Annotated in this window: 52 protein-coding genes, 1 tRNA gene and 1 pseudogene (2 of these 54 only partly in view); 17 read left to right on the top strand and 37 right to left on the bottom strand. The window is 59.0% G+C overall.

The features are described 5' to 3' along the window. A protein-coding gene (locus FBZ97_RS16765; RefSeq protein ID WP_145320091.1) for an extracellular solute-binding protein crosses the window boundary here: on the top strand, nucleotides 1–949 show its 3' portion. 860 nt of this gene lie to the left of the window's left edge; 949 of the gene's 1809 nt are visible here — the last part of the coding sequence; its start codon lies off the left edge, out of view; it ends in the stop codon at nucleotides 947–949. Between the two features lie 93 nt (nucleotides 950–1042). Then, the gene (locus FBZ97_RS16760; RefSeq protein WP_069612156.1) at nucleotides 1043–1714 is read left to right on the top strand and encodes a DsbA family oxidoreductase; all 672 of its coding nucleotides are present in this window, start codon (nucleotides 1043–1045) and stop codon (nucleotides 1712–1714) included. A gap of 163 nt (nucleotides 1715–1877) precedes the next feature. Here the strand turns inward: FBZ97_RS16760 and FBZ97_RS16755 are convergent, their stop codons facing one another. Further along, complete coding sequence (locus FBZ97_RS16755; protein WP_145320093.1) at nucleotides 1878–2777, bottom strand: LysR substrate-binding domain-containing protein; 900 nt, start codon at nucleotides 2775–2777, stop codon at nucleotides 1878–1880. Nucleotides 2778–2946: 169 nt separating this feature from the next. Here FBZ97_RS16755 and FBZ97_RS16750 point away from each other — a divergent pair, with 169 nt between their 5' ends. From FBZ97_RS16750 to FBZ97_RS16735, 4 genes and pseudogenes are all read left to right on the top strand, one after another. Next, complete coding sequence (locus tag FBZ97_RS16750; protein WP_145320095.1) at nucleotides 2947–3492, top strand: sugar ABC transporter; 546 nt, start codon at nucleotides 2947–2949, stop codon at nucleotides 3490–3492. A 6-nt stretch (nucleotides 3493–3498) separates the two neighbouring features. Beyond that, a complete protein-coding gene (locus FBZ97_RS16745) occupies nucleotides 3499–3825 on the top strand; it encodes a hypothetical protein (RefSeq protein ID WP_145320097.1) in 327 nt (108 codons plus the stop codon). 20 nt (nucleotides 3826–3845) lie between these two features. After that, the gene (locus FBZ97_RS16740; protein WP_145320099.1) at nucleotides 3846–4703 is read left to right on the top strand and encodes an MBL fold metallo-hydrolase; all 858 of its coding nucleotides are present in this window, start codon (nucleotides 3846–3848) and stop codon (nucleotides 4701–4703) included. Continuing rightward, nucleotides 4678–4805: pseudogene (locus tag FBZ97_RS16735) on the top strand (disulfide bond formation protein DsbA); the annotation flags it as partial. The gene FBZ97_RS16740 and the pseudogene FBZ97_RS16735, both read left to right, overlap by 26 nt. Nucleotides 4806–4898: 93 nt before the next feature. Here the strand turns inward: FBZ97_RS16735 and FBZ97_RS16730 are convergent. After that, nucleotides 4899–5486, bottom strand: coding sequence for a TetR/AcrR family transcriptional regulator (locus FBZ97_RS16730; protein WP_113333764.1), 588 nt, complete (start codon nucleotides 5484–5486; stop codon nucleotides 4899–4901). A gap of 168 nt (nucleotides 5487–5654) precedes the next feature. Between FBZ97_RS16730 and FBZ97_RS16725 the strand changes: the two genes are divergently transcribed. After that, entirely contained in the window at nucleotides 5655–6077 is a 423-nt protein-coding gene (locus tag FBZ97_RS16725) for a RidA family protein (RefSeq protein ID WP_113352679.1), read from the top strand. A gap of 151 nt (nucleotides 6078–6228) precedes the next feature. Next, nucleotides 6229–7143 carry a 4-hydroxybenzoate octaprenyltransferase gene (gene ubiA, locus FBZ97_RS16720; RefSeq protein ID WP_145320930.1) on the top strand — a complete coding sequence of 305 codons (915 nt, stop codon included), beginning with the start codon at nucleotides 6229–6231 and terminating at the stop codon, nucleotides 7141–7143. A gap of 9 nt (nucleotides 7144–7152) precedes the next feature. Here ubiA and mfd read toward each other — a convergent pair whose 3' ends face one another. Together mfd and FBZ97_RS16710 are read right to left on the bottom strand one after the other, a co-directional pair. Then, a complete protein-coding gene (gene mfd, locus FBZ97_RS16715) occupies nucleotides 7153–10653 on the bottom strand; it encodes a transcription-repair coupling factor (protein ID WP_145320101.1) in 3501 nt (1166 codons plus the stop codon). Then, a complete protein-coding gene (locus FBZ97_RS16710; RefSeq protein ID WP_113333761.1) occupies nucleotides 10650–10964 on the bottom strand; it encodes a succinate dehydrogenase assembly factor 2 in 315 nt (104 codons plus the stop codon). The genes mfd and FBZ97_RS16710 overlap by 4 nt, the downstream gene beginning before the upstream one ends. Nucleotides 10965–11137: 173 nt before the next feature. Here FBZ97_RS16710 and recG point away from each other — a divergent pair, with 173 nt between their 5' ends. After that, on the top strand, nucleotides 11138–13243 hold the full coding sequence (recG, locus tag FBZ97_RS16705; protein ID WP_145320103.1) for an ATP-dependent DNA helicase RecG: 2106 nt from the start codon (nucleotides 11138–11140) through the stop codon (nucleotides 13241–13243). A 44-nt stretch (nucleotides 13244–13287) separates the two neighbouring features. On the opposite strand, the gene FBZ97_RS16700 is transcribed toward recG, so the two are convergent. The 15 genes from FBZ97_RS16700 to pcsA form a co-directional block, all read right to left on the bottom strand. Further along, a complete protein-coding gene (locus FBZ97_RS16700; protein WP_246661785.1) occupies nucleotides 13288–14775 on the bottom strand; it encodes an esterase-like activity of phytase family protein in 1488 nt (495 codons plus the stop codon). Nucleotides 14776–15009: 234 nt separating this feature from the next. Beyond that, complete coding sequence (locus tag FBZ97_RS16695) at nucleotides 15010–15711, bottom strand: DUF502 domain-containing protein (protein WP_145320107.1); 702 nt, start codon at nucleotides 15709–15711, stop codon at nucleotides 15010–15012. 177 nt (nucleotides 15712–15888) lie between these two features. Beyond that, nucleotides 15889–17715, bottom strand: a complete 1827-nt coding sequence (gene glmS / locus FBZ97_RS16690; RefSeq protein ID WP_145320109.1) for a glutamine--fructose-6-phosphate transaminase (isomerizing) — start codon at nucleotides 17713–17715, stop codon at nucleotides 15889–15891. Between the two features lie 113 nt (nucleotides 17716–17828). After that, nucleotides 17829–19190, bottom strand: coding sequence for a bifunctional UDP-N-acetylglucosamine diphosphorylase/glucosamine-1-phosphate N-acetyltransferase GlmU (gene glmU / locus FBZ97_RS16685; protein WP_145320111.1), 1362 nt, complete (start codon nucleotides 19188–19190; stop codon nucleotides 17829–17831). Between the two features lie 102 nt (nucleotides 19191–19292). After that, on the bottom strand, nucleotides 19293–20039 hold the full coding sequence (locus FBZ97_RS16680; RefSeq protein WP_069612144.1) for a FadR/GntR family transcriptional regulator: 747 nt from the start codon (nucleotides 20037–20039) through the stop codon (nucleotides 19293–19295). Between the two features lie 16 nt (nucleotides 20040–20055). Then, nucleotides 20056–21024: a galactofuranose ABC transporter, permease protein YjfF gene (yjfF, locus tag FBZ97_RS16675; RefSeq protein WP_113333756.1), complete on the bottom strand. Its 969-nt coding sequence runs from the start codon at nucleotides 21022–21024 to the stop codon at nucleotides 20056–20058. After that, nucleotides 21021–22049 carry an ABC transporter permease gene (locus tag FBZ97_RS16670; RefSeq protein ID WP_113333755.1) on the bottom strand — a complete coding sequence of 343 codons (1029 nt, stop codon included), beginning with the start codon at nucleotides 22047–22049 and terminating at the stop codon, nucleotides 21021–21023. Before FBZ97_RS16670 ends, yjfF begins: the two co-directional genes overlap by 4 nt. Further along, complete coding sequence (ytfR, locus tag FBZ97_RS16665) at nucleotides 22046–23569, bottom strand: galactofuranose ABC transporter, ATP-binding protein YtfR (protein WP_113333799.1); 1524 nt, start codon at nucleotides 23567–23569, stop codon at nucleotides 22046–22048. Before ytfR ends, FBZ97_RS16670 begins: the two co-directional genes overlap by 4 nt. A 131-nt stretch (nucleotides 23570–23700) precedes the next feature. Next, a complete protein-coding gene (gene ytfQ, locus FBZ97_RS16660; protein ID WP_069612140.1) occupies nucleotides 23701–24663 on the bottom strand; it encodes a galactofuranose ABC transporter, galactofuranose-binding protein YtfQ in 963 nt (320 codons plus the stop codon). Between the two features lie 144 nt (nucleotides 24664–24807). Continuing rightward, nucleotides 24808–25884, bottom strand: coding sequence for a BMP family ABC transporter substrate-binding protein (locus FBZ97_RS16655; protein WP_069612139.1), 1077 nt, complete (start codon nucleotides 25882–25884; stop codon nucleotides 24808–24810). 53 nt (nucleotides 25885–25937) lie between these two features. Further along, the gene (locus FBZ97_RS16650; RefSeq protein WP_113352558.1) at nucleotides 25938–26858 is read right to left on the bottom strand and encodes an ABC transporter permease; all 921 of its coding nucleotides are present in this window, start codon (nucleotides 26856–26858) and stop codon (nucleotides 25938–25940) included. Further along, the gene (locus FBZ97_RS16645; protein WP_145320113.1) at nucleotides 26855–27940 is read right to left on the bottom strand and encodes an ABC transporter permease; all 1086 of its coding nucleotides are present in this window, start codon (nucleotides 27938–27940) and stop codon (nucleotides 26855–26857) included. Before FBZ97_RS16645 ends, FBZ97_RS16650 begins: the two co-directional genes overlap by 4 nt. Then, on the bottom strand, nucleotides 27930–29504 hold the full coding sequence (locus FBZ97_RS16640) for an ABC transporter ATP-binding protein (RefSeq protein WP_145320115.1): 1575 nt from the start codon (nucleotides 29502–29504) through the stop codon (nucleotides 27930–27932). The genes FBZ97_RS16645 and FBZ97_RS16640 overlap by 11 nt, the downstream gene beginning before the upstream one ends. Nucleotides 29505–29545: 41 nt before the next feature. Beyond that, entirely contained in the window at nucleotides 29546–30529 is a 984-nt protein-coding gene (locus FBZ97_RS16635) for a quinone oxidoreductase (RefSeq protein ID WP_113352559.1), read from the bottom strand. Between the two features lie 12 nt (nucleotides 30530–30541). Next, nucleotides 30542–31267, bottom strand: a complete 726-nt coding sequence (gene pcsA / locus FBZ97_RS16630) for a phosphatidylcholine synthase (protein WP_145320117.1) — start codon at nucleotides 31265–31267, stop codon at nucleotides 30542–30544. 212 nt (nucleotides 31268–31479) lie between these two features. Here pcsA and FBZ97_RS16625 point away from each other — a divergent pair, with 212 nt between their 5' ends. Next, complete coding sequence (locus FBZ97_RS16625; protein WP_145320119.1) at nucleotides 31480–32682, top strand: UbiH/UbiF family hydroxylase; 1203 nt, start codon at nucleotides 31480–31482, stop codon at nucleotides 32680–32682. On the opposite strand, the gene FBZ97_RS16620 is transcribed toward FBZ97_RS16625, so the two are convergent. Together FBZ97_RS16620 and FBZ97_RS16615 are read right to left on the bottom strand one after the other, a co-directional pair. Continuing rightward, nucleotides 32659–33621, bottom strand: a complete 963-nt coding sequence (locus FBZ97_RS16620; RefSeq protein WP_113352562.1) for an AEC family transporter — start codon at nucleotides 33619–33621, stop codon at nucleotides 32659–32661. The genes FBZ97_RS16625 and FBZ97_RS16620 overlap by 24 nt on opposite strands. 63 nt (nucleotides 33622–33684) lie before the next feature. Continuing rightward, entirely contained in the window at nucleotides 33685–34452 is a 768-nt protein-coding gene (locus FBZ97_RS16615; protein ID WP_145320121.1) for a cytochrome c biogenesis CcdA family protein, read from the bottom strand. A 282-nt stretch (nucleotides 34453–34734) separates the two neighbouring features. On the opposite strand from FBZ97_RS16615, the gene FBZ97_RS16610 reads away from it, so the two are divergent. Beyond that, nucleotides 34735–35013: a PsiF family protein gene (locus FBZ97_RS16610; RefSeq protein ID WP_113333747.1), complete on the top strand. Its 279-nt coding sequence runs from the start codon at nucleotides 34735–34737 to the stop codon at nucleotides 35011–35013. Nucleotides 35014–35831: 818 nt separating this feature from the next. Here the strand turns inward: FBZ97_RS16610 and FBZ97_RS16605 are convergent. The 3 genes from FBZ97_RS16605 to FBZ97_RS16595 form a co-directional block, all read right to left on the bottom strand. Then, nucleotides 35832–36035: a hypothetical protein gene (locus FBZ97_RS16605; protein ID WP_145320123.1), complete on the bottom strand. Its 204-nt coding sequence runs from the start codon at nucleotides 36033–36035 to the stop codon at nucleotides 35832–35834. 494 nt (nucleotides 36036–36529) lie between these two features. Continuing rightward, nucleotides 36530–37006, bottom strand: coding sequence for a hypothetical protein (locus tag FBZ97_RS16600; protein ID WP_113333745.1), 477 nt, complete (start codon nucleotides 37004–37006; stop codon nucleotides 36530–36532). Nucleotides 37007–37686: 680 nt separating this feature from the next. After that, a tRNA-Lys gene (locus FBZ97_RS16595) sits at nucleotides 37687–37762 on the bottom strand. A gap of 377 nt (nucleotides 37763–38139) precedes the next feature. Between FBZ97_RS16595 and FBZ97_RS16590 the strand changes: the two genes are divergently transcribed. The 3 genes from FBZ97_RS16590 (at nucleotide 38140) to FBZ97_RS16580 (ending at nucleotide 39614) form a co-directional block, all read left to right on the top strand. Next, complete coding sequence (locus FBZ97_RS16590; protein WP_095434844.1) at nucleotides 38140–38397, top strand: GlsB/YeaQ/YmgE family stress response membrane protein; 258 nt, start codon at nucleotides 38140–38142, stop codon at nucleotides 38395–38397. A gap of 192 nt (nucleotides 38398–38589) precedes the next feature. Then, nucleotides 38590–38796, top strand: a complete 207-nt coding sequence (locus FBZ97_RS16585) for a hypothetical protein (RefSeq protein ID WP_095434843.1) — start codon at nucleotides 38590–38592, stop codon at nucleotides 38794–38796. A gap of 203 nt (nucleotides 38797–38999) precedes the next feature. Further along, complete coding sequence (locus tag FBZ97_RS16580; RefSeq protein WP_113352566.1) at nucleotides 39000–39614, top strand: GntR family transcriptional regulator; 615 nt, start codon at nucleotides 39000–39002, stop codon at nucleotides 39612–39614. Between the two features lie 52 nt (nucleotides 39615–39666). Here the strand turns inward: FBZ97_RS16580 and FBZ97_RS16575 are convergent, their stop codons facing one another. From FBZ97_RS16575 to cysG, 5 genes are all read right to left on the bottom strand, one after another. After that, on the bottom strand, nucleotides 39667–40479 hold the full coding sequence (locus FBZ97_RS16575; protein WP_145320125.1) for a ferredoxin--NADP reductase: 813 nt from the start codon (nucleotides 40477–40479) through the stop codon (nucleotides 39667–39669). A gap of 245 nt (nucleotides 40480–40724) precedes the next feature. Next, nucleotides 40725–41237 carry a DUF934 domain-containing protein gene (locus FBZ97_RS16570; protein ID WP_145320127.1) on the bottom strand — a complete coding sequence of 171 codons (513 nt, stop codon included), beginning with the start codon at nucleotides 41235–41237 and terminating at the stop codon, nucleotides 40725–40727. 11 nt (nucleotides 41238–41248) lie between these two features. After that, complete coding sequence (locus tag FBZ97_RS16565; RefSeq protein ID WP_145320129.1) at nucleotides 41249–42928, bottom strand: nitrite/sulfite reductase; 1680 nt, start codon at nucleotides 42926–42928, stop codon at nucleotides 41249–41251. Between the two features lie 17 nt (nucleotides 42929–42945). Then, nucleotides 42946–43260 (bottom strand): DUF2849 domain-containing protein, encoded by a 315-nt coding sequence (locus FBZ97_RS16560; RefSeq protein WP_015339836.1) that lies wholly within the window; start codon nucleotides 43258–43260, stop codon nucleotides 42946–42948. A gap of 3 nt (nucleotides 43261–43263) precedes the next feature. Then, nucleotides 43264–44700, bottom strand: coding sequence for a siroheme synthase CysG (gene cysG, locus FBZ97_RS16555; protein ID WP_145320131.1), 1437 nt, complete (start codon nucleotides 44698–44700; stop codon nucleotides 43264–43266). A 295-nt stretch (nucleotides 44701–44995) separates the two neighbouring features. On the opposite strand from cysG, the gene FBZ97_RS16550 reads away from it, so the two are divergent. Next, complete coding sequence (locus FBZ97_RS16550; protein WP_145320133.1) at nucleotides 44996–45583, top strand: nucleoside deaminase; 588 nt, start codon at nucleotides 44996–44998, stop codon at nucleotides 45581–45583. A 22-nt stretch (nucleotides 45584–45605) separates the two neighbouring features. Continuing rightward, entirely contained in the window at nucleotides 45606–46454 is an 849-nt protein-coding gene (mazG, locus tag FBZ97_RS16545; protein WP_145320135.1) for a nucleoside triphosphate pyrophosphohydrolase, read from the top strand. Between the two features lie 5 nt (nucleotides 46455–46459). Here mazG and hflX read toward each other — a convergent pair whose 3' ends face one another. The 8 genes from hflX to dusB all read right to left on the bottom strand — a co-directional run bounded on the left by hflX (nucleotide 46460) and on the right by dusB (nucleotide 56676). After that, nucleotides 46460–47794 carry a GTPase HflX gene (gene hflX / locus FBZ97_RS16540; protein WP_145320137.1) on the bottom strand — a complete coding sequence of 445 codons (1335 nt, stop codon included), beginning with the start codon at nucleotides 47792–47794 and terminating at the stop codon, nucleotides 46460–46462. Nucleotides 47795–47872: 78 nt separating this feature from the next. Next, the gene (gene hfq / locus FBZ97_RS16535) at nucleotides 47873–48115 is read right to left on the bottom strand and encodes an RNA chaperone Hfq (RefSeq protein WP_003539403.1); all 243 of its coding nucleotides are present in this window, start codon (nucleotides 48113–48115) and stop codon (nucleotides 47873–47875) included. Between the two features lie 108 nt (nucleotides 48116–48223). Beyond that, entirely contained in the window at nucleotides 48224–49087 is an 864-nt protein-coding gene (locus FBZ97_RS16530; RefSeq protein ID WP_145320139.1) for a D-amino-acid transaminase, read from the bottom strand. A 49-nt stretch (nucleotides 49088–49136) separates the two neighbouring features. Next, on the bottom strand, nucleotides 49137–50501 hold the full coding sequence (locus tag FBZ97_RS16525; RefSeq protein WP_015339830.1) for a sigma-54 dependent transcriptional regulator: 1365 nt from the start codon (nucleotides 50499–50501) through the stop codon (nucleotides 49137–49139). Next, on the bottom strand, nucleotides 50491–52764 hold the full coding sequence (locus FBZ97_RS16520) for a PAS domain-containing sensor histidine kinase (protein WP_145320141.1): 2274 nt from the start codon (nucleotides 52762–52764) through the stop codon (nucleotides 50491–50493). Before FBZ97_RS16520 ends, FBZ97_RS16525 begins: the two co-directional genes overlap by 11 nt. A 281-nt stretch (nucleotides 52765–53045) precedes the next feature. Further along, nucleotides 53046–54497, bottom strand: a complete 1452-nt coding sequence (gene ntrC / locus FBZ97_RS16515) for a nitrogen regulation protein NR(I) (RefSeq protein ID WP_145320143.1) — start codon at nucleotides 54495–54497, stop codon at nucleotides 53046–53048. Beyond that, nucleotides 54494–55651, bottom strand: a complete 1158-nt coding sequence (locus tag FBZ97_RS16510) for a nitrogen regulation protein NR(II) (RefSeq protein ID WP_145320145.1) — start codon at nucleotides 55649–55651, stop codon at nucleotides 54494–54496. Before FBZ97_RS16510 ends, ntrC begins: the two co-directional genes overlap by 4 nt. Continuing rightward, nucleotides 55648–56676, bottom strand: coding sequence for a tRNA dihydrouridine synthase DusB (gene dusB / locus FBZ97_RS16505; protein WP_145320147.1), 1029 nt, complete (start codon nucleotides 56674–56676; stop codon nucleotides 55648–55650). Before dusB ends, FBZ97_RS16510 begins: the two co-directional genes overlap by 4 nt. Before the next feature lie 219 nt (nucleotides 56677–56895). Here dusB and FBZ97_RS16500 point away from each other — a divergent pair, with 219 nt between their 5' ends. Next, nucleotides 56896–57671, top strand: partial view of a bifunctional 2-C-methyl-D-erythritol 4-phosphate cytidylyltransferase/2-C-methyl-D-erythritol 2,4-cyclodiphosphate synthase gene (locus FBZ97_RS16500; protein ID WP_113333798.1) — the 5' portion only. Its footprint extends 445 nt past the window's final position; the window shows 776 of its 1221 coding nt (coding positions 1–776); it begins with the start codon at nucleotides 56896–56898; its stop codon lies off the right edge, out of view.

Below are 57671 nucleotides of genomic sequence, written 5' to 3'. Positions count from 1 at the left end.
TCATTGGCAGCGAGCCTATGATTTCCCGGCCGTAAGTTCCGGTGCGGTCGTGAAGGAGACATTTAAGCCGAAGTTGCCGAGCGGCATGATGGGCTTTGTTTTCAATACGCGTCGGCCGATCTTTGCCGACAAGAATGTGCGTAAAGGCCTGACGCTTGTCTTCGATTTCGAATGGTTCAACCGCAATCTTGCCTCCAGCGCCTATACGCGCACCGAGAGCTACTGGCAGAACTCAGACCTCTCCTCCTTCGGTGTACCGGCCGATGTCAATGAGCTAGCCATGCTCGGCCCTATCAAGGACCACATCGACCCCGACGTGCTCGACGGTACTTATAAGCTTCCCGTCAGCGACGGTTCCGGGCGCGACCGAAAGATCCTGCGCAAGGCCGTCAATTTCCTCAAGCAGGGTGGCTACACGATCAAGGGCGAGCGTATGGTCGACAGCACCGGTCGCCAGCTCAGTTTCGAGATCATGACGCAGAATGCAGATCAAGAGCGTATCGCCATCGCTTATCAACGTTCCCTAGCGCTTCTTGGCATATCCGTCACGATCCGCACGGTCGACGATTCCCAATATCAGTTGCGGACGGGAAACTACGATTACGACATGATCCTGAAAGCTTATCCCTCATCGCTATCGCCCGGCACTGAGCAGCTTGGGCGATGGGGATCGGCAGCCGCCAAGGCGGCAGGCAGCTTCAATTACGCCGGTGTTGCCAGTCCCGATGTCGACACACTGATGGAACATTTTCTGACGGCCCATTCAGCCGAGGATTTCCGCGACGCGGTGCGCTCCTTCGACCGTATCCTGATCTCCGGTTATTACATGGTGCCGCTCTACCATATCGGCCAGCAATGGGTAGCGCGGCGGAGCCACATCGCCCGTCCAGACGTGCTACCGCTTTACGGCTATCAATTGTCGACCTGGTGGGACGCCTCGGCGCAATAGCGTCGCAAGGGTTCCCTTTCGGTAACCGGTTGAAGCCATCGGTGCAAAGGCCTAGATGGAGGGGAACAGCCCAAAAACCGAAAGGATGAAACCATGGAACGCATCACGATTGACATCGTCTCGGACGTCGTCTGCCCATGGTGCTATCTCGGCAAGGCCCGCCTGGAGCTGGCGATTGCCGAGGTACAGGACGAAGTAGGCGTCGATCTCAACTGGCGACCCTATCGGCTCAATCCCGACTATCCGCCAGAGGGCGTTGACCAGAAGAAGGCGCTCGAGCAAAAGCTCGGCGGCGCGGAACGCGTCGCGCAGGGCCACAAGATGCTGACCGAGCTCGGCCGCGAAGTGGGCATCAAGTTCGATTTCGATGCCATCAAGATCGGCCCGAACACGCTCGACGCACATCGCCTCATCCATTGGTCCGTCACCGAAAGCCGCGAAAAGCAGGACAAGGTGGTGGATGCTCTCTTCAAGGCGAATTTCGAGCAAGGTCGCAATGTTGGCGACCACGCGGTGCTGCTCGACATTGCCGAAGAAGCCGGGCTTGACCGTTCGGTCATATCAACGCTGCTTGCCTCCGATGCGGACCGCGATCTCATCATCAGCGAAATCGACGCCGCCCAGAAGATCGGCGTCAACGGCGTGCCCTTCTTCATCTTCGACCAGCAATATGCCGTCAGCGGCGCCCAGACGCCGGACGTGCTTGCCGGTGCGCTGCGCGATATCGCCAAGATGAAGGCGGAAGCGCGCGCGGGGATGAATTGATCAAGATCCACAGAGGCGCCATTCTGGAGGGAATGGCGTCGGCCAGACGTTTTTCGCGTTTTTGCTGAAACGATTTCAAAACGGCTAGCCCCGCCGCTGCAAAAACCCGAAAACCAATACCGCGTTAGTCCGGATATTCTCGAGGCCTATAAATCCACGGCCGTCAGATCGTTATATTCGCCGACCGCGATTCCACGAGGAGCCAATTCGCAAAATCCTGGATCGGACCGTCGCTCAATCGGATCGGCTCCGGCAGGATGAGACAGAAGGTCTTGGAGATCGACTGACCATCGGGCCATGGCGCAACGAGGCGACCTTCTGCCAACTCCGCCTCGACATAGAGACGTGGCACCAGGGCGACGCCCAGTCCAGCGAGCGCAGCTTCAATCAGCATGACGTGAAGATCGTAACGCGGGCCAATCGCAGGATTGGTCAGCACAATCCCGGCCTCCTGCGCATAGCGTTGCCAGGCGTCCGGGTTCTGGCGTCGATGAAGGCGCGGCAGTTCATCGAGAGTTGGTGGCACTTTCGCGCTACCGAGAAGCGTCGGATGGCAAACCGGAACCAACGTCTCCTGCAACAGCCGATGCGTTCTCATTCCAGTCCAGGCAGGGTGATCGAAATGGATCGCTGCATCAAACCCGCTTCCAGCAAGGACAAAAGGCTCCATCCGTTCGGCGAGATGCACGATAATATTCGGGTGCTTTTCGCGGAACCGCCCAAGACGGGGAATAAGCCAGCGCGTGGCGAAGGTCGGGATGGTGGCGATATCGATATTCGCGCCGCCATTGGGCTGCCCCATCAGATATTGACTGTCGCGCTCCAGCCGATCCAGTGACTCGCGAACCTGTACGGCATAGCGCTCTCCATTCGGCAAGAGCCGAACACGATTACCGACCCGCTCGAACAGCGTGACACCGAGAAAGGCTTCGAGCCGGCTTATCTGGCGGCTGATCGCTCCTTCGGTCAGGGCCAACTCTTCGGCAGCGCGAACGAAGCTTCCATGGCGAGCCGACGCCTCGAACGCCAGGAGCGCAGAATTGCTTGGAATTTTGCGGCGCATGGGCGGCTCCCGACGTGATGGTTCGGCACTCGAACGGCTGCTGCCTTGACATTTGATCACTAAACCATGAGCCGATATCGATATATCAGCGACGAATGGCGCTCTATCATGATCAAATATCAATGAGAAACAAGACCGAAAGCCGGTGCTTGCAGTTAAAGGTGATACGATGATCTACACGGTAGAATGCAGCTTTGCCGATCCAGCCAGCGAAACGGAGTGGAACGACTTCTATAGCCTGGATAAGCTCCCAGCCCTGATTTCGGTGAGTGGCTTTCACACCTCGCAGCGCTTTAAGGCAATCAGACGCGGTTGCCCGGTTTATCTTGCCATGCATTCGATCGATGGCCTCGATATTCTGACGGGTGAGGAATATCGCCAAAAGGGTGGTGGAAATTTTGCGCGCTGGCAGCAGCACATCACTGATTGGCACCGAAACCTTTATGATGGCATCGAGCGAGCGCCGGCAATCGGTGAAGACGAATATCTGGTGCTAAGCGCCCATGGCCCCGAGCCCCTCACCCGCCTAGACCTCACCCCGTCCGCAATGCATGCGGTGGCAATGGAGAAGCTCCCGGAGCACCGTTGGCTCGCCAAGGTGAAGCGCTCCGCGATTGCAGACATTCGGCATCTTCCCGGGGATGTTCATGTCTACGAACCGATGACGACACAATTGACGAGTGGCAAGAATGCCGCCTCCGAGACAGCGCGGTAGGTTCTGATGCCGAACGTCACAATCTTCATCCCCGCAGAAAGCATGCCGGGCGACGAAGCACTTGCCGATCTCACGGAGCAATGCACCGAACTTTGCACGGGCATCCTTCGAGCTGCATTGGCCAACGTGCATGTCATCTATGTCGCTGTCCGCTCCGGCCGAGGGCATCAGGTCTTTGCAGACATCCGATATCGCCTTGAACCCTTTCGCGCGCCGGCGGTCATGGATCGCTTCATGCAAGGCCTGGATGACGCCATCAAATATAAGCTCGCCCTCACCGCGCGCATCCGTTGCTTCGGCTATGGAGCCGCATGCCTCTACGCGCGAAACTGAGCGGCTGGTTGGAGATAACAATGACTAATCCAGCGTTTCCCAGCCAGCAGGTTGGCGACTTAACAATTACCGCCATCAGCGACGGCTACCTTGCTGCCAGCCTCGACCTTCTCTCGAATATCGACCCGACAGATGCTTCTCGAATGCAGGCGAAGACGAGGATCGAGGATCCCGCCTCGATTCATATCAACTGCTACATGGTGCGTAGTGGCGGCCGCACGGCCCTGATCGACGCGGGAGCGGGCGGTTTCAAACAATGGGGTGGCCGGCTGGAAACCAATCTCGCTCTGGCCGGCATCCAGCCTCTGGATATCGACACGATCCTGCTGACACATGCCCATCCGGATCATATCGGAGGGCTGATGAACGCTTGCGGAGACGCCACCTTCCCGAACGCCGAGCTTGTTGTCCACAATCGCGAAATCGCCTTCTGGCAGGATGACGGCAATTTGAGCCGAGCGCCGGAGCGCGCCCGCGGCAACTTTCTCCTCGCGCGTCGAGCGTTCGACGGCTATCACGGCAGGCTGCGCTCTTTCGATGCCGGTGAGGTGCTTCCCGGCATCACTGCGGAGCCACTTCCCGGCCATACCCCGGGGCACACGGGCTATCGTCTCAATTCCGACGGCAAGAATCTGTTGGTCTGGGGAGATATTGTCCACTTTCCCTCGATCCAGATTGCACGACCGGATGTATCGATCGCCTTTGATCAGGATCCACATCTGGCAGCATCGACGCGATCAAGGCTATTGGATCTCGTCAGCTCGGAGCGGCTGTTGATCGCCGGTATGCACCTGGGCGAACTCGGCTTTGCGCATATCGAGCGAATGACCGGAGCCTACGGCGTTACTTATGCGGGACCTCATTATCAGCAAAATTGAGGCCGCTCAAAAGATCAGCAATATGCCGTCAGCGGTGCCAAGACGCCGGACATGCCTGCCGGTGCGCTGTGCGATATCGCCAAGATGAAGGCGGAAGCGCGCGGGGATGAACTAAACGGGCTTCCGCTTTTCGATCAGAGCCGCGAGGGCTTCCGCGAATCGCCCATCGCGGAAGCAGCTGAGCCATAACCGGCATCAGGTCTTTGCCAGCAGTCCCGAAGCCATCGTCCGGAAGGCCTCTATCGCCTTGGGCAGCACCTCCGTCGGATTATCGCTGGCAGCAACCCAGAGAGCGGCATTCAGCGCTGCGCCGGAAATGAGCCGGGCTGCCGCCTCGGCATCGACCGGTTTGACCACCTCTTGTTCCAGAAGCTTTGACACCGTCTGCCGGGTCCCCGCGAGGCAGCTATTCTGACTTGGCCATTTCGAGGGATCGCCCAAAACAGCCGGCCCGTCGAGCAGGACGATGCGCTGGACCTCCGGATCGAGCGCCATCTTGATGTAGGCCTCGCCTTCCGCAAGCAGTCCTTGCCAGTCACCGTCCGCCTGTGCGCCGATCTCCTTCGCCCGCAGCGCCATCTCATTGTCGATCTGATCGACGACTGCGGCGAGTAATCCGCGCTTGTCGCCGAAATTGTGGTAGAGCGCGCCCCTCGTCAGACCGACATCCGCCGTCAACTCATCCATTGAAGCCGCCGCAAACCCTTTCTCCGCGAAAGCTTTCCGCGCAGCGGCAATCAGCTTGGTGCGATTTTCTTCCATTGTTTCCAGGCGCTTTGCCATATCACTCTCAAATTTCATATACGTTTCGTATTTGAAATATTGACATACGTCGCGCATATCAATATTTCACATACGCACCGTATATCAAACGAGACGGCGGTTTGGAAGCCTCGCGCGAGCTTGCGTCCTTCCCATCTTTTCAGATCAACGCGAATGAGAGCCGACACCATGACGACACGCAATGCAATTTTCCCGAAGAACAGACATGCGCTTTATGAGGAGCACGGCTATTCCGCCGCAATCCGTTCCGGCGACCTGCTGTTCGTCTCCGGTCAAGTCGGTAGCCGTGCGGATGGAAGCCCAGAGCCGGATTTCGAAAAACAGGTCGAACTCGCCTTCGACAATCTGAGAGCAACCTTGGAAGCCGCAGGCTGCACCTTCGACGACATCATCGATGTCACCACGTTTCACACCGATCCGGAGCGGCAGTTCGGCGCTATCATGACCGTCAAGAACCGGATCTTCACCGAAAAGCCCTATCCGAACTGGACGGCGGTTGGCGTCAACTGGCTGGCGGGCTTCGATTTTGAGATCAAGGTCATCGCGCGCATTCCAGATGCTGGGGAGAAGCGTAAGCCGCAGGCGGCTTGAGGGTATGGTCGGATTTCGGCCCGCAGCGGAAAATAGCCGTCGCGAGCCGGACGTGGCCTCAAAGCTAGATTGACGCAGCCGCACTTCCAGCCGTTGCGAGATGTGGGGAAGTCGCTATTTTTCTTCGTCGATGAAACCGCGGATTTCGATGATGAACGTTTCCACCCGCCCCGATCTGAGCGATATAACACTGGGAGACTGGGTGGACCGCCGTTTGCCCGCGGCGTTGAGACCCTACACGCGACTTGCGCGGCTGGACCGGCCCGTTGGCATTTGGCTCACGCTTTTTCCCTGCTGGGCAGCGCTCATCCAAGCATCACACGGTTTTCCAGAACTCAGACAGCTGGCCATCTTCTCGTTGGGCGCATTGTTGATGAGAAGCGCAGGCTCGACCGTCAATGACATTGCCGATCGAAAGTTTGATGGGCATGTCGAGCGCACACGCTTTCGGCCATTGGCGAGCGGACAGATCGGCGTGCCCCAGGCACTCATATTCCTGGCGGTGGAACTCGCATTGGCCGCTTCGCTCCTCCTCTTCCTGACACCCTACACACGCGTTATCGCCATCTGCGTTCTACCGCTTGTCTTTGTCTATCCGCTCTGCAAGCGCTTCACTTATTGGCCCCAGGCTATTCTCGGCGCGGCATTCAACTGGGGGATGCTGATGGCCTGGTCGGAAGTCACAGGCACAATTCCGGTCGGGGCCGTTCTGATGTGGCTGGGGGCTATCGCCTGGCAGATCGGCTACGATACCGTCTACGCCTATGTCGACGTTCGCGACGATACGCGACTGGGCTTGAAATCGACCGCCATCCTGTTCGGCTCGCGCGGCAAGGCATGTATCGGCTTGTTCTATGCCATTGCCGTCGCTGCATGGTCCGCCGGTGGTTGGCTGACGGGCATGTCATTGCCCTATGTGGTCGGAATGCTCGTCATAGCCGTGCATCTCGGCTGGCAGACCTGGCGCCTCGATCTTTCACGCCCCGAGGTCAATTACCGGCTGTTTCTGGCGAATATTCTTACAGGCATACTATTGGCCGCAGCATCCTTTGCTGGATCGCTGTAAGCGGAATAACTACTTCGCCAGCTCCGCCAGCTGCGTCATGACCACAGCCGCGCCTTGCAGTCGCTTCTCCGGTGTCGGCAGATCGCGGGTCAGGAAGACGCTCTGATCGGGGCGGATCTTGGCCATTGTGCCCTGCTTGGCGATGTAGCCGACGAGGTTGGCGGGGTTGGGGAATTCCTTGTTGCGGAACTGAACGACGACGCCCTTCGGGCCGGCGTCGAGCTTCTCGACATTGGCGATGCGGCAGAGCGACTTGATGTAGACGATCTTGAGGAGATGCTGCACCTCCATCGGCAAGGGGCCGAAACGATCGATCATTTCGGCACCGAAACTGTCGATTTCTTTCAGCTCGGTAATCTCGCCGAGGCGGCGATAGAGCGCCATGCGCAGATGCAGGTCCGGCACGTAGTCGTCGGGAATCATGACAGGCGTGCCGACGGAGATCTGCGGCGACCAGCCGGTATCCTGGATCTCATCGACGCCCTTGACCTCGGCGACAGCCTCTTCGAGCATCTGCTGGTAGAGCTCGAAACCCACTTCCTTGATATGGCCTGACTGCTCCTCGCCGAGCAGATTGCCGGCGCCGCGGATGTCGAGATCGTGGCTTGCCAGCTGGAAGCCGGCACCGAGCGTGTCCAGAGACTGCAGCACCTTGAGCCGGCGCTCCGCCGTCGTCGTCAGTACCTTGTTGACCGGCAGGGTGAAGAGCGCAAAGGCGCGGACCTTGGAGCGACCGACGCGGCCGCGCAGCTGATAGAGCTGGGCAAGGCCGAACATATCGGCGCGGTGGACGATCAGCGTATTGGCCGTCGGCACGTCGAGGCCGGATTCGACGATGGTCGTTGAGAGCAGCACGTCATAGCGGCCTTCATAGAAGGCGTTCATGATGTCTTCCAGCTCGCCGGCCGGCATCTGGCCGTGCGCGACCGCCACCTTCAGCTCCGGCACATCGGATTGCAGGAAGGCGTGGATATCGGCAAGATCGGCGAGACGCGGACAGACATAGAAGCTCTGACCGCCGCGATAATGCTCGCGCATCAGCGTTTCGCGGATCACGAGCGAATCGAAAGGCGAGATGAAGGTGCGCACGGCCATGCGGTCGACCGGCGGCGTGGTGATGAGCGACAGTTCGCGCACACCCGTCATCGCCAGCTGCAGCGTGCGCGGGATCGGCGTCGCCGAAAGCGTCAGCACATGCACGTCGCTCTTCAGTTCCTTCAGACGCTCTTTGTGCTTCACGCCGAAATGCTGCTCTTCATCGATAATGAGCAGGCCGAGATTGGCAAACTGGATGCCGGCGCCGAGCAGTGCATGCGTGCCGACGACGATATCGGTCTTGCCTTCCGCCACTTCCTTCTTGGTCAGCGCCAGATCCTTGGCGCCCACCAGGCGGGATGCCTGCTGCACGCGGATCGGCAGGCCGCGGAAACGCTCGGAGAAGGTCTTGAAATGCTGCCGGGCAAGCAGGGTCGTCGGCACGACGACAGCGACCTGCACGCCGTTCATGGCAGCGACGAAGGCTGCGCGAAGCGCCACTTCCGTCTTGCCGAAACCGACGTCGCCGCAGACGAGGCGGTCCATCGGCCGGCCGGCACCAAGATCCTCGCGCACCGCCTCGATGGCGTTCATCTGGTCGTCGGTCTCATCATAGGGGAAGCGCGCGGCGAATTCGTCGTAGAGCCCTTCGGGTGAGGTCAGCACCGGCGCATGGCGCGTCAGGCGCTCGGCCGCAACACGGATCAAGTCACCAGCGATATCCAGAAGGCGCTTCTTGAGCTTCGCCTTGCGCATCTGCCATGCGCCGCCGCCGAGCTTGTCAAGCTGCGCCTCGGTGCCCTCGCCGCCAAAGCGCGAGAGCAGATCGATGTTTTCGACCGGCAGGAACAGTTTGGCATCGTCGGCATATTGCAGCTCAAGGCAGGCATGCGGCGCGCCGGCGGCCTCGATGGTCCTGAGGCCAACGAAACGGCCGATGCCATGCTCGGCGTGAACGACAATCGAGCCTTCGTCCAAGCCTGCCACTTCCGAGATGAAGTCGGCGGCGCGCTTTCGGCGCTTGGAACGGCGCACCATGCGGTCGCCGAGAATATCCTGCTCGCCGATGACGATGAGATCACCGGCCTCGAAACCGGCTTCGAGGCTGAGCACGGCGGCAGCCGCCTCACCCTTCGCCAGGCCGTCAAGGTCCTTGAAAGCCTCGACCGTCTTGACGCGTGCCAGCCCATGTTCGGAGAGCACCTGCAGGAGTCGATCGAGCGAGCCTTCGGTCCAGGCGGAGATGAGCACCTTGCCACCTGCCGCCCGCTTGTCAGCGATATGCTTGACCACGGCGTCAAAGACGTTGATGCGCTCGCTGTCGGCGCCATCGGTGGCGGAGCGTGCCCAGCGTGGGCCCTGACGGGCATCAAGCTCGATGACGCGACGCGCTTCACCCTCGTGTTCGTTGAAGGGCGAGATGCGGATGGCGCCGAAGGCGTCGAGCGCATTGCCGAAGGCCTTGCCATCGAGATAGAGCTGACCCGGCGTGACCGGTTTATAGGGCGTGCCCTGCGCCATCTGTCCCTTGGTCTGCTGGCCGGAATTCAGGCGGGCATCGTAATAATCGAAGACGAGCTTGGAGCGCTCCTCGGCCGCCTCGCGCACGGTGTGATCCGTGACCAAGCGGAAGCCCTTGAGATAGTCGAAAACCGTCTCAAGCTTCTCATAGAAGAGCGGCAGCCAATGTTCCATACCGGCGTATCGCCGACCTTCGGATACGGCGAGATAGAGCGCATCATCGCGCGTAGCGGCGCCAAAGGCGGAGAGATAGCTCTTGCGGAAGCGGCTGATCGTATCCGGCGTCAGCGTCACTTCGCTCATCGGATTGAGATCGAGCGAACGCACCTGCCCAGTTGTACGCTGGTTTGCCGGATCGAAGCTACGGATGCTTTCCAACGTATCGCCGAAGAAATCCAGGCGCACCGGCTCTTCCGTGCCGGGAACGAAGACGTCGAGAATGCCGCCGCGCACCGCATATTCACCGACCTCACGTACCGTTGCGACGCGATCGAAACCGTTGCGCTCCAGGCGGGCCGCGATGTCGTCCATCCGGACCTGATTGCCGGGACGGGCCGAGAACGCCAGGCTCTCGATAATATCTTGCGGTGCCACCTTCTGCAGCATGGCGTTGACGGTCACCAGCACGATGGCTGCATGCGGCTTGCGATGATGCGCGATCAGGCCGGACAAAGCCGCCAAGCGCCGCGCCGAGGTGTCGGAGCTTGGGGAAACGCGGTCGTAGGGAAGGCAATCCCAGGCCGGCAGGGTGAGTACCGGGATTTCGGGCGCGATGAAGCCGAGCATCTGTTCGACATCGGCCATGTGCTGGCCGTCAGACATGACATAGGCAATCGGTTGGCCGGCCTTTGCCATTTCGGCAATCAGGAACGGCTCCAGGCCAGCCGGAACATGACCGATCGTCATCGGCTCGCTGGCGGCGAGCAGCTTCTTCGCGTCGAAACCGGGGATCATTTCGTCAATCCGAACCTTTCGGCGATCTCTTCGAAATCGGGCTTGTAGGAGGCCAAGCGCTCAAAGAGAGGCGTCTGCAAATGCTGCGGCGTCGGCTGGCTGCCGAGAATCCATTTGAGGAGATCGTTGTCCTCTTCAGCCATGATGCGCTCAAGCTCGTCGAGATCGGCCTCGGAAAGGCCTGGCAGCTCATTATCGGCAAACTGGCCGAAGACCAGATCCATCTCGCGGATGCCGCGATGCCAGCAACGGAAAAGGATGCGCCGACGGCGAGGATCGAGATCGGCACTGCTGAGGGTCAGCCCAGTCATCAAAAACACCTTTATGTTGATGCGTCTCTATAAAACCAGCGCTCACAGGTGGGAACCGGTTTTTAAGAAAAAAGCACTTGCGATGCAATTTTCCGGGGAGTGTCGGGCTCAAAGGGATCGAGTTTTCCGCTGCCCCTTGCCAAATGCGCCCTGCCCGTCGCATTTTGCCGGCCATGCGTCCCGCTATCCTCGACCCGCTGTTTGCCTCCATCTCTTCGCTGCCCGGCGTCGGGCCGAAGGTATCCAAGCTGCTGGTAAAGCTGCTCGACCGCGAAACGATCGACGATTGTCGGGTCATCGACCTCATTTTCCACGCGCCGCATTCGATCATCGACCGACGCGAGCAGCCCGGTATCGCGAGGGCGCCGCAGGGCGCCATCGTCACCATTACCGGCCGTGTCGACCGTCATCAGCCGCCGCCGAATGCGCGTAGCAACGTTCCCTATCGCGTCTATCTGCACGACGAGACCGGAGAATTGGCGCTGGTCTTCTTCCGGGGCAAGGCACAATGGCTCGAAAAGCAGCTGCCGATCGATGAAACCGTCACCGTCAGCGGCAAGGTCGACTGGTTCAACGGCCGCCCGTCCATGGTGCATCCGGATTACATCATGCGCGAGAGTGAAGCGGAAAACCTGCCGCTGGTCGAACCGGTCTATCCGCTAACCGCCGGCCTCACGCCGAAGTTCCTGCGCAAGACCATCGAGGCGGCGCTGCCGCGCATTCCGCAGTTGCCTGAGTGGGATGATATAGCCCTTACTCAAAAGCAGGGCTTTCCCTCGATCTCCGATAGCTTCCACATGCTGCATGCGCCGAGAGATGCGGCCGATATCGATCCGCAATCTCCCGCGCGCCGCCGGCTTGCCTATGATGAATTCCTGGCGGGGCAATTGTCGCTCTCTCTCGTGCGCCAAAGGCTGCGCAAGGTTGTGGGACAACCGGTGCATGCAACTGGAGAAATCAGCCGCAAAATACTGGAATCCCTGCCCTTCTCGATGACGAACAGCCAGCGTGATGCGGTTGCCGATATTCTGAAGGATATGGCCGGCACCGAGCGCATGCTTCGGCTGCTGCAAGGCGATGTCGGTGCGGGAAAGACGCTAGTGGCACTGATGGCGATTGCCGCCGTGATCGAAAGCGGCGGCCAGGCCGTGTTGATGGCACCGACCGAAATCCTGGCGCGTCAGCATCATGCAACGATTTCAAAATTCGCAGCGAGTGCAAACCTTTCCGTCGAAGTTCTCACAGGCCGCACAAAGGGACGCGAGCGGGATGCGATCCTCGAGCGCATTGCTTCCGGGGAAGCACAGATCATCATCGGCACGCATGCTCTCTTCCAGGACAGCGTCGCCTATACCAACCTCATGCTGGCTGTGGTCGACGAGCAGCACCGCTTCGGCGTTCACCAACGCCTGCGCCTGACCGCGAAGGGCATCTCGCCGCATATGCTCGTGATGACCGCGACGCCCATACCGCGAACGCTTGTGCTCGCCGCCTTCGGCGATATGGACGTTTCGAAGCTCACCGAGAAGCCGGCGGGACGCAAGCCGATCCAAACGATCACCATTCCGAATGAACGAACCGGCGATATCGTCGCGCGCCTGAGAAGCGCGCTATCTGAGGGTAAAAAAGCCTATTGGATATGCCCACTTGTGGAAGAATCTGAAGAATCCGATTTAATGTCGGTCGAAGAGCGTTACGAGACGCTGACGAGAGCGCTCGGGCCTGGCATTGGCCTCATCCATGGCCGGATGAGCGGCCCGGAAAAAGACGCCGTGATGATGGCCTTCAAGAATGGCGAGATCCGCCTGCTTGTGGCCACGACCGTCGTCGAAGTGGGTGTCGACGTGCCGGACGCGACCATCATGGTCATCGAACATGCCGAGCGCTTTGGCCTAGCGCAGCTTCACCAATTGCGCGGACGTGTCGGTCGCGGTGCCGAAGCCTCGACCTGTATCCTGCTCTACAAAGGCCCCCTTGGTGAAACTGGGCATGCGCGGCTGTCGATCATGCGCGAGACGGAAGACGGCTTCCGCATTGCCGAGGAGGATTTGAAGCTGCGCGGCGAAGGCGAGCTTCTCGGCACGCGCCAGTCCGGAACACCAGGCTTCCGCATCGCCAGCCTGGAAGCCCATGCCGATCTTCTGGAAATTGCCCGCAAGGATGCCGCCTATCTCATTGAGCGCGATCCGGAGCTCACCAGCGAGCGTGGCAGTGCGGTACGCACCCTGCTCTATCTCTTCCGTCGCGACGAGGCGATCCGGTTCCTGCGAGCGGGGTGAGCGGATGGACGCGTTAGCCGCGTCCATCCCTGTCTCTCACGACATTACTTTGCGGCGAGGCCGGGAATGGTGACCTGGAACACCTGGAACATGGTGTCGACATCGGCACCGCTTTCATCCTTGTAGGCGGCTCCGACCTGGAAACCGTCCTGGGTGATGAAGTCGTTATCATTGGCAACGAACAGGAAGTAGTCGTCGGGCAGCTTCGGATCCTGAACGCTGACGATCGACATGGCCTCCCACTTTTCCGAGAGGTTGTTACGGTCGTTCGGCGCGCCATTGTGCAGACCGAAGCGCGCAAGATCGGCGCTGTCGTTGATGTCGATGAACTGGCTGACGACAGCCGGCTTGACGGAGGGATCAAGAACGCCCTTTGGCGCGACAGCCGTGTCGCCGTCGAACTTGCCGCCGGCAATATCGGTGGCAGCGGACACATCGACGGCAACGATGCTACGATAGAGCGACTTATCGCCCTTCTGGCCATAACCATTGTTGCTGTCGCGCGCCAGCATCAGGAAGCTTGTCGGTGAGAGTGCCACGATTTCGCTTTGCGCGGCGACGGCCGTCTTGCCCTTTTCATTGGTAAAGACAGGCAAAGGCACGACATATTCGTGCACCAGTTTCAGATGGTCGAGATCGGCGGCATCATAGACCAGGGCGCGTGTATTCTGCCTGGTAGAGCTGGAATCGCCACCGTCCTGGCGGGTCGCGGACTGAAGCACGACGATCAGGAACTTGCCGTCCGGCGTCAGGGACATCCCCTCGAAGCCCTGATTATTTTGGCGACCGCTGGTCGGATCCTTCGGATCGGGCGCGGCTTCACCGGGACCGGGATTGTTCGAGGAGAAATTCACGGCGCCGTTGCGCATCGGCAGAAACGCCGCCGGCGGCGCCGTGGCCGAGATCATGCGCCCGTCTGCCGAGAAGCGATAGATGTAGGGACCGTATTCGTCACTGATGAACATCGAACCGTCGGGCAGCCGAGCAATAGCTTCGTTATCGAGCGAGATCTTGCCGCTCGGTGCCTGCGGCAAAAGCGGCATACCGCTTTCTGCCTGGCGAACGCCGTTGGCGGGGTCGAGGCCGGTGGTTTCGTTGCCCTTGTTGTCTTTCAAAAGCAGAGTATCCGCGAGCTTGGCCTCGACGCCCGACTGTTCCTGGCCGGCCGGCGGCGTCGCCCCGGGAGCAACCGGCGTCAGCTTGATATCGATGATGTTGAGACGTCCGCGATAATCGGTGGTGCCGGCGACATTATAGCCGCGGTCCGGCAGCAGCCAGAGCGAACCCTTATAGGTGCCGTCGGCATTGCGAACCCAGCTCTTGGTGTCGATCGACATGCCCGAACCGGAGCCGAAGGTTTCGCCGAACTTGTCGCGCAGATTGGCGGGGATACGACCGACGGCGACACGTCCCTTGTTGACGAGCGTCACGCCCTGGACTGCGATGGAATTATCAGCAAGCGCCGCGACCGGTGCAGAAAAAACAAATATGGCCAGCGCGGCCGACAACAGCGGCAAGCTCTTCGAATGCATATATTTCAAGACAATATCCTCCAGTGAAAATACGTATGGAGACAATGAGATCCATCTCCGACCCGCTCTCAAGCTGCGTCGAAGAACAACAGCCGGGGTCGAAACTCCGAATGTTTGATGAGATGCATCCGATTGCCTGTCCCGTAGGACGATCTAAGGCGTCAATATGATAGAGACATGACAGTTCGCGCGATACGCGAGGCCAGGCAACCTACGACAGGAACGGGAGCGTTTCTAAGTCAGCGATTTTATCTGAACGGGCCTGGGCAGCCCCTTTGCCGCGACGAGCTCTTCCTTGTATTCGGGCGATACAAGTCCGCCCGAGATCAGCAGTTTGGCGCCATCCTCCGGGCTCATGTCGAGCACCGTGATCTTTTCGCGTGGCACGAAAACCAGAAAGCCGGCCGTGGGCACAGGTGTCGGCGGCAGGAAGACCGCCACCATGTCCTGCCCCATGGCATTGAATTTCGAGGCGATCTCCCCTTTGGCATCGGTCGATATGAAAACCATCGACCAGAGGCCCGGGCTTGGATATTCGATCAGCCCGACCTTCTTGAAGGATGTGCCCTGCTCTTTCAGCACAGTCTCGAAGATCTGCTTGACGCTCTTATATATGGTCCGCACCAGCGGCACGCGGTTGACGATCGACTCCCCGAAGCGGACGATGCTCTGGCCAATCAGGTTCTTGGCGAGGAAACCAACGATCGTGATGAAGATCATCGCGATCACCAGGCCGGTCCCCGGAACGGCGAAGTTCAGATAGCTTTCGGGATCATAGCGCGCGGGAATATAGGGGCGAACCCAGCTATCGGCCCAATGAACGACGGACCAGGTCAGCCAGAGCGTGATGGCGATCGGTGCGCAGATAATCAGGCCGGCCAGGAAATTGTTTCTGATCCGCGTCGTCACGGACATCTTGATGAGTTTTTCAGTCATTCGCCGCTCGAAAACTCCGTTCCGCCGCCTACTGCTACCCGGCAAATCCTCCCCACCATCTCAGTATGGGAATCGTGCCAGAAATCTGCGCGGCATACAACCCGCCAGCCGCGTCCGCGAGCCGAACAAACGTCCGGCTCACGATGACGTGACGGCAAATGCGGGACGGAAGTTGTCCTATTCCACGGTGACCGATTTGGCGAGATTGCGCGGCTGATCGACGTCCGTGCCCATGAAGACAGCCGTATGATAGGCAAGCAATTGAATCGGCAGCGAGAATATGATCGGTGCGATGATCTCGTCGACGACGGGCAAGGTGATGGTCGCCATGGTCGGCAATGTCGAGGCTGCCGCACCAAGCTCATCCGTGATGAAGATGATTCGGCCGCCGCGTGCTGCCACTTCCTGCATGTTGGAAACGGTCTTGTCAAAGAAGCGGTCATGCGGAGCAATGACGATGACGGGCATATTCTCGTCGATCAGCGCGATCGGCCCGTGCTTCAATTCGCCGGCCGCATAGCCCTCTGCGTGGATGTAGGAAATCTCCTTAAGTTTCAGCGCGCCTTCCATGGCGAGCGGGAAGCTCGTGCCGCGACCAAGATAGAGCACATCCTTGAACTTCGAGATTTCGCGCGACAGGCTTTCCATCTGCGGCTGGATGATATTCAGCACATTCGCCATGATACGCGGCATCTCGACGAGATGGCGCACCATCCCTTCCTCATCCTTGGCACTGACAGTACCGCGAGAAACGCCTGCTCCGATCGCGAGCGATGCGAGAACCGCAAGCTGGCAGGTGAAAGCCTTCGTCGAGGCGACGCCGATCTCGGGACCAGCCAGGATCGGAAACACCGCGTCGGATTCACGCGCGATGGTCGATTCCCTGACGTTGACCACGGCTCCGATCTTCAGGCCGTTGTCCCGGCAGTAGCGCAGCGAAGCCAAGGTATCCGCGGTTTCGCCGGATTGGGATATGAACAGCGCCGCCTGCGACGGCGACAACGGCATTTCGCGATAGCGGAATTCGGAGGCCACATCGATTTCGACCGGAAGACGCGCATAGCGCTCGAACCAGTATTTGCCGATCAGGCCGGCAAGATAGGCGGTGCCGCAAGCCGAAATCGCAAGGCCGGACACGCCGCCGAAATCTATGGCCGAGACATCCGGGCGCACGCGATGGCTGGCGAAATCGACATAGTGGCTGAGCGCATGGGAAATGACTTCCGGCTGCTCGTAGATTTCCTTTTCCATGAAGTGGCGATGATTGCCCTTATCGACGACATAGGCGGTCGCCTGGGAAATCTGCCGTGGCCTCGTCACCTCATTGCCGTTGAAATCGAGAATGGTTGCGCCGACATGGGTGACAATCGCGCAGTCGCCATCGACCAGATAGGTGATCTCATTGGTGAAAGGTGCAAGTGCGATGGCATCCGAGCCGAGGAACATCTCGCCCTTGCCGTAGCCGACCGCAAGTGGCGGGCCAGAACGCGCCGCCATCAGCGTGCCGGGATCGTTTTGAAACATCACGGCCAATGCGTAGGCGCCCGTCACACGGTTCAGCATTTTCAGCATGGCCGAACGTGCGTCCAGGCCTTCGCGAACGTATTTCGCCAATAGATGAGCGACAACTTCCGTATCCGTTTGCGAGGCAAATTCCTGGCCTTCGGCCTTCAATTCTTCGCGCAGCTCGGAGAAGTTCTCGATAATGCCGTTGTGGACGACAGCAACACCTTCGACGAAATGCGGATGGGCATTGGTTTCATTCGGAACGCCGTGGGTTGCCCAACGCGTATGTGCAATGCCGGTCGTGCCGGGCAAAGGATCCGACTCGAGGCGCTTTTCCAGATTGAACAGCTTTCCCTCCGCGCGGCGGCGATCCATCACGCCGTCGTGGATCGTCGCAACTCCCGCCGAATCATAGCCGCGGTACTCCAGCCGCCGCAGCGCGTCCACCAAGCGCTCCGCCACAGGCTTCGTTCCGACGATCCCCACAATACCGCACATACAGCTCTCCGTCTGGCCTCAGATATGAGGGCAAGTCCTAATCATTCCTGCGATTTTCTCAATTGCCGTCACGGTCACTTTCGATTTCTGACCGTTACGTCGACACGCGAGTTTTAGTGGCCGCCCTTCTTCGCTGCCTTGATGGCAAGAGCTCGCTCGCGGATTGCCTTGGCTCGCTCTGGCTTTACTTCCTGGCGAGCCCGGCCAAAAGCCAGCGCGTCGGCCGGAACATCATCGGTGATGACACTGCCGGAAGCAATATATGCGCCGTCGCCGATGCGGATGGGCGCGACCAGCGATGAGTTGGAACCGACGAAAGCATTGGCGCCAATATGCGTCTCATGTTTGTTGACCCCATCATAGTTGCAGGTAATCGTGCCAGCGCCGATATTGCTGCCGCCGCCGATCGTCGCATCGCCGATGTAGGTCAGGTGATTGACCTTGGCACCCTCGCCGATCTTGCCGTTCTTGACCTCGCAGAAATTGCCGACCTTGGCACCGCCGGCGAGATCCGCGCCCGGACGCAGCCGCGCAAAGGGGCCAACCGTCGCGCCGGCGCTGACATGGGCGCCCTCAATATGCGAGAAGGCATGGATGACCGCGCCCCCCTCGATCACCGCACCGGGACCGAAAACGACATTTGGTTCGATCAACGCATCCTGGCCGATCACGGTGTCATAGGCGAGGAACACGGTTTCTGGCGCCACCATGGTCACGCCCGACAGCATAAGCTCCTGCCGGCGCCGCTCCTGCCAGAGGCGCTCGATGAAGGCGAGCTCGGCCCGGTTGTTGCAGCCAGTCATTTCGACCTCGGGCGCATCGACCGCAACGGCGCGGCCGCCCAGCGAGCGGGCGATCTCGACGAGATCGGTGAGATAATATTCGCCCTTGGCATTGTTGTTGCCGATGCGGTCGAGAAGCTCCAGCGCCTTGCGGCCATTGATCGCCATCAGCCCGCTATTGCACCACTTTATCGCCAGTTCGGCATCGGTGGCGTCCTTGGCTTCTCGAATGGCGATCAGTTCGCCTTCCTTGACCAGCAAGCGGCCATAGACGTTGGGATGCTCCGTATGAAAGCCGATGACGACGATGTCATTGCCATCGGCCAGTCCCTGGCGGGCCGCACGAAGCGGCACATCGGTCAGCAGAGGGACGTCTCCATAGGCAACGATAATATCATCATATCCGCGGGCAATCGCCTCGCGCGCCGCCAACACGGCATGGCCCGTGCCGAGCCGCTCCTTCTGCAGATAGGATTCGACGGCAATATCGCCGATCGATGCTGCCGCGCTGACCTCATCCGCATCGCGCCCGACCACCAGAGCCGCCGCTGAAATCCCGGTCCTGGCGATCGCCTCCATGACATGGGCGATCATCGGACGCCCGGCAATCGGGTGCAGGACCTTCGACATCGACGACTTCATGCGGGTACTGTCGCCGGCGGCGAGGATGATGGCGAGGCAGCTGCGTTCCATTTCAAGCTCCGAGATATACGGTCAAGCGCCGCCCGGGGGCCGGGCGACTCCCCTCATATCAACAAGTCGAGCGATGAACCACGGCGAAATTGAAGGCGACCTTCAGGCTTCGGCAAGAGCCTCGAAAGCTTCGAGAACATGCTGACGCCCATCGATGATCACAAATTCCATCGCCTTATGGGCCGAAAGTCCGTCACGCGCCGCTATCGCGTCCACTATGGCCATATGCGTATCCGCAATATTGGCGAAGCCATTGGTTGAAGGCGGTGCGCTCATGCGGAACATGCCGACGAGTGCGGCTTCGATAAGTCCGCCCAGCGATCGCATGAATGGGTTCTGCGAAGCCTCCGTAATTGCCAAGTGGAAATGCAGATCGGCGACCGCGAGGCTATCGGAGGTATGATGCGGCGCTGCCATGGCAGCGGCAAGACTGCGGAGCAGTTCGATGTCCTCTCGACTGGCCCTTTCCGCCACGAGGCTTGCGGCAAAAGGCTCGAATGCCATGCGTATATCGTAAAGATGGAGAAGGAACTCCTTGTTGACGCCGCTTTCGAAATGCCAGTTGAGCACCTCGTTGTCGAACATGTTCCAATGGATCTTCTCGGTGACGCGCGTGCCGACGCGCGCACGCGGCACCACAAGCCCCTTTGCGGCTAAAGTCTTCATACTCTCACGCAGGACCGTGCGCGATACCTTGAACCGTTGCAGAAGCTCGCTGTCGCCAGGAAGAATGCTTCCGATCGGAAACGCGCCGGAGACGATCGCCTTGCCCAGCTCATCGACCACCTGAGCGTGGCTCGTGCGCGATTTTCCCTCTGATTTTCCGGTCTCAAGCAATCGGTCGCGCAAGCGCTCTGTCCCTCCCTCAGGCATATCGTCGATTCAAGCGGGAAAGCAGCAGGAGACCCTTCTGCATCAGAATAAAGGCAAACAGCAACAAGCCGATCAATATCTTCGTCCACCAGCTGGAAAGCGTTCCATCGAAGGTGATGTAGGTCTGAATCAAGCCCTGTATGAGAATTCCGATGAGTGTTCCTCCGACGAACCCCGCTCCTCCCGTCAGCAGTGTTCCGCCTATAACCACGGCAGCGATCGCATCGAGTTCGACGCCGACCGTGGCAAGCGAATATCCCGCTGAGGTATAAATGGAAAAAACGATTCCGGATAGACCGGCAAGAAAGCCGGACAGAGCGTAGATCTGGATCGTCGTTCTTCCCACGGGCACGCCCATCAGTTCCGCGGTCTGCGCACCCCCACCCAGCGCGTAGACATTGGCACCAAAACGGGTGCGATGCGCCAGCACAATGCCGCCGGCAAAGACGAGCAGCATGAGACCGCCGATCAAAGTCAGCCGGCCGCCGCCGGGCATCAGCCAATAGAGATCATTGAGCTGAGAGTAGAAATCATGCTCTATCGGAATGCTGTCGATCGACAGCACGAAGGCAATGCCCCGCGCCAGGAACATGCCGGCCAGCGTCACGATGAAGGGCGGCATGCTGAGATAGTGGATGATGGCGCCCATGCCGGCGCCAAAAATTGTCGTGATCACAAGGACCAGAGCGAAAGCGATCAGGGGATGGATCGTGGTATCGCGAAGGACGATCGCCAGGAACACGCCGGTAAAGGCAATGACCGATCCGATGGACAGATCAATTCCGCCGGAGATGATGACGAATGTCATGCCGACAGCTGCGATACCGAGAAAGGCATTATCGGTCAAAAGGTTGCCGATCACGCGCGTCGACAGCATGTTGGGATACTGTGTCACGCAGCCGGCATAAGCCAGAATGAAAATGACGATGGTCGCAAGCAGCGGGAGATATTTCGAATTCACTTTGCCTGCTCCTTTTGCACCATTTGCCCCTCGCCGCGCCGGCGCCAGAAGAATGCGGTTGCGGACTGCATGGCGGGGGATTGGATGACCAGAATGACGATGACGATGATCGCCTTGATCACCAGATTGAACTCCGGCGGAAAGCCGGAGAGCAGGATGCCTGTATTGACCGATTGAATGATCATCGCGCCGATCAGCGAACCGACGATGCTGAAACGGCCACCAAGCAGCGAATTGCCACCAACCACGACCGCAAGGATCGCGTCCAGCTCAAGCCACAGACCGGCATTGTTGGCGTCCGCACCCTTGATATCGGCCGTGACGATGATGCCGGCGATGGAGGCACAAAGGCCGCTCAATGCGTAAACCGCAATCAGCAGGACCGGGGTCCGGATACCGGACAAGGTGCTTGCCCGGCGATTGATGCCAATGGCTTCGACCAGCATTCCGAGAGCTGTGCGCCGCACCAGAGCGATCACCAGAAGCGCAGCGACAAGCCAGATCACGACAGGCATCGGCAGGGCGGCGAAGGAGCCGCTGCCAAGGAAGATCAGCCCGTCATTGTTGAAGGTGAGGATCGCCCCCTCAGTGATCAATTGCGCAATGCCTCGGCCGGCCACCATCAGCACCAGCGTCGCGATGATGGGCTGGATATCGAGTACGGCGACGAGGAATCCGTTCCAGAGGCCACATGCCAGACCGATGCCGATCGTCAAGAGCAGCGTATAGGAAAGCGAGTAGCCGGCAACAATCGAAGAAGCCGCGACAGCACCGCAAATCGCGATGACCGCCCCGACGGACAGATCGATCCCTTTCGTGGCGATGACCAGCGTCATGCCGATGGCGAGCAGCGCTACCGGCGCACCGCGATTAAGTACGTCTACCAAGCTCCCGTAGAGTCTTCCGTTCTGAACTTCCAGATGAAAGAAATGCGGGAACATGATGAAATTCAACAGAAGAATAACCGCGAGTGCAATGAACTGAGGCATCAGTCGAAGCAAGGAGGTTTTGATTGACGAGCTCATGCGTCCTCCCGCGTCTTTTGAGCCGTGGCGATAGCCTCGACGATATTTCCGGCCGTTATCTCACTGCCGGTCAACTCAGCAATATGTTCGCGGTCGCGCAGGACGATGACTCGCGAACTATAGGCGACAAGCTCCTCGAGTTCGGATGAAATGACCACCAGGGACATTCCCTGCCGGCAAAGATCCTCGATCAATCGGATGATTTCCGCATGGGCACCGACATCGATGCCGCGCGTCGGTTCATCCAGGATGAGGAAGCTCGGATTGGTTGCCAGCCAGCGGGCAAGTATGGCTTTCTGCTGGTTACCGCCTGAAAGGAGCCTGATCGGCTTTTCCCGGTCGGTCGTGCGGATATCCAACGCCTTAATATAGCGATCGGCGATGGCGTTCTGCTCGCTGCGCGGCAAGGGCCTTGCCCAGCCTCGCCTTGCCTGCAGCGCCATGACGATATTTTCGCGAATGGAGAGATCACCGATGATCCCATCAGTCTTGCGATCTTCCGGGCAAAAGCCGAAGCCGCTCTTGATCGCCGCACGTGGACTGGAGAGCGCAATGGTCTTGCCTTCGATCTTCGCCTCGCCGCTGTCGGCGCGCTCGACGCCGAAGAGCACTTCGGCAGTTTCTGTGCGCCCTGAGCCGAGCAGGCCCGCAATGCCCACAACTTCGCCGACGCGCACCTCCATGTCGAACGGCTTGATCTTGCCGCGCTTGCCGAAATTCGTGAAGTGATATTTGACCGGGCCGCTTTCCGTCTCGCTCTGCTTGATCGTGCTTTCAGTCTCGGCGAGTTCGCGGCCAAGCATCATGGCGATCAGGGTCTGCCGCGGAAGACCGTCCGCCTCGCGGGTGCCGACCAGCCGGCCGTTGCGGAGAACGGTGATGCGATCGCAGATTTCGTAAACCTGCTCCAGGAAATGCGTAATGAACACAATTCCCAGTCCGCGCTGTTTCAATCGCCTGACAATACCGAACAGCATCTCTACTTCATGCGTATCCAGGCTCGCAGTGGGCTCATCGAGAATGAGGACCTTGCCGGACAGGTCGACGGCGCGGGCGATGGCGATCACCTGCTGAATGGCGACTGAAAAGCGATCGAGCTGGCGGCCGACGTCGATATCCAAGCCATATTGCGACAGCAGATCTCTCGCCATCTGGTTCATGACGCGGCTGGTGACCATACCGAACCGCCGCGGCTGACGACCCAGAAACAGATTTTCCGCCACGCTCAGATTGGGCAGCAGGTTCACTTCCTGGTAGACCGTTCCAATACCAAGCTTCTGCGCGGCAAGCGTGTCATGCGGATCGATCTCGGCTCCATCGAGAACCAGAGTACCGGCATCGCGGCGATAGGCCCCGGTCATGCATTTGATCAGGGTCGATTTTCCAGCACCGTTCTCGCCGAGAAGCGCATGAACCTCGCCGCGCATCAATGTGAAATCGACATGATCGAGAGCGGTCGAACCGGGGAAATATTTACAAAAACCTGTCGCCGTCAGAAGTCGCTCTACGTCGTGAGCCATGAAGCGCGAATTTCCTTGGAATGAATCAAATTGCGAAAGCGATAGCCGGCGCATTCCGTGGGTGCGCCGGCATCTTGCACAATATATCGCACCGGCGCGGTATTGCCGATTCGGTGCGATGGGCTTTCGTCTTAGTAGCCGAGGTCTTTCTTCTGCTCGTAGACCTTCTGCGGATCATCGGCCTGCGTGTAGAGCTTGGATTCCGTCTGGATCCACTTCGGCGGCTCTTTCTTGGTCTTCAGGTAAGCATCGAGCGCATCGAAGGCCGGACCAGCCATGTTCGGCGTCAGCTCCACGGTTGCGTTGGCTTCACCGGCAGCCATGGCCTTGAAGAGATCCGGAACCGAATCGATCGACACGGTCAGGATGTCCTTGCCCGGCTTCAGGCCGGCTTCCTTGATAGCCTGAATGGCGCCGACGGCCATATCGTCGTTATGAGCATAGAGCGCGCAGATATCCTTGCCGCCGTTTTCAGCCTTCAGGAAGCTTTCCATGACTTCCTTGCCCTTGGCGCGAGTGAAATCGCCGGTCTGGCTGCGAACGATCTTCAGGTTGTCATGACCCTTGATGGCTTCCTCGAAACCCTTCTTGCGGGCGATGGCCGGCGAGGAACCGGTCGTGCCCTGCAGCTCGACGATGTTGCACTTCTTGTCGCCGACTGTCTTCACGAGCCAGTCGCCGGCAACCTTGCCTTCATGAACCAGGTCGGATGTGACAGCCGTCAGATAAAGGTCCTTCGGCGCGGCGACCGTGCGGTCAAGCAGGATGACCGGGATCTTTGCTTCCTTGGCTTCCTTCAGAACGGCATCCCAGCCGGTTTCGACGACGGGCGCCAGCAGGATCGCATCGACACCCTGCGCGATGAACGAGCGGATCGCTTTGATCTGGTTTTCCTGCTTCTGCTGCGCGTCAGCGAATTTCAGGTCGATGCCGCGCTTCTTGGCTTCCTGCTTGGTCAACGTGGTCTCAGCCGCGCGCCAGCCAGACTCCGAACCAATTTGCGAGAAGCCGACAACCAGGTCTTTAGCCGACGCCGACGTAAACATGCAGGCAGCGAGAATCGTAGCACTAACGAGTGCGGTCTTAAACTTCATGATTATCTCCCAAAGGCCATCTCCTCAGGCCCGCCGTCAAAAAATCATATAGTAATACTTTTGTAAATCGACATTCGATGATGCAGCGCAACAAAAAAGGGCGCCCGAGGCACCCTTTTCTCAACTTTAACTATTCGATGGAGCTTACTTCGAAGCCGGCAACTTGTCGTCCACGCCTTCGATGTAGAAATTCATGCCGAGCAACGTGCCGTCGTCAGCCTTTTCACCGGCCTTCAGCCAGGGCGTGCCGTCCTGCTTGTTGATCGGACCGGTGAAGGGAGCCAGCTCGCCGGACTTGATCTTGGCTTCGGTTTCCTGGGCCATCTTCTTCACGTCGTCAGGCATGTTCGTATAGTCCGCCATCTTCAAGATACCGTCCTTGAGGCCGTCCCAGCTCTGTTCGGACTTCCACGTGCCGTCGAGCAGCGCATGAACGCGCTTGGAGTAGTAGTTGCCCCAGGTGTCGACGATCGCCGTCAGCTGCGCCTTCGGGCCAGCCTTGATCATGTCGGAAGCCTGGCCGAAAGCGTGAATGCCGCGCTCTTCAGCCACCTGCATCGGCGCCGTCGTATCGGTGTGCTGCGTCAGGATATCGACGCCCTGGTCGACCATGGCCTTGGCGGCATCAGCTTCCTTGCCGGGATCGAACCAAGTGTTGACCCAGACGACCTTGAGCTTGAAGCTCGGATCGATCGAGCGGGCGCCCTGTTCGAAGGAGTTGATGCCCATCACGACTTCCGGAATCGGGAAGGACGCGATGTAGGCGGCACCATGGTTCTTCGACATCTTGGCGGCGATCTGACCGAGGATATAGCGGCCTTCATAGAAGCGCGAGTTATAGGTCGCGAGATTCGGACCGCTCTTGAAGCCGGTCGCATGCTCGAACTTCACTTTCGGGAACTTGGCGGCAACCTTGACGGTCGCATCCATGAAGCCGAACGAGGTGGAGAAGATCAGCGAGCAGCCGGAGCGGGCGAGACGCTCGATGGCGCGCTCGGCGTCCGGGCCTTCCGGTACGTTTTCGAGATAAGGCGTCTCGATCTTGTTGCCGAATTCCTTCTGGATCTGCTGACGGCCGAGATCATGCGCCTGCGAATAGCCGCCGTCCGTGTGCGAACCGACATAGACGAAGCAGACCTTGGTCGGTGCTGCTTCTGCAGCGGCAGCGAAACCAACGATGGCTGCCGCTGTCGTTGTGAGGGCGAGTGCTAGTTTTTTCATGGTTACCCCTACTGGTTTGACATGTTTTGCAGAAATCGGTCCGGCCGTTGCAATCAACGCTCCGGAACGAAGGCCTTGCCGAGCGACGCTGGCGTGTTGATCAAGGTCGCGCGGCGATTTTGAGAGATGATGACGAGAACCACAATAGTCGACGCATAGGGCAGCATCGACAGGAATTGCGAGGGAATGCCGACGCCGAAGCCCTGCGCATGGAACTGCAGGATCGTTACGGCGCCGAAGAGATAACCGCCGGCCAGAACACGCATCGGCCGCCAGGAGGCGAAGACGACGAGCGCCAGCGTCACCCAACCGCGGCCGGCCGACATGTTCTCCACCCATTGCGGCGTATAGACGAGCGAGAGCTGCGCGCCGGCAAGCCCGGCGCAGGCACCGCCGAACATGACAGCGAGATAGCGCGTGCGGATGACGTCGATCCCGAGCGCATGGGCGGAGCCATGGCTGTCGCCGACGGCACGCAGTTTCAGGCCGGCGCGACTGCGGAAGAGGAACCAATTCACGCCGATCAGAAGCGCGATTGAGAGGTAGAAGGTCAGATCCTGCTTGAACAGCACCGAGCCGATCAGCGGAATATCCGACAGGAACGGGAAGACGATCTCGTGCAGCTGGACGCCAGGCACGCTGACATAGCCTTCACCGATCATGCCGGAAAGGCCGAGCCCCAGGATGGTCAGCGCCAGACCGGTCGCCACCTGGTTCGTCACCAGCGTCAGAGTGAGGAAGCCGAACAGCAGCGAGAAGAGCGCACCGGCAATGATACCGGTCAGCAGGCCGACATAGGGCGATCCGCTCATCTGCGCGCCGACAAAAGCGGCGACGGCGCCGATAATCATCATGCCTTCGACGCCGAGGTTGAGGACGCCCGAGCGCTCCACCACCAATTCGCCGAGGCCAGCGATAACGAGCGGCGTCGATGCGGTGATGATCGTCAGGAGGATTGCTTCGAAAACGCTCATGCCGCACCTCCACGGACCCGCGACCAGATCACACGGATTTTGTAATAGATCAACGTGTCGCAGGAGAGCACGAAAAATAGCAAGAGGCCCTGGAAAACGCTGGCCGCCTTGGCTGATATCCCCGGCGATAATTGCGCGGCTTCACCACCGAGATAGGTCAGCGCCAGCACCAGACCGGAAAGGATGGCTCCGAGCGGATTGAGGCGCGCAAGAAAGGCGACGATGATGGCGGTGAAACCGTAACCCGGCGAGATCGCCGGTTGCAGATGGCCGATGGAACCGGAAACTTCGGATATGCCGGCCAATCCCGAGAGCGCCCCCGAAACGAGAAAGGCGAACCAAACCATTTTCCGCGAGGAAAAACCGGCAAAGCGCCCTGCCCGCGCCGACTGGCCGAGCACGCTTATCTCAAAGCCTTTCAGCGTATATTTCATAACGAACCAGGCAAGGATCGCCGCGATAACGGCAAAGACGATGCCCCAATGCGCGCGCCCGGAATCCTCCCAGATCGCCGGCAGGACGGCTTCCGGCGGAAAATCGATGCTCTGCGGGAAATTATGGCCCTGCGGATCGCGCCACGGCCCGCGCGACAGCCAATCGAGGAACAGTTGCGCAATATAGACAAGCATCAGGCTCGTCAGGATTTCATTGGTATTGAAATGAGCCTTCAGCAGCGCGGGAATGGCGGCATAGAGTGCACCGCCGATGGCGCCGGCGATCAGCATCAAAGGCAGGATCATCGGCGAATGCCAATCAGTGAAAACGATCGGGATGAAGGAGCCGGCGATCGCACCCATCGTAAACTGGCCTTCGGCACCGATATTCCAATTGTTGGAACGGTAGCAGAGGCATAGGCCGACGGCGATCAGGATCAGCGGCCCCGCCTTGATCGCCAATTCGTGCAGCGACCACACTTCCAGCAGAGGCTCGACAAAGAAGGCGTCGAGCGCCTCGACGGGATCCTTGCCCATGACGGCGAACATGATGGTGCCTGCGATCAGCGCCAACGCGAGAGCAAGTAACGGCGACAGGAAGCCGAACAGCTTCGAGACCTGCGGGCGCTTTTCAAGTTCAATGCGCATGTGCAGGCTCCGAATGCGTCTTCGATTCATGCAGCCCGCCCATCAGCAGGCCAATCTTTTCGCGCGTCAACTCGCCGGCCGGATAGGACGGTGACAGCCGCCCTTCCGAAATGACGGCAATATCGGTCGCGACTTCAAAAATCTCATCCAGATCCTGGCTGATGACGAGCACGGCCGAGCCGTCGCGGGCGAGATCGACCAATGCCTGGCGGATGCGGCTTGCGGCGCCGGCATCGACGCCCCAGGTCGGCTGGTTGACGACGAGCACGCTTGGCTGGCGATCCAGTTCGCGGCCGACGATGAACTTCTGCAGATTGCCGCCGGACAAGGCGCCGGCAGCCGGATCCTCGCCGCTCTTGCGCACATCCATCGCCTCGCAGATGCGCTTCGTCGCCTGCTTGACCGCGCCATGCCTGATGACGTTGAAGAAGCTACCACCCAGAAACGACTTGCGGTCCGACTGATGCCTGGCGAGCACGAGGTTATCCGACAGCTTCAATGCGGATACCGCAGCATGACCGTGACGTTCCTCCGGCACGAAACCTGCGCCGATCAGTCGGCGCGCATTAATGCCCTTGGTGCCGACGGACTTGCCGCGCAATTGGACGAGATCGTCCGCTGCGACCGTGTATTCGCCGGAAATGACATCGAACAATTCGCCCTGGCCGTTGCCGGCAACCCCGGCAATCGCCAGGATCTCGCCGGCGCGCACACGCAGGGAAACGTCCTTCAGTGCCATGGCAAACGGGGTTCGTGCCGGTGCCGAAAGACCGGCAATCTCCAGGAGAATATCTCCCTTCGCACCGAGGCCCTCGTGCTGCACGCTGGCGACATCGTTGCCGACCATCATACGAGCGAGCGAACCGGTCGTTTCCTGCCGCGGATCGCAGGCACCCGTAACTTTGCCGTGGCGCAGGACAGTAGCGCGCGAACAGATGCGCTGCACCTCCTCCAGCCGATGGCTGATGTAGAGCACCGAGCGTCCCTCGTCTCTCAACTTAAACAGGGTCTCGAAGAGACGATCGGCTTCCTGCGGTGTCAAAACGGAGGTTGGCTCGTCAAGAATGATCAGTTTCGGGTTTTGCAGAAGCGCCCGCACGATCTCGATGCGCTGGCGTTCGCCAACCGAAAGATCGGCGACATGTGCATTCGGATCGAGCGGCAAGCCATAGGCGTGAGAGAGCTTTGCGGCTTCCTCGGAAATTTTTGCGAGCGGGATATTGCTGTCGAGCGAGAGCGCTATATTTTCCGCGACAGTCAGCGCTTCGAACAAAGAAAAATGCTGAAATACCATGCCGATGCCGAGCTTGCGCGCCGTGCCCGGCGCGTCTATCGACACAGGTTGCCCTTGCCAGACGATCTGTCCATGCGACGGTTCGAGCACGCCGAACAGCATCTTGACGAGCGTGGATTTCCCTGCGCCGTTTTCTCCGAGGAGAGCGTGAATTTCTCCCGGCTGGATTTCAAGATCGATTTCGTTGCAAGCAGTAAAACTGCCGAACAGTTTCGTCAGTTTGCGAACCGACAATAGTGCACCGGTTGCCGGCGCATCGGATGACGACACGTTCCCCTCATTTCCTTCCCACCGTCCTGCCCTTTACGGATCTATGGGATCAGTAGTGTAGTTCCACTCGTTTTCCTGGCTTCCAAATCCGCATGCGCGCGCCCTGCATCAACAAGCGGATAAGTTTGATGAATATTGATACGCACTTTGCTGCTTTGCACAACAGCAAATAACGCCTTTGCACTGGCTCTCAACTCCTCAGCTGTGCCGACATAGGCAAAAAGGCTTGGCCGCGTGGCAAAGAGCGAGCCTTTCTGATTGAGGATGGCAAGATTGAAATTCTCGATCGGGCCGGAAGACTGGCCGAAGGTGACCCACATCCCGCGCGGCTTCAGACAATCGAGTGACCGCGGGAAAGTATCCTTGCCCACCGAGTCATAGACGACATCGACACCCTTGCCTCCGGTAATCTCGCGGACACGCTCGGCAAAATTCTCTTCGCTGTAGTCGATGACGTGGTCGTAGCCGTGCGCCAGCGCTAATTCGACCTTTTCGGCGGAACCGGCAGTGCCGATGACGGTTTCGGCGCCGAGGGCCTTAGCCCATTGGCCGGCAATCAGGCCTACACCGCCTGCAGCCGCATGAAACAACAGCGTCGTTCCAGGACCAACCTTGAAGGTGCGGTTCAGCAGATACTCGGCCGTCATGCCCTTCAGCATCATCGATGCCGCGGTTTCAAGCGGAATATCATCGGGCACTTTGACCAGATGCCGGGTCTCGATGTTGCGTTCGATGCTGTAGGCGCCATCGCTGCCGGCATAGGCAACGCGATCGCCGACGGCAAAATCGGTTACCCCAGGCCCGACTTCGGTGATCGTCCCCGCAGCTTCCTTACCGAGCGGCAACGGAAATTGAGGTGCCTTATAGAGGCCGGAGCGAAAGTAGACATCGATGAAGTTGAGGCCGATCGCAGCGTGACGAAGCTGCACCTCACCCGCGCCGGGAGGTGGCAAATCCACCTCCTCCAGCTTCATGACCTCCGGACCGCCATTTTCATGAATACGGATAGCCTTGGTCTTCTTCATGATGCACAATCCTTACTGACGTCCGAGGGACGGGAAAAACTGCAGCACGGCACCGATGCAATAAAGATAAATCCCGCTGACGATGAACAGGACAACCGCCCATTGCGGCATGACGAAATGCATCAGCAGCGAATAGATGCCAAGCGCCGACCAGAAGAGAAATATGCCAAGGTTCAGCGGCCGCAAGCGCTTGACGCGCACGGGATGAAGAAAATTGATCGGCAGGAAGGTCAGGACGACGGAAACGCCGACGAGGATGATGGCTGTCGTGGCGCTGGCGCCGATGACGAAAAGCGTGAAAATCACCATGTTCCAGACCACCGGAAAGCCGGAGAAGAAATATTCGTCCGTCTTCATGCCGGTATCGGCGTAATAGATGGCACTGGAAACCACGATCATGCCGGCGGCGACAAACGACCAGGGCTCGCCGATCATACCGCTCTCATAGAGCGCGAAGGCCGGCAGGAGCACGTAGGTGACGTAATCGATGATGTTGTCGAGCGTGTCGCCGGACCAGTTTGGCAGAACTTCCTTCACGCGGACCTTGCGCGCGATCGGCCCGTCTATGCCATCGACCAGCAGCGCCAGGCCAAGCCACCAGAACATATCGACGAAGCGATGTTCCGACGCCGCGACGACACCGAGAAAGGCGAGAAACGATCCGGATGCCGTCAGTATATGAACGGAGAAAGCACGCATCTCCGCATAAGGCACCCGCTTGTAATTGAAGATTTTCATCCGCCCCACGACTCGTCAGCTTATTCACCTGCCCCGGCAGGCGGTTTTTCTTGCTAATATGCATCCTTTGGTCGGCATCGCCAGCGCAAAAGCGTTCATTGCGGCACGCTAGCGCGACTCACTGTCATTTTCACCCGTTGCGATGTTTCATCCCATGGATTTCAACAGGCTAAGCGCTTATTTTCAGAACCAAAGGCAATTGAGGCATCGATATGAAGCAGATTGAAGTGGCCGTTATCGGCGGTGGACTCGCCGGCATGATCACGGCTTTCGCGCTGGCACGCGGCGGAAGATCCGTCGCCCTTGTCGTGGCGCCGCACAGCAAGGCCGACAAGCGGACGACGGCGCTGATGGATCAGTCGATCCGCTTTCTGGAACGCCTGACGCTGTGGGACAGGATCGTACCTTCAGCCGCGCCGCTGACGACGATGCGCATCATAGACGGCACATCGCGACTGTTGCGGGCGCCGACCGTCTCGTTCCGATCGTCCGAAATCGGCCTGGATGCCTTCGGCTACAATATTCCGAATTCCGTGTTGCTCGACAATCTCAGCCAAGCCATCGAAGCGGAAGGCAATGTCAGCCGCATCGAAGCCACGGCTTCCGAGATCACCTTCGGCGATGATGGCGTATCGATTACCCTCGACAATGGCGATTCGATCGATGCGGCATTCGTCGTCGGCGCGGACGGCCGCAATTCGATGGTGCGAGAGACGCTCGGAATCAAGACCAAGGGCTGGTCCTATCCGCAATCGGCAATGGTTCTGAATTTTTCGCATAGCCTGTCGCATCAGAACATCTCCACGGAATTCCATACCGAAAGCGGTCCGTTTACGCAGGTGCCTCTGCCCGGCCGGCGCTCCAGCCTCGTCTGGGTTCAGAAGCCGGCCGAAGCGGCAGCCAACGCAGAGAAGTCGCTCGAAGAACTCGGCCGACTGGTCGAGGAGCGGATGCAATCGATGCTCGGCCAGGTCACGATCGAGGACAGCGTGCAGGTCTGGCCCCTTTCAGGCATGACAGCCTATCGCTTCGGCAAAGGCCGCGCCGCGCTGATCGGCGAAGCAGCCCATGTCTTCCCCCCAATCGGCGCGCAGGGCCTCAATCTCAGCCTTCGCGATATCCTGGCGCTGACAGATATTCTCTGCACGCGGGGGGACCAGCCGATCCCGGCCACATCGGGCGATAGTTTCGACCGCAAGAGACGTGCTGACATCATCAGCCGCACGGCAAGCGTCGATCTTCTCAATCGTTCGCTGCTGTCGGACTTCCTGCCGGTACAGATGCTGCGCGCGGCAGGCCTGCATGTGCTTTCGGCCATTGCTCCGCTGCGCAACATCGTCATGCGCGAGGGTATCGAACCGGGTGGCGGCCTGCGCAACTTTTCGTCGGCATTACGGGAAAAGCTGCGCCGGTAAGGTGCCGGACTTTATCAGATAGAGCACCAGCGAAACCGTCACCACGGAACAGGCCGTGGTGATCAGGATGGTAGCGGAGGCCCGCTCCTGCCAGACACCATATTGCTGGCCGATGACGAAGACGTTCGTTGCCGTCGGCAACGCCGCCAGCAATACGGCCGCCTCGATCCAGATCGGATCGAAGCCGCCGACAGCTTGCAGGACGACATAGACGACCAATGGATGCAGGATGAGCTTTGCCGGCACGATATAGCCGATCTCGACTGGAACCCGCTTCAGCGGACGCAGCGCGAGCGTTACCCCCATGGCAAATAGTGCACAAGGTGCAGCCGCTTGTGCGAGATAATTGACAAATCGCTCGAAGGCGATCGGTTGGTGCAGCGATAACGCAGCCACGACAAAACCCAGCGCTGTCGACAGGATGAAAGGGTGCAGCAGTACCTTCCGGGCGATATCGGCAGCAACGCGCCATGGCGATCGCTTGTCGCCGCCTTCCAGCGCCATCAGGGCAGGCGCGACAATGAAATGCAGTGCGTTTTCAAAGCACACGATCAGCGCTACCGGAACCGCGGCCCGTTCGCCGAGCGCCAGTAGCGCAAGCCCCGGCCCCATGTAGCCGATATTGCCATAGGCGCCGGCAAAGGCCTGGATAGTGCTGTCGGCAAGCGAATTGCGGCGCAGGAAGTGGCCGATCAGGAACAGCAGCAGGAAAATCGAGTAAGTCGCGGCGATATCGGTGGCGATGAAGTCGATCCGAGTCAGCTGTTCGATCGGCGTCTGCGAAACGAGCCTGAAGAACAGCGCCGGCAATGCTGCGTAGATAATGAACGTATTCAGCCAGCCGAGCGCTTCTGCCGGCTGCTTTGTAATGCGCGCGGCAACATAGCCGATCAGGATCAGACCGAAGAATGGCAGCAGCAGACCAACAATATCAGCCATGGGGGTCAGCCATCGGGCATATTCCATTTGCCGGGAAAAAGAAGGCGGAAGGTATTGCCCGACTTAGCCGATTTTCATCAGGATTGGAAAGGTTTGCTGAAACCAGATCGCCATGTCGCTCACATAGCCGAAGATGAAAGCGAGACCTGTCAGCACTAGAAGCCCGCCCATGATCTTTTCGACCGTGCCGAGATGGCGGCGGAAGCGGGAGAGAAAGCGCATGAAGGCGCCGGAAAAGCCGGCGGCGATCCAGAAGGGGATGGCAAGCCCGAGCGAATAGACGGCAAGCAGGCCCGCACCGGCTCCCACCGTTTCACGCGAGGCGGCAATGCCGAGGATGGCGCCAAGCACCGGGCCGATGCAAGGCGTCCAGCCGAAAGCAAAGGCAAGGCCCATGATATAAGCGCCCGTCAGTGTCGCCGGCTTGCCGCCGCTCTGGAAGCGCGCCTCCCGGGCGAGAAGGCCGATGCGGAAGACGCCGAGGAAGTTCAGCCCCATGATGACGATGATCAAACCGCCGATCTTGGCGAGAATATCGAGGTGCTGGCGCAAAAGCATGCCGATCGAGGACGCACCGGCGCCGAGCGCGACAAATACGGTGGCAAATCCCAAGGTGAAGAACAGTGCCGACATCAGCACATTGCCGCGAACGCTCGGGCCAGGAACACTCGGGCCTCCCGCTACCGCTGCACCGCCTCCGCGAAACTGCTCGACCGAGATTCCCGCCATGTAGCAGAGATAAGGCGGCACGAGCGGCAGCACGCAGGGTGAAAGAAACGAAAGCGCTCCGGCGAGCAAGGCACTCAGAAGCGAGATATCGGCAAGCGACACGATGGACTCCGGCTATGTCATTCCGGCTCCCTTCCTAACGGTGCTGGAATCGGAAAGCCAATCACCTTTTCGAGCAGGCCCTGTCTTGCCTTAAAGTTGACGGAATTGAGAGACCTTCAGACTATTGCAAAATCTCGATTTCGCCCGATTTTCCGGGCGTGACCAAGGGTCGCGGAGCCGGCTGATGAACGAATTGCTTTTGTAAAAATATTGGTTCAAGCTGTTGATGTTCGTCGAACAACGTACATTCCACCCCAGCTACTCAGCGGAGGAAAAGCCCCCATGCGTATTGCTACTATGTTCACGACTGCAGCCTTTGTCGCACTCTTCAGCGTAAGTGCCATGGCACAAACGGCGACCACCCCCAGCACGACCACGACAACCCCGAGCGCAACGACGTCGACCCCGTCGACGACAAATACGATGAAGCCGAAGGCAACGAAGCCTGCCCAAACCGCCGTTTCAAAGGCATGTTCGGCTCAGGCTGACGCCAAGGGTCTGCATGGAAAGGCACGTGCCAAGTTCCGAAGCGATTGCAAGAAGAACGGCGGCAAGGCCTAAAACTCGTTTCATTCTCGAATCGTGGTCAACTTTGCCGTCCAGCTGGCGGTAGAGTTGACCACTACGGCGCTCCCATCAAATAATCCCGACGGAAAGACCGAGCTGCGGCGTCTGAACGCTGTTTGCTTGCGACGATCGCTTGTGCTGCGATCCTTTAGTCGGACATATCCTGTTGTTCTCGCCGAATTCCGGACGGAAAACCGTTGTCGCCTTTTCTAAGATGACCTTGCAGGCTAGTGCCATTGATGCCGGCCGGCGTGAGTGTGCGTTATCCGGCTATCACCCGCTCATTGTCGACTTCGATTGCGGGCTTGGCTCTCTCGCAGCCATAGCAACGTTCTGCAATAAACGAGACAAACCCGGGAAACCGACTGACATTACAGTCCATCCCTATCCGGTCAAATCAATAGACGGAGCAGGAAGTTGAGACCCGCCATAAACCCTCCCCCTTCGGAAGCAGCATCGCAGACTAACTATCTGACAGCCTGTCTTTTCGCCCTGGAACCCTCCATCGAGAGCCTGGTTGCTGCAGCGATGAAATCCGGCTGGAAGCGCGAATATGTTCTTCTTGCCATCATGGCCATCGCGCTGAACCACGGCGGCACAAACCCATCGTCACCTAAGTCGTTGCATTCATGAATGATGGAGAATGAAGTCGGCGACGCAAACAGCAACATCACTACCGAAACGATGATCGTATCGCGATCGTCGCTGCGCTACTTTTGCCGGACTGCGCGATTATCTTTCCATGAGAAACGGCGCATGACGCGCGCGAGCAGCCATCCGACATCAGTGTATCGCTCAGACGTCCCTGGGGCTCATGCGTCCCTAGGTTTACGCTCTTTTGTCACCGGATCGACTTTACCCTCGGCAAGCCTGTTACGGGGATCGGCAACGAGCGAAGCCTCGTCCTTTTCTTTATTCAGCCGGTCGTACTTACGGATCTCGCTATGCTGTATCCTCGCCAGGGCTTGCTTCTTCTCACGTCCACCATGCGATTCACTTTGTCGATCCTGTGCCAAGATGCGCCTCCTGTCTTTTCAAAAGGGAACTCACTTGATGCGATTAGGTTCCGATGGAAATAACGACACCATCATAGTCAGCGATCTCTCATCCGACCGCCGAGCGAATTTCGGAGGATTTTCGTCTTTGGAAGCGGCAAAGCGCCACCTCACTGTACTTTTAGCGACAGATAATATAATAATGCGACGATAGACGTGAAACGAATCATGAATTTCATGCGTTTAAGCTTCACTGCCATGTGAGGAAGCTGATCATGACGTCGGTCGAACGGAAGAAGCTCGCGCGGCTTGTTATGTTGAAACTGCTACCGATCTTCGGTGGCCTCACCGCGGTTGCGGTCGTCGCACTTTCCACAATCGCATAATCCCGCAATCGCACTCATAATCCCGCAATCCTATAGGCATTGGCCACGGAACATGCATCGACGTTGCTCGACCATAAGCGATCGCCGATCTTGAATCAGGGTGCTCTTAATATTTCGCCTGCCCAAAGGTCAGGAGCAGTCGGTGCTGTCGACTGAAAATGAATAGTCCCTGCCCTTCAGCTGATAAATGTAATTCGCCAGAGATGCTTCGCCGGAACTGAACTTCGGTAACAGGAAGTCGCAGAGGTCAGTGAGCTGTGCGGATTTGACGAGAGGCGGATCGAAATCGTCATCATCGTCGAGATCGTAGAAATAGCTGTAGATGTGATCGGTGAGATCTATCTTTGTCAGCGTGGTCTTTTGATCGATCTTCTTAGGTAAATCCTTGTTGGCGAAGATCACCGGATAGCGCTCCGAAAGGAAGGGAACCACTAACCGCTCGGTCACCGGTGTGGTCATCGCGATTCCTAAAAGCGGCAGCAGCCTCAAGGCTATCGGAAGCCTCCTGCCCGCGATCAATCCGGCCAAAAGTCCCAAGGATACCAGCAACCCACAAACGGTCGCATAAATCTCCCATAGTGACAGCTCTGCCACGAATTCCATCATTCGCCTGTCGTCTTCACCAACAATCTTATTGATGAAGCTATGGTACTACCAAATCGAGATTCGTCACCAGCCAATTCCGGCGAAATCTCATCAACAACCTGTGCGTTATGCCTGGAAAACGAAAGCACGTCGCGAGCCGAGGCCAACAATCCATGAGATTTGGCAATGCAGAAACGACTGCGAAGGCTGCCGGGCCGTGCAGCCTTCGGCTCGCCTGATGAGCGATCTAATGAACCAGCTTTGCGACCTCGGGGACCGTTTGGATCGCGCTCTCGTGCCGTCCGGAAGTCAACCCGATGATTACAGCAACTGCGGCGACCATTATGTAAATAATCGTCCCTTTCGGCTTTCGATCCGATAAGCAACGCCTCGTCGACTCTAATGAACGCGGATGGTCAGACATCTTGATCCTTTGGTATTAAGAGCGCTCATTTAGTAGATCAGCGGCGCCGGATAAATATCTCGATTCGCGCATCTCCCCTGCAGGCAGCGAATACCGGGCTATTCTTGCGTCTGGATTGCACGGCAAAATTGACTGTTCCTGTCTGTGTGCCACATCTGGCCAGGTGCTTTATCCGCGTAACGTCGATATCACTGAAAAATCGAGCAATACAAAAGCCCGCGACCTTCGTCCTAGGGACGTTCGGTTACCTATCTCTTCGGGCTGGACAAAAAGGCGATGGTGAGAGCGATGGGATTCGAACCCATGACCTACTGATTAAAAGTCAGTTGCTCTACCGACTGAGCTACGCTCTCCCTCTCCGCTGGCAGAAGCTGCCCCGGTTGGAAGTGCGCGGAACATATGCAGACGCCCTATTGCGGTCAACCCATAAAATTGTGGTTGCGAGCGACCGAAGATGCTTTTCCTCACCTGGCTGCCGCGAAATGACGGCATCGAGCCGAAGAAGTCGCCTATTATTAAGGAAAATCAGAAATCCGACACCGCGCGCGGATGAGCTCCAACAAGGCAAACGATTCTCAAAGACCCAAACAACCGTAACAATTTCCCATAATAATCAGGGTTGCAATGAACGGATCGATCGGCTCGCCATCCGCAACAGTTGGGGTGCGAATCGTTTTTGGTGTATATCAGTTATTGTTAACAACCTGTCGGGCCCTCAGGAGGTTCTTTTATGGAAGACGCAAACGTCGGTTGGATTGCAGCAATTATCATCGGCGGCCTAGCTGGCTGGTTCGCCGAGATGATCATGAAAAGCAACACGGGCATAATCATGAACATCATCCTCGGCATTGTCGGCGCGCTCGTTGCCAGCTGGCTTTTCCGTACGCTCGGCATCGTCCTGCCGTTCCATGTATGGCTGAACTACCTGATTACAGGTTTCATCGGCGCCTGCATCCTGATTTTCGTCGGCCGACTGATCAGACGTTAGCAGCGCATCGGGCTGCGAAAACCCGAATTGGGAAGAGGAAAAAAGGGAAGGCGGGCCAAACCGCCTTCCCTTTTTTGTTACGCTCACCCGGCGAGATGCAAGACCGCGAAAATGCGCCCGTGGCTTTTGAGGCCTTTCCAAGCGCGACCTCGACGCTATCTACCAAAGGGGAACCGAAAGGAGGTTGGAAACATGACGGAAAACGCCAATCGGACAACCACCCGCAAAGTCATCCGCGGCCGCCCCTACAGCATTGCCGAGTTTGCACGGAAATATCGCCTCGATGATGCGGAGGCAAAACGCCTCTTCTACAAGTTCGGCCCGTCGTCCACCGAACTGGACCTACTCATGGCTGCCAAACGAAGGCCGCCCAGCCTTGCAACCGCAATCGGTCGATAACGCACGGCTTTCCCAGCCAGGCTTGCGAAATGCCGCTGCGATCGGCGACCGCAAAGCGGCGATCCGGCAGACACGATAGTCAGGCACAGCGGCACGGCCATGACGCATGGTTTTGCAATATACTGATATATCACATCCGATTGCCTTCGGAGATGCTAAATGACACTGTGTGCCACTCAAGCATAAGCCGGACGCAGCCTCGAATGCAGAATTCGCTTAGCCATCTTGCCTATCTCGCGTTGGAATACGCGATCGTGACGCTTGCGCTGAAGCCAGGCGCCCTCGTCACCGAAAAGCAGCTGATCGAAGTGGCCGAGCATGGGCGAACACCGGTGCGCGAGGCAATCCAGAAACTTGCATGGCAGGGATTGATCCATGTGCGGCCGCGCGTCGGCCTGCAAATCGCGGAGATTCGCCCCGAAGACCATCAATATGTCATGCAGGTGAGACGTGAATTGGAGCCAATTGCGGCCGCGCTCGCCGCCACCCATGCCGATCAGCAGCAGCGCGAGCAGTTGGAGGAATGCGCCCGCCTGATGACGGAGTGTGCCGTTACCGGCGACCTTCCCGGCTTTTTCGCTGCCGATAAGGCCTTCGACGAAATTCTCGAAGCCGCCTGCCCCAACAACTTCATCACAGCGGCGCTCGCAACCGTGCAGACGCACGCACGCCGTCTGTGGTATTCCACTGGAACGCATGATCGCATGGGCCTGGCGATCGCCATGCATGTCCAGGCCATCGAAGCCATTCGGGGCGGTGATGCCAAGGCGGCCGAGACTGCAATGGCATCACTCATCGATTACCTCAGCGGCACATGAAAAAAGCGGCCCCGTTACCAAAGCCGCCTTTCATTCCGGGTTTAGGGGCCGATTAGCCGACGAAAGCGCGTTCGATGACGAACTCGGCCGGATTGTTGTTGGCACCCTCGTTCAGGCCAGCCTTCTCGAGCAGCGCCTTGGTGTCCTTCAGCATGGCGGAGGAGCCGCAGATCATGCCGCGATCGATCGCGGGATCCAGCGGCGGCACGCCGAGATCGCTGAAAAGCTTGCCGTTTTCGATGAGATCTGTAATGCGGCCCTTGAAGGGGAATTCCTCGCGGGTCACGGTGGCATAATGACGTAGCTTGTCGCCGACGACTTCGCTCAACAGCTCGTCGTTGCGGATTTCCTCGACGAGATCGAAGCCGTATTTCAGCTCAGCAACATCGCGCGTGGTATGGGTGAGGATGACCTCCTCATACTTCTCATAGGTCTCCGGGTCGCGGATGAGGCTCGCAAATGGTGCAATGCCGGTGCCGGTCGAGAACATGTAGAGACGGCGGCCAGGAGTCAGCGCGTCCAGAACCAGCGTACCGGTCGGCTTCTTGCGCATCAGTACTTCATCGCCCGGCTTGATGTTCTGCAGGTGCGACGTCAGCGGACCGTCCGGCACCTTTATGGAAAAGAATTCAAGCTCGTCGGCCCAGGCCGGGCTCGCGATCGAATAGGCGCGATACAGCGGCTTGCCCTCGACCATCAGGCCGATCATGGCGAACTCGCCTGAACGGAAGCGGAAGCCTTGCGGCCGGGTCATGGTGAAACGAAAGAGCCGGTCGGTATAATGCGTGACGCTCAGCACCTTCTCGGCGAAGACGCCTGCGGGTACTGCTGAAGCAAATTCATCTGTCTTTGCGGGGGCGTTCATTCTGTCTCGGATCCCGTATTAGTCTTACGCGTTTTTCTGGGCACGTTTTTCCTGGCAGGCTCATTTCGCGACGCTGATATAATAATATAGCCGGTTTTGAAAGGCATTCCATTCCAACCGGCGACACAGGACTGAAATATGCATTTTTCAGTCAAGTTTCCAGATTGCCGACATTACATCCTTCGAGAGGCTTGAATACGGCAATCCGACTCTGTCAAATTGCCGCAACAGCGAGCCTTTCCGCATCAGGCCGACTTTGCCGGCAATCGCCGCCAGCTATAGGCCTGTCCGCCTTCGGCACGCCGAGCGGTCGGCTGATAATAGTGCGGAATGCCCGGAAGGCGATTTTCCGACAGGCGCTTCAGCGCTGTTGCGTTGGTGACGGCGAAACTATCGATACCCACGCGCAGCATCAGCGGAATCTGATCGATCAGCACGTCGCCAACCGCACGCAGCTCATTGGCATAGCCGAGGCGCTGACGCAGCAGCGACGCATGGCTGAAAGCGCGGCCATCGTTGAATGCCGGAAACGCGACCGCGACGATATCGAGACGGTCGAGATAGGGCTGCAGCCGGGTTACATCATCGGCAGGCTTGATGAGAACGCCGAGGCCGGCTTCGTTGCTCTCTTCCGCCTTCGCGATCAGTGCATCAAGGCTAAGCAGAGGCTTCTGCGTCTCGGTCGCCTTGACCTCATCGGTCTCGATGACCCATGGATCATTGTCGACGAAACCTGTTTCACGCCAGATCTTTGTCACGGTCAATCTCCTTACGCTGCTTCCGCTGCCGACGAGGACGCGCCGTAAAGCGCGGTCTTGAACGGCTGCGGCCCGACACGACGGTAGGCGGTCAGGAAGGTTTCGGAGGGATCTAGACGAAGACCGAGATAGGTATCGACGATGGTCTCGATGGCGTCGGTCACCTTGTCGGGCTCGAAGCCGCGACCGATGATCTCGCCGATCGAGGTGTTTTCGTCGCCGGAGCCGCCGAGCGTGATCTGATAGAGTTCCGCACCTTTCTTCTCGACGCCAAGCAGGCCGATATGACCGACATGGTGATGGCCGCAGGCGTTGATGCAGCCGGAAATCTTGATCTTCAACTCGCCGATCTCCGCCTGGCGCTCTGCCGAACCGAAACGCCTGGAGATCTCCTGCGCGACCGGAATGGAACGCGCATTGGCAAGAGCGCAGTAATCGAGACCGGGACAAGCGATAATATCCGTGATCAGGCCGGCATTCGCCGTTTCCAGGCCGTTGGCCACCAGACCGCGATAAACGGCCTCGAGGTCGGCCAGTGCAACATGCGGCAGGATAAGATTCTGCTCATGGCTGACGCGGATTTCGTCGAAGGCATATTCCTCGGCGATATCCGCGACAGCTTCCATCTGGACATCCGTCGCATCGCCAGGAATGCCGCCGATCGGCTTCAGCGAGATTGTCACCATCCCGTAATCGGGGTTCTTGTGGGGGTGCACATTCTGCTGCACCCAGCGCGCAAAAGCCGGATCGGCCTTCTTCCAGCGTGCCAGGCTTTCCCAACCTTCTGGGCGCTCTGGCAGCGCCGGTGGTGCAAAGTAGGCTGAGATCGCCTGAACGTCAGCTTCCGGCAGCTTCAGTTCAGTGTCTCGCAGCTTGTCGAACTCGGCCTCGACCTGGCGTGCCAGTTCCGCGGCGCCGGTTTCATGCACGAGGATTTTGATACGGGCCTTGTACTTGTTGTCGCGGCGGCCATGCAGATTGTAAACGCGCATGATCGCCGTGGTGTAGGACAGGAGATCCTCTTCCGGCAGGAAGTCACGGATGAGCTTGGCAACCAGGGGCGTGCGCCCCTGCCCGCCTCCGACGTAAACGGCAAAGCCGATCTCGCCCTTGTCGTTCTTCTTCAAATGCAGGCCGATATCATGCACCTGGATCGCAGCGCGGTCGCGCTCGGCGCCGGTGACGGCGATCTTGAACTTGCGCGGCAGGAAGGAAAATTCCGGATGAACGGACGACCACTGGCGGAGGATTTCGGCATAGGGCCTGGGATCGGCGACTTCATCAGCCGCAGCGCCGGCGAAATGATCGGCCGTCACGTTGCGAATGCAATTGCCCGAAGTCTGGATCGCGTGCATCTCGACGGAGGCCAAATCGGCCAGTGCATCGGGCATCTCGGAAAGTTTCGGCCAGTTGAACTGCAGATTCTGGCGTGTGGTGAAGTGGCCATAGCCGCGGTCATAGGTGCGCGCGATATGGGCGAGCATGCGCATCTGACGCGAGCTCAGCGTGCCGTAGGGAATAGCGATCCGCAGCATATAGGCATGCAGCTGCAGATAGACGCCGTTCATCAAGCGCAACGGCTTGAAGGCATCTTCCGAAAGCTCACCCGAGAGGCGTCGCTCCACCTGATCGCGGAACTGGGCAACCCGTTCCGCAACAAAGGCGTGGTCGAATTCATCGTAACGATACATGACTTCCTCGGGACTTCTCAGACTGCAATGAAATCGGGATCGGCCGCGGCATAGCCCGGCGCATATTCCATGGTGGGGCCTTCGGCGCGGATGCGCTCGCGCAGGCGCAGCGGCCAAAGCTTGCCGCCGGTTTCCTGCACGTCGATCAGATTGACATCGACGACCTTGTTGTCAGCATAGGCCTGCTTGCCGATCGCTTCCAGTGCGGCTTCCGCTTCCGCATGGCGAGCGACCAGCGCCTCCTGCAGCGATGTCACCCACTCACCATTTGCGTTCAGCCAGACGGCGACGCCATCGGTGAGCCGGTTTGCGGTCAAAACCTTGTCGACCATCAATCAGTTCCTTGCATAGTCTTGAGCAGCGGTCTCGCGACGGACCAGCGGCTCGGATTGCTCAAAATTCGCACCGGCGACGGCATCGCCGATGATGACCATGACCGGCCCGCTCAACTCATCGCGGTGCTCGAGATCAGGAAGATCTCGTAAAATACCATGCATCAGGCGACGATCGCGCCGGCTTGCATTTTCGATGATGGCGACGGTCGTCTCGGGCGGCAGGCCGGATTGCATGAGGCGGCCGGCAACGGAAGCGGCGACAGTCCGTCCCATATAGACGGCAATCGTGGCGCCGGATACGGCCAAACTCGCCCAATCGGGCAGTGCATCGCCTGTGAGATCGTGACCCGTCGTAAAGACCAGCGATGAAGCAACGCCGCGCAACGTCAGCGGCAATTCGAAATCCGCAGCAGCGGCGAAAGCCGAGGTGATGCCCGGAACGATCTCATAGCCGATGCCAGCGGCGCGCAGAGCCGCCATTTCTTCGCCGGCACGGCCGTAAACCAGCGGATCGCCGGACTTCAGCCGCACAACGCGCTTGCCTTCACGGCCGAGCTGCACCAGCAGATCGTTGATCTCTTCCTGCGACTTGCTGTGGCACCCCTTGCGCTTGCCAACGGAGAGGCGCTCCGCATCGCGGCGGCCCATGTCGACGATCGCCTGCGGCACCAGCGCGTCATAGACGATAACATCGGCTTCCATCATGACGCGCTGTGCGCGTAGCGTCAGGAGATCTTCCGCGCCAGGACCTGCGCCGACCAGCCAGATACGGCCCTCGATTTCACACGACGACTGCAGCAACTCATCCGCCGCCCGCTCCGCCTGCGCGACATGGCCTGCATTGACGGCATCGGCGACCGGTCCGGAAAAGAACTGCCGCCAGAAGACGCGGCGAGCAACGCCACGCGCCACGAAACGCTCAACCGGCTTGCGATAGCGCGTCGCCAGTTCCGCCAGCTTGCCGAGCGACGGCGACAGCATTTGATCGATCTGCGCACGGATCATCTGCGCGAGGACAGGACCGGCACCTTCCGTGCCGATGGCAACGGCCACAGGAGCGCGATTGACCAGCGCAGGCGTGTAGAAATCGCAATAGTCGGGCTGATCGACGGCGTTTGCCGGGATGCGCTCAGCGCGAGCCGCATCGACGATCGCACGATCCGCCTCGGCATCGCCAGTAGCAGCAAAGACAAGCGTCGCGCCTTTGACCTGATCGGGTGAAAAATCGCCGCGTACGGTTTCGATGCGGTTGGCGATGAGGAAAGCGTGATAATCAGCCTCCGGCGCCTGCGCAAAGGCAACGACTTTCGCCTGCGTGTTCAAAAGCAGCCGCACCTTGGCAAAAGCTTCGTCACCATTGCCGAAAACAGCCGCCATCCTTCCTTCCACGCGGAAGAAAGCGGGAAACACCGAAAGCTGCTCAGTCCTGGGAGGCATCACTATTCCACTTCGAGATTTGGCGAATATCGCCCCTGCGGCCAAGAGATTGAAGAAACAGAAATTCTAATGCCCATGCATGCGCGTATTCTTTTGCTCGACATGACAAGGATTTGAGCAAAACTCACCAGGCGAGCAGATTGCAATAAGCCTATAAAATCTATAGATTTTTATGACTCGCCCCCGTTGCCGAGCTGCTTTATTGCTTGTGGCAGACATAGTCTTTAAGTTATTTACGCATACCGCAGCATTTGCAATCCCGATAGACTGCAGCGAAAATCGTTGGAGAAAACCCTTGTCTGACAATAGCATCGCTGCACGCCTCCTCAACGTCGTCGAGCATGACATCCTGCCCCTAACCCGCAAAGGCGTCGCGGCCGGCAACAAGATTTTCGGCGCAGCCATCCTGCGCAAGTCCGATCTCTCGCTCGTCATCGCGGAAACCAACAATGAACTGGAAAACCCGCTCTGGCATGGCGAGGTTCACACCCTCAAGCGCTTCTACGAACTCGGCGAAAAGCCCGCGACCAAGGATTTAATCTTCCTGTCCACGCATGAGCCCTGCACCATGTGCATGTCGGCGATCACCTGGGCGGGCTTCGACAATTTCTACTATTTCTTCAGCCACGAGGACTCCCGGGATGCCTTCGCGATCCCGCACGATCTCAAGATCCTGAAAGAAGTCTTCGGTCTGGAGCCGGGTGGCTATCGCCGCCAAAATGCATTCTGGAACAGCTTTGCCATTTCCGACCTCGTGGAGACGGAAGACGATCCGCGTAAAGGCGAGCTGAAGGACCAGACGGCGCGCATCAAGCAAGCCTATGCCGATCTTTCCGAGAACTACCAGGCATCGAAGAGCGGCAACGACATCCCCTTGAAGTGACAGAGCAAAACTTGAGGCAACGATGGAAGCATCGCGAGACATTTCCCGTCTGATCGAGATCATGGCGGCGCTGCGAAACCCGGAGAGTGGTTGCCCCTGGGATATCGTCCAGACCTTCGAGACCATCAAGCCCTATACGATCGAAGAGGCCTACGAGGTCGCGGATGCGATCGAGCGCAAAGATAATGACGATCTTTGCGACGAGCTCGGCGATCTCCTGCTGCAGGTCGTTTTCCATGCTCGCATCGCCGAGGAGGCCGGCGCATTTTCCTTCGGCGATGTCGTGCACGCCATCACTCGCAAGATGATCCGCCGCCATCCGCATGTCTTCGCCGCCTCGGACGCCAAGACCGAGGATGCGGTGACGCTGCAATGGGACCGGATCAAGGCCGAGGAGAAACGCGAACGGGCGGAACGCCGCGCCAAGAGCGGCATCACTGAAGATTTCAAGGGCGGCTTCCTGGGCTCGGTACAGCGGACCTTTCCTGCCCTGACCGAAGCCTTGAAACTGCAGGAACGGGCCGCCAAGGTCGGTTTCGACTGGTCTGCGCCGGAGCCGATCCTCGACAAGATCGAAGAGGAGATCGGCGAATTGCGGGCGGCACTTGCAAGCGGCGACAGGGCCAAGGTCAGTGATGAACTCGGCGATCTGATCTTCGCCGTCGTCAATATCGGCCGGCATGTGAACGCCGATCCAGAACAGGCGCTACGCGGCACAAACACGAAGTTCCGCCGCCGCTTCCATCATATCGAAACGACGCTCGAGGCTGAAGGCGAGACGCTGGAGGGCGCCTCGCTGGAGCGGATGGAAGAGATCTGGCAGTCGGCGAAAGCCATCGAGCGGCAGCTTGCCGGAGTCAAAACGGCCTAAAACACCTATTCCCAGTCTTCGCGCTGCGGCTTCGGACCGTTGCCCATGCGCCGTTCCAATTCAGCCGCTTCGGTCTCTGTCAGGCGAACGTCGAGCGTGACCGTGCCGTCCTCATTGTCTTCGCGGTTGTCGACGACAGCATGATTGTAAAGCCAGGGCAGCAGCGCCAGCTTTTCGACGGGCAAGGTGATCGTCGTTTCCGTCAGCACGCCGGAGAGGCGTCGGCTGATTTCGTCCATCAGGCGATCGACGCCCTCGCCTGTTATCGCTGAGACGGCAATGACGTTTTCCGCGGTCGACGCCTTCTGGACGATGGCGTCATGCGCTTCCGGTTCCAGGCGGTCGATCTTGTTCCAGACCTCGAGAATGCGCTCGGCGCCTTCGGCCTCGCCAATGCCGAGATCGCCGAGAATACGCATGACATCTGCACTCTGGGCCTGATTGTCATCATCGGAGAGATCCCGCACATGCAAGATCAGGTCAGCTTCCAGCACCTCTTCCAGGGTCGCGCGGAAGGCGGCCACCAGGTGAGTCGGAAGGTCGGAAATGAATCCGACTGTGTCTGAGAGAATGACGGTACGGCCATGCGGCAGCTTCATGCGGCGCAGCGTTGGATCGAGCGTCGCAAACAGCATGTCTTCCGCCAGAACGCCGGCGCCGGTGATGCGGTTGAACAGCGTCGATTTGCCGGCATTGGTATAGCCGACGAGAGCCACGATCGGATGTGGCACCTTTTTGCGCTTGGCGCGATGAAGCTGGCGGGTACGAACCACCTGCTCCAGTTCCCGCTCCAGCCGGATGATCCGCTCCTGCAGCATGCGCCGGTCGGCTTCGATCTGGGTTTCACCCGGGCCGCCCATGAAGCCGGCACCGCCGCGCTGGCGTTCAAGGTGGGTCCAGCTTCGAACCAGCCGGCCCTTCTGATAGTTCAGATGCGCCAGCTCGACCTGCAGCGTACCTTCCTTGGTGGAGGCGCGGCGGCCGAAGATTTCGAGGATGAGGCCTGTACGGTCGATGACCTTGGCGTTCCACGCCTTCTCGAGATTGCGCTGCTGCACCGGCGTCAGAGGATGATCGACGATGACGAGCCCGGCATTGAACTCGTCGAGCAACGCGCGAATCTCTTCGATCTTGCCGGTCCCGAGCAGGGTTGCCGGCCGCGGATCGTTGATCGGCACGATGGAGCCGTTGACGACATCGAGATCGATGGCGAGCGCAAGGCCTTTTGCCTCTTCCAGCCGGCTTTCGGGCGGGCGCGAAACGGAGATGGTGCTATCGGCTTGAGCTGAACGCGCGGAGCGCGCCTGCTTCAGCACAGGCACGACGACAACAGCGCGCATATCATCCCGGTGTTTTACGGTCTCCGGGATGAGGGAATCATTTTTGGTATCGCGTGTCGTGATAACGGCAAGTCCCAGTTAGGATGCGGCTTCTTCGCTCTCGAACATCTGCATCGGCTGACCCGGCATGATCGTCGAGATCGCATGCTTATAGACGAGCTGCGAATGGCCATCGCGGCGGAGCAGGACGCAGAAATTGTCGAATGAGGTTACGACACCTGTGAGCTTCACGCCGTTAATCAAGAAAATCGTGAGTGAAATCTTTTGCTTGCGAACAGTATTGAGAAACAAGTCCTGCAAGTTCTGAGAACGTTCCGCCATCGCGCCGCTTCTTTCTTTTTTGCCGACCTGAGCCGGTTGAATGTCATGGTATACAGAGGTCCCGGACGGGAGATACCCTCATTCTCTCCCCCCCAGCGAATGTTGGTATCAAATCGCAGTCTTTTCCGCAACGTCGAAAAAGGCTTCACGAATTTTCTGTGACATGCTGCCCGGATGACCGTTCGCTATCGTCTCTCCATCGATAGAAACGACCGGAAAACAGATACTTGTCGCCGCGGTGATGAAGACTTCGCGGGCCTTCATCATCTCCTCGACCGAGAAGAATCGCTCGACGATCGTCACATCGAGCTTGGCTGCAACATCCATCAGCGTGGTGCGGGTGATGCCGCGCAAGATGCCGTGCTCGGCGGGGCGAGTAACGAGATTTCCGTCATGATCGACGATCCAGACGTTGGTGGCCGCACCTTCCTTCACCATGCCATTGTGGTCGATATAAATCGCCTCCTGGGCGCCGGCCTCCTTCGCCTGCTGGCGGGCCATGGCGTTCGGAAGCAAGCCCACGGACTTGATATCCACCCTATCCCAGCGATTGTCGCGGACGGTGATCGCCTTGATGCCGTTGGCGTTCTTCTTGGCAATCACGGACTGATCGGTGCTCTTGGCAGTGACGACGATCGAGGACGGCGTGCCGGCCGGCGGAAAGACGTGATCGCGGCGGGCGACGCCACGCGTCACCTGCAAATAGAACAGGCCATTGCGGACATGATTGCGGCGCAGGGTTTCGCGAATCACCAGCACCAATGCCTGACGCGTCATCGGCCAGGCGATTCGTAGCTCGTTCAGCGAACGGTTGAGGCGATCGAGATGGCGCGTCAGGTCGACAATCACGCCATGACGAACCTCGCACACCTCGTAGACCCCATCGGCGAACTGATAGCCGCGATCCTCGATATGCACCATGGCATCGCTGTGCTTGACGTAGCGACCGTTGACATAAGCTATTCTCGGCATGGAAGCCCCTGATCCGAATTCGATGATGTTTGAAATGTCGGGCGACTGGTCAGACGCCCAACGACTTCAGCTTGCGATGCAGCGCCGAGCGCTCCATGCCGACAAATTCTGCAGTGCGCGAGATATTGCCGCCGAAACGGTTGATCTGAGCGATGAGATAATCGCGCTCGAACATTTCGCGCGCTTCGCGCAGTGGTAGCGTCATGATGTGATAATCGTTCTTGGCGGAGACCTTCGGCAGCATATCGCCAAGGTCGGTCGGCAGCATTTCCGCCGTGATCGGCGTTTCCGCCCCATCGGAGCGGGCCAGGATCATCAGCCGCTCGATATTGTTGCGAAGCTGGCGGATATTGCCTGGCCAGTCGTGCGCCTGCAGCACGGCCATGGCATCGTCGCCGATTCGGCGCGGACGGATGCCCGCCTGTTCCGAAATTTGGCGCATAAGCTGATCGACGAGGAAGGGGATATCTTCGCGGCGCTCGGCAAGGGCCGGGACTCGAACCGGCACCACCGCGAGGCGGTGGTAGAGATCTTCGCGGAAAAGGCCCTCGGCAATGCGGCTCTCGAGATTATAGGCCGTGGACGAGATGATGCGCACATCCACCTTCACGCGCTTCGAGCCGCCGACGCGCTCGAATTGCTGGTCAACGAGCACGCGCAGGATCTTATTCTGCGTCTCGCGCGGCATTTCACCGACTTCGTCGAGATAAAGAATGCCGCGATGAGCCTCCTCCAAGGCGCCGATCTTGCGCGCCTGTCCCGGCGAACCTTCGGTGCCGAACAGGGCGATTTCCATGCGCTCCGGCGTAATGGTGGCGGCATTCAGCGCCACGAACGGACCATTGGCACGGGTCGACTTCTTGTGAATCATCCGGGCCACGAGCTCCTTGCCGGAGCCTGAGGGGCCGAAGATCATGATGCGGCTGTTGGTCGGCGATACCTTGTCGATCGTCTGGCGGAGCTGCGAAACGGCAACCGAGGTGCCGATCAGTTCCACAGCGTCGCCGGTGCGGCGCTTCAGCTCGGAAACCTCACGCTTCAGTTTGGAATTTTCCAACGCACGCTCGGCGATCAGGATCAGGCGATCGGCCTTGAACGGCTTTTCGATGAAATCGAAGGCGCCGCGCTTGATGGCGGAGACGGCCGTCTCGATATTGCCGTGACCGGAGATCATGACGACTGGCAGCTCGGGATGGCGCGCCTTGATCTCGTCCAATAGCGCCAGACCATCGAGCTTGCTGCCCTGCATCCATATATCGAGGAAGATGAGCCGCGGCGCACGATCGGAAATCGCGGCGAGCGCGCTGTCGCTGTCATGCGCAGTGCGAGTTTCGTGGCCCTCATCCGAAAGAATTCCCGAAACGATTTCGCGAATGTCTTCCTCGTCATCCACTACGAGAATGTCAGATGCCATAGACGCTTTCCTTGTCACTTGCTGTCGGGGCGATGGCGGCTTGCTCACGGCGCGGCAGATGCACGCGGATCATGGCCCCCCTGCCCTGGTCGAAATCGGCCGGCGCGTCGTGGAGTTCGATCTGCCCGCCATGGTCTTCAATGATCTTCTTGACGATGGCGAGGCCGAGGCCGGTGCCCTTCTCGCGCATTGTCATGTAGGGTTCGAGAATGCTGTGCCGGTTCTCGACCGGCAGACCGCGGCCATTGTCGATGACATCGACCGTGAAGCGGTCGCGATCCGGGTCCAGAGACGAACGCACCAGGATTTTCGGCTGCTCGCGCGCTTGATCGCTCGGTACACCCTCGATCGCCTCGACGGCATTCTTGATGAGATTGCCGAAGGCCTGGCCGAGCATACGCGCATCGAACATGCCTTCCAGCCGTTCGTCGCCCAGCTCACGCTCGAATTTGACGTGAGTATTACCCATTTCGCGCAGGAACACGGCATCGCGCAGAATATCGCGCAGATCGGTCGGCTCCATTGTCGGCTTCGGCATGCGGGCGAAGGAGGAGAACTCGTCGACCATGCGGCCGATATCGCCTACCTGCCGGATGATCGTATCCGTGCATTGGTCGAAAACGGGACGGTCGGCATCGGCGATATTCTTGCCGAAACGACGGCGGATGCGCTCGGCGGAAAGCTGGATCGGCGTCAGCGGGTTCTTGATTTCATGCGCAATGCGGCGCGCGACATCGGCCCAGGCTGTCGAACGCTGCGCGATGACAAGATCGGTAATGTCATCGAGTGTGATGACATAGGATTCATTAGCGTCACGCGATTCCTCGCGCGTCACCTGAACACTAAGCGTGCGTACCGTTCCGCCGCGAACAAGACTGATCTGCTTGCGGAAATCGCTGCGATGGCGCGTTGTCGCCTCGGTAACGACCTGCTCGACCTCGGGGGCGATCTCCGACAGGTTCTTGCCGATCAGTTCGTCGCTCTTGAGCGTCAGCAGATCTTCGGCCGAGGTGTTGACGATGGTGATACGCCGATCATGCTCGACGCCGATCACGGCTGCCGTCACACCCGACAGCACGGCCTCGATGAAACGGCGTCGGTCGTCGACTTCGTCCTTCGCTTCAAGGATTTCATCGCGCTGCGTGCGAATTTCCGAGATCATCTTGTTGAAAGTGCGCGAGAGACTGCCGACGTCGCCGTCGGCCGAGCGCACCGGCACCAGTACGTTCATGTTGCCCGAGGCAACATTGTCTGCGGCGCTGATGAGAAGGCGGATCGGCCGCACAATGCGGTCGGCGATCGCAATCGCGGTCCAGATTGCCGCCAAAAGCACGATCAGAGCAAAGCCGATATAGAGGACGGCGAAGGCAATCTGAAGCGACATGCGGCCGGCTTCCATCGCCTTGTATTCGACGGTGTTGTCTTCGACCATGCGCATGGCATTCATGACGCGTGGGTCGACAGCGCGCACAGTGTAGAGGAATGAACCCGGAAGCTCGTCCAGCTTGATGACCGCGCCGACAAGATTGGTCACGCCGGGCGGGATGAGCGTCGGCTGGCCATTGGCTGAAGAGTCCAACGCATCCTTCGGGATGGCCGGCAGTGGGCGTTCGGTCTTGATATCGGCCTGGACGATAGCGGTGCCATCGCGCCGCACCAGAAAGGCACCCAGCAAGCCGCGTCCCCGCGCCTGCCGGGTCATCAGATCGGCAAAACCGGTGCGATCGAGGTTGAAGAGCGAGCGATTCCGTTCCAGATCGTTCGCCATCGAGACGGTCTGGCCCTGAAGATAGCTCGCATTCTCCATCAAATAGGCCTGCGCGACGTTCTGCGAGGAGCTGATGATCTGCTGCGTGCGCACGCCGAACCAGCGATCCAGACCGACATTGAGCGTCAGGCTGGCAACGATGGCGACAAGGATCGCCGGCGTGATCGCGACGATCGAGAAAAGAACGACGATGCGTATATGCAGGCGGGCTGCCGCACGGCCACGGCTGCGCGCCTTCATCAGCCGCGCCACTTCACGAGCGATCAGAGCAATCAGCCCCAGCACGAACAGGCCGTTGATGACGACAGAGGTGAAGACGACCGAGGAGGTCGGGGCAATCGGGGTCAGCCCGAGAAGCATCAACAAGGTCGCGATAGCGCACAAAAGCGCACCGCCGGCCAAGATCAGACCAGGTAGGGCAAAGGAAGCACGACGGTCCGTCACCTTGACAACCGTCTCGTCGCTCGCCGCCGGCGACACCGCGTCCTGCATCATTCCCATCAATCTCCACGCCCGAGCGACGGTCGGCGCCCTGGTCGAATCGCACAGCGCTATGGCACGGGTGCGAGAGACAGGCAGAGGCGGAAACTGTCGTTCGGTTTCGCGCTGAAGCGAAACCTTTATTTCACGTCACTTCTGCAACATGCTGAAAAACCAGACGAACTCCTGTTCCCACAAGAGCGGCCAGATGAATCGCCACCGCAAAAACGACGAATCTGCTGCGTGACCTTTAAGCAACGCATTGTGGCGAAAATGCAACGCATCGAATTGCGTTGTCAAGCCGTACGGGAGCTTCTGTAAACCGAAACACCCAGTTCTCTGATCTTTTTGCGCAGCGTATTGCGGTTGAGGCCCAAAAGATCGGCCGCCTTGATCTGATTGCCGCGTGTGGCGGTCAGGGCGGCGAGAATCAACGGGTATTCCATTTCGGTCAATACGCGGTCGTAGAGGCCCGGCGGCGGCAGGTTCTCACCGAAACTGGCGAAATAGGTCCGCATGTTCTCCTCCACCGCCTGCGCAATGGTCATGGAGCCGGTGCGGACCGGGCCTTTCTCGATCGGGCTGTCGGGCACGTCGGCACGCAGCTCCGCTTCGATGATCTCCTTGGTGATGACATCCTGCGGGTAAAGCGCCATCAGCCGGCGGATAAGATTTTCCAGCTCGCGAACGTTGCCGGGCCAGGGATAGGCCTTCATGAGTTCGAGCGCTTCCTGATCGAAACGCTTGGAACCAAGCCCCTCTTTCTCAGCCTGCTGGATGAAATGACGCACCAGATCGGGAATATCCTCGGCACGATCGCGCAGCGGCGGCAGACGTAGCGGCACGACGTTGAGGCGGTAATAGAGATCTTCACGGAAGAGGCCTTGATTGATCGCCTGCTTCAGGTCCTTGTTGGTGGCGGCAACGATGCGGACGTCAGTGCGGATCGGGGTACGGCCGCCGACGGTGGTATATTCGCCCTGCTGCAGCACGCGCAGCAGGCGCGTTTGCGCATCCATCGGCATATCGCCGATTTCGTCGAGGAACAGCGTGCCGCCTTCTGCCTGCTCGAAGCGGCCCGTCGAACGGGTCTGCGCGCCGGTGAAGGCACCCTTCTCGTGGCCGAACAGTTCGGATTCGATCAGGTCGCGCGGGATGGCCGCCATGTTGATGGCCACAAAGGGACCGTTACGGCGCTTGCCGTAATCATGCAGGGCACGCGCCACCAGTTCCTTACCGGTACCGGATTCGCCGGTGATCATCAGCGTCAAATCGGTCTGCATCAGGCGTGCGAGCACGCGGTAGATTTCCTGCATCGCGGCGGATCGGCCGACGAGCGGCATACCGTCCTGCATGTCGTCATCGATTTTTGCCGGCTTGCGCTTCGGCTCCGCCAGCGCGCGACCGACGATCGCGATCAGCTCGGTCAGGTCGAAGGGCTTCGGAAGATAGTCGTAGGCGCCCTTCTCCGATGCCTTGATGGCCGTCATGAAGGTGTTCTGCGCACTCATGACCAGAACAGGCAAATCCGGCCTCGCCTTTTTGATGCGCGGCAGCAGATCGAATGCGTTTTCGTCGGGCATGACGACGTCGGTTACGACAAGGTCGCCTTCGCCGGCGGAGACCCAACGCCAGAGCGTGGCGGCGTTCGATGTGATGCGTACATCGTAACCCGCGCGGCTCAAAGCCTGGTTGAGCACGGTGCGGATGGCCGCATCGTCATCGGCGACAAGGATCGTGGCTGTCATCGAGTAGTCCCTGTAGAGTTCGGAAGTGGGGCATCTTCTGAGGTGATGCCCTTGGAGGCAGGCATCAAAACACGGAAAGTGGTACGATGGTTCTGGCTGTCGCATTCGACGATGCCGCCGTGGTCGCCGATGATCTTGGCAACCAGCGCCAGGCCGAGACCGGTTCCGTTCGTCTTGGTGGTGATGAACGGATCGAAAAGATGCGGCACGAGATCGGCCGGGACGCCCGGACCATTGTCGATGACGCAGAATTCCAGCGGCAGCGAGATCTTCTCGCGCGTGCCAGCAACCGAGAGCCTGATGCCGGGGCGATAGGCCGTCGTCAGCATGATCTCGCCATCCTGACGGTCGCCCACCGCTTCAGCGGCGTTCTTCACCAGATTGAGGAAGACCTGCACGAGCTGATCCCGGTTTGCGAAGACCGCCGGCAGAGAGGGGTCGTAATTCTCTGAGATCTTGATGTTTCGGGCAAAGCCGGCCTTGGCGACGGCCTTCACATGATCGAGCACGGAGTGGATGTTGACGGGGACGCGATCGACGGGCCGTTCGTCGGAGAAAACCTCCATACGGTCGACCAGCGAGACGATGCGATCCGTCTCGTCGCAGATGAGGCGGGTCAGGGCGCGATCGTCGTCCTCGACCGATTGTTCGAGCAATTGCGCGGCGCCGCGAATACCTGACAGCGGGTTCTTGATCTCATGCGCCAGCATGGAGGCAAGGCCCGTGACTGAGCGGGCTGCGGCACGATGTGTCAGCTGCCGGTCGATCTTGTCGGCCATGGAGCGCTCCTGGAACACCACCACCACAGAGCCGGGGTCGCTGGAAACCGGCGCAACATAGAGATCGACCAGCTTGTCCTGTCCGAGACGTGGCGAGCTCAGATCGACACGATATTCATTCACTGGTGCGCGGCGTTCGCGCACCTGATCGATCAGCGCCAGCAAAGGGCTGCCGAAGGGAATGAAGCTGGAGATCTTGTAGCGCGACAGATGCGAGGCGCTGGCACCAAAGAAAGCTTCCGCCTCCCAGTTGGCAAAGGCAATGAGGCCGGCCTCGTCGACCATGACGACGGGGTTCTGGATCGCATTGAGAACGGCCATGGCCACGGAGTTGGCCGGGCCATCACCGGCACCGGAGCTGGATTTCGAAGTCATGCAGCCTCCTGAATGCGGTGAGCGAGATCAGCGCCTGCCTGCAGCGCGGCTCGGAAGGATACAGCAACCTCGCCGCTCTCTTTCGACGTCATGATCTTTGCCTTGTCGGCGCCCATTGTCGCCGGCGCGTAGCGGTCGAGATACCATGCGAGATGCTTGCGGGCATGGCGAATGCCGACCGCCTCGCCATAGAACTCCAGCATCATGCGATAATGTTCGAGCGCGATCTCGACGATCTCATCGCGGCTGGGCTCACGATGCCCTGCCAGTACGCCCGCATGCCATGGACGACCCTGGCAGCCACGGCCGATCATGACCGCGTCAGCGCCGGAGCGACGCAGGATTTCCTGCGCATCCTCGGCCGTTTCGACATCGCCATTGGCGACAAGCGGAATGGAGATCGCGTCGCGCACGGCGCGGATCGCATCCCAATCCGCCCTGCCCTCGTAGAACTGCATGCGCGTGCGGCCATGAATGGTGACGAGCTGAACACCGGCCTCTTCGGCGCGCCGCGCGATATAAGGCGCATTGATGGAATTCTCGTCCCAGCCGAGCCGCATCTTCAGCGTCACGGGAATACTCACAGCGCCGACCGTCGCTTCGATCAATGTCAGCGCATGGTCCGGGTCACGCATCAGCGCCGAACCGGAATAGCCGCCAATCACCTTTTTGGCCGGACATCCCATATTGATATCGATGATATCGGCGCCATTATCCGCGGCGATCTTTGCAGCCTCGGCCATCCAATGCGCTTCACGGCCCGCGAGCTGCACCATATGCGGCTTCAAGCCGGCGCTCTTCAAACGCGCCCAGGATTCGGCAGTATCCTGAACTAGCTCGCGGCTAGCGACCATTTCCGTGACGACCAGGCCGGCGCCATAGCGTAAAGCCAGCTGCCGGAAAGGAAGATCGGTCACGCCCGACATCGGCGCCAGGATCACGCGATTCCGGATGGATACGGAGCCGATGGAAAATGGAGCTGCAAGCTTGGAAGAAAGCAAATGATTATCTTTCGGGCACACCATACATCTGCACTATTTTTAGACACGCTTTGAAAGTTTGCCAAGGGGTTTCGAAGAATCCCGATATTTTTTGGGCAGATGCTGGAAAATCCTCGGTCGAGGCGATAGACCCTGCTGAAGCAGGATCCCGTTTTGGCGATCTATTTAGCATGTGCTTATTCAAAAAGCTCTACGCTTTTCAAAGCCATGCCGCAGACGGAGCCTTTCATCCTTCGGGGGTTTATGACGCAAATGCATTCAAAGCAACCGTTGTCGGTGGGAATCGTGATCGTTGCCGCCGGACGCGGCGAACGGGCGGGCTCTCCGGAAGAAGGCCCCAAGCAATATCGCCCGATCGGCGGCAGAGCGGTTATTGCGCATACGCTTGAAAAATTCGTGACATGGCCGCAGGCATCAAAGATCGTCGTCGTCATCCACCGCGATGATGAGGGGCTGCTGGGCGCGGCGCTGAAGCAGGTTTCAGGCCTGCCTGAGATCAAGATCGCCTTTGGTGGGGCGACTCGCCAGCAATCCGTGCTTGCCGGGCTGCGCGCGTTGAGAGATAGCGATGTCACACACGTGATGATCCACGATGCCGTGCGCCCGTTCTTCGATCATGATCTGCTCGACCGAGTGGCCGTAGCGCTCGCGGGTGGCGCGCCAGCGGTGCTGCCGGCCATGCCTGTCACCGACACGCTGAAGCGCGGCAATGCGGAAGGGCTCGTTGTCGACACCGTGCCGCGCGCCGGGCTTCATGCCGCCCAAACGCCGCAATCCTTCCGCTTGGCCGATATTCTCGCCGCGCATGAAAAGGCCGAAGCCGACGGCAAGATTGATTTCACCGACGATGCGGCAATCGCGGAATGGTGTAACCTACCGGTGACATTGGTGATCGGCAGCGCCGACAATGTGAAGCTGACGATCAAGAGGGATATTGCCATGGCCGATGAAAAGCTCAGTGCCGCGCTGCTGCCGGACGTGCGCACCGGCAACGGCTATGACGTCCACCAGCTGGAGCC

It is taken from the genome of Rhizobium sp. ERR 942 (assembly GCF_007828395.1).
GTDB classification, from domain to species: Bacteria; Pseudomonadota; Alphaproteobacteria; order Rhizobiales; family Rhizobiaceae; genus Rhizobium; species Rhizobium dioscoreae.
This window is presented reverse-complemented; position numbering and strand designations above follow the sequence as displayed.

Bases quoted from the DNA above. Each gene is read 5' to 3' on its own strand.
- FBZ97_RS16610 (WP_113333747.1), top strand. From the start codon at position 34,735: ATGCGTATTGCTACTATGTTCACGACTGCAGCCTTTGTCGCACTCTTC.
- FBZ97_RS16655 (WP_069612139.1), bottom strand. From the start codon at position 25,884: ATGAAAAAACTAGCACTCGCCCTCACAACGACAGCGGCAGCCATCGTT.
- pcsA (WP_145320117.1), bottom strand. From the start codon at position 31,267: ATGAAAATCTTCAATTACAAGCGGGTGCCTTATGCGGAGATGCGTGCT.
- FBZ97_RS16645 (WP_145320113.1), bottom strand. From the start codon at position 27,940: ATGCGCATTGAACTTGAAAAGCGCCCGCAGGTCTCGAAGCTGTTCGGC.
- FBZ97_RS16750 (WP_145320095.1), top strand. From the start codon at position 2,947: ATGATCTACACGGTAGAATGCAGCTTTGCCGATCCAGCCAGCGAAACG.
- FBZ97_RS16510 (WP_145320145.1), bottom strand. From the start codon at position 55,651: ATGACTTCGAAATCCAGCTCCGGTGCCGGTGATGGCCCGGCCAACTCC.
- FBZ97_RS16590 (WP_095434844.1), top strand. From the start codon at position 38,140: ATGGAAGACGCAAACGTCGGTTGGATTGCAGCAATTATCATCGGCGGC.
- glmS (WP_145320109.1), bottom strand. From the start codon at position 17,715: ATGTGCGGTATTGTGGGGATCGTCGGAACGAAGCCTGTGGCGGAGCGC.
- FBZ97_RS16755 (WP_145320093.1), bottom strand. From the start codon at position 2,777: ATGCGCCGCAAAATTCCAAGCAATTCTGCGCTCCTGGCGTTCGAGGCG.
- FBZ97_RS16760 (WP_069612156.1), top strand. From the start codon at position 1,043: ATGGAACGCATCACGATTGACATCGTCTCGGACGTCGTCTGCCCATGG.
- FBZ97_RS16710 (WP_113333761.1), bottom strand. From the start codon at position 10,964: ATGACTGGGCTGACCCTCAGCAGTGCCGATCTCGATCCTCGCCGTCGG.
- FBZ97_RS16530 (WP_145320139.1), bottom strand. From the start codon at position 49,087: ATGCCGAGAATAGCTTATGTCAACGGTCGCTACGTCAAGCACAGCGAT.
- FBZ97_RS16730 (WP_113333764.1), bottom strand. From the start codon at position 5,486: ATGGCAAAGCGCCTGGAAACAATGGAAGAAAATCGCACCAAGCTGATT.
- recG (WP_145320103.1), top strand. From the start codon at position 11,138: ATGCGTCCCGCTATCCTCGACCCGCTGTTTGCCTCCATCTCTTCGCTG.
- FBZ97_RS16695 (WP_145320107.1), bottom strand. From the start codon at position 15,711: ATGACTGAAAAACTCATCAAGATGTCCGTGACGACGCGGATCAGAAAC.
- FBZ97_RS16625 (WP_145320119.1), top strand. From the start codon at position 31,480: ATGAAGCAGATTGAAGTGGCCGTTATCGGCGGTGGACTCGCCGGCATG.
- FBZ97_RS16525 (WP_015339830.1), bottom strand. From the start codon at position 50,501: ATGGCATCTGACATTCTCGTAGTGGATGACGAGGAAGACATTCGCGAA.
- cysG (WP_145320131.1), bottom strand. From the start codon at position 44,700: ATGCCTCCCAGGACTGAGCAGCTTTCGGTGTTTCCCGCTTTCTTCCGC.
- FBZ97_RS16700 (WP_246661785.1), bottom strand. From the start codon at position 14,775: ATGCATTCGAAGAGCTTGCCGCTGTTGTCGGCCGCGCTGGCCATATTT.
- ubiA (WP_145320930.1), top strand. From the start codon at position 6,229: ATGAACGTTTCCACCCGCCCCGATCTGAGCGATATAACACTGGGAGAC.
- FBZ97_RS16520 (WP_145320141.1), bottom strand. From the start codon at position 52,764: ATGATGCAGGACGCGGTGTCGCCGGCGGCGAGCGACGAGACGGTTGTC.
- FBZ97_RS16740 (WP_145320099.1), top strand. From the start codon at position 3,846: ATGACTAATCCAGCGTTTCCCAGCCAGCAGGTTGGCGACTTAACAATT.
- FBZ97_RS16725 (WP_113352679.1), top strand. From the start codon at position 5,655: ATGACGACACGCAATGCAATTTTCCCGAAGAACAGACATGCGCTTTAT.
- FBZ97_RS16620 (WP_113352562.1), bottom strand. From the start codon at position 33,621: ATGGCTGATATTGTTGGTCTGCTGCTGCCATTCTTCGGTCTGATCCTG.
- dusB (WP_145320147.1), bottom strand. From the start codon at position 56,676: ATGGTGTGCCCGAAAGATAATCATTTGCTTTCTTCCAAGCTTGCAGCT.
- hflX (WP_145320137.1), bottom strand. From the start codon at position 47,794: ATGCGCGCTGTTGTCGTCGTGCCTGTGCTGAAGCAGGCGCGCTCCGCG.
- FBZ97_RS16575 (WP_145320125.1), bottom strand. From the start codon at position 40,479: ATGAACGCCCCCGCAAAGACAGATGAATTTGCTTCAGCAGTACCCGCA.
- FBZ97_RS16580 (WP_113352566.1), top strand. From the start codon at position 39,000: ATGCAGAATTCGCTTAGCCATCTTGCCTATCTCGCGTTGGAATACGCG.
- FBZ97_RS16745 (WP_145320097.1), top strand. From the start codon at position 3,499: ATGCCGAACGTCACAATCTTCATCCCCGCAGAAAGCATGCCGGGCGAC.
- ytfR (WP_113333799.1), bottom strand. From the start codon at position 23,569: ATGGCTCACGACGTAGAGCGACTTCTGACGGCGACAGGTTTTTGTAAA.
- ntrC (WP_145320143.1), bottom strand. From the start codon at position 54,497: ATGACAGCCACGATCCTTGTCGCCGATGACGATGCGGCCATCCGCACC.
- FBZ97_RS16560 (WP_015339836.1), bottom strand. From the start codon at position 43,260: ATGGTCGACAAGGTTTTGACCGCAAACCGGCTCACCGATGGCGTCGCC.
- FBZ97_RS16600 (WP_113333745.1), bottom strand. From the start codon at position 37,006: ATGATGGAATTCGTGGCAGAGCTGTCACTATGGGAGATTTATGCGACC.
- hfq (WP_003539403.1), bottom strand. From the start codon at position 48,115: ATGGCGGAACGTTCTCAGAACTTGCAGGACTTGTTTCTCAATACTGTT.
- glmU (WP_145320111.1), bottom strand. From the start codon at position 19,190: ATGGAACGCAGCTGCCTCGCCATCATCCTCGCCGCCGGCGACAGTACC.
- ytfQ (WP_069612140.1), bottom strand. From the start codon at position 24,663: ATGAAGTTTAAGACCGCACTCGTTAGTGCTACGATTCTCGCTGCCTGC.
- FBZ97_RS16670 (WP_113333755.1), bottom strand. From the start codon at position 22,049: ATGAGCTCGTCAATCAAAACCTCCTTGCTTCGACTGATGCCTCAGTTC.
- mazG (WP_145320135.1), top strand. From the start codon at position 45,606: ATGGAAGCATCGCGAGACATTTCCCGTCTGATCGAGATCATGGCGGCG.
- mfd (WP_145320101.1), bottom strand. From the start codon at position 10,653: ATGATCCCCGGTTTCGACGCGAAGAAGCTGCTCGCCGCCAGCGAGCCG.
- FBZ97_RS16585 (WP_095434843.1), top strand. From the start codon at position 38,590: ATGACGGAAAACGCCAATCGGACAACCACCCGCAAAGTCATCCGCGGC.
- FBZ97_RS16635 (WP_113352559.1), bottom strand. From the start codon at position 30,529: ATGAAGAAGACCAAGGCTATCCGTATTCATGAAAATGGCGGTCCGGAG.
- FBZ97_RS16565 (WP_145320129.1), bottom strand. From the start codon at position 42,928: ATGTATCGTTACGATGAATTCGACCACGCCTTTGTTGCGGAACGGGTT.
- FBZ97_RS16650 (WP_113352558.1), bottom strand. From the start codon at position 26,858: ATGAGCGTTTTCGAAGCAATCCTCCTGACGATCATCACCGCATCGACG.